Raw genomic sequence first — 57,671 nt, forward strand, 5'->3', positions numbered from 1 at the left:
CCGTAAGTTAAATTTGTATTGCCTATTAAATCAAAATTTATATCTTCTTTAAATAGAAAAAATGTAATTAACTCGACATATATACCCAATGGATTTCAAGATACATCGCGACAGCAAGGGAGAGAATCCCCGGGAGCATAGATAACTATGTGACCGGGGTGAGCGAATGCAGCCAACAGAGAGGCAACTTGAAAGATAACGGGTATATACTTGTGTAAATGTACCGTAGTATTCATCTAGAACATCCAGTGTTTTGCCGTTGCAGCGTGTCGTGCAAATTGCAACAGTGCGTCATTTGATGATAAAATTTCCATGCTGCATTTTTTATCAAAATATGTAGATTTACTTTAGAGTAAAGGGGAGCTTTTAGAGTTTGGGCGTGATCAGCTATGATTGAGCTATTTAAATAGGATTGATGTTTGTATACTCACCACGAATTATTGGAGAATATTATGGATAAGTACAACTATTCTAGCATTGAACACTTAAAACGTTGTCTGATGGTAGAAGTGGTATGTTCTGATATAAAAAAATTCACTTGGGGCAGAGCAATACGGCGTACATGGCAATACCCTAAAAGGAGATTCAACTTCTGGTGGCGAATTGCTAATTATCTTTATTTGTCTAATAAAAATCCCAAATTAGCAGAATATATAAATAACAAGCTAAGATCTAAATACGGTTGCGATATTGGCCTTGGTGCTCACATTGGCGTAGGACTGAGCATATCTCACTATGTTGGACTAGTAATAACTAATAGAGCAATTATCGGAGAAAACTTTAAAGTAAGACAGAATACTACTATTGGTGTGCAATCTACTTATAATGATGGTGGTGTTACCATAGGTGATAATGTTACTGTAGGTGCAAATGTTTGTATTATTGGAAACTATATTACCATTGGTGATAATGTATTGATTGGCGCGATGTCTTTTATTAACAAGAATATTTCATCAGATTCGATATGTTATACTCCTAAATCTGAAAACATTAGAACAAATACAAAAAACACATCTCTTCTTTAAAAAAATTTCTATAAATTCTCAAACAGGCGGATTCGACTAACAAGTGTATTTTTAAAGAAGTGTGGTCAGTTTCTGTAGTAGCCATCTTTCTCGCAAAAGGAAAAATGTAATGAACGCATCCCAACTTGTAACAATGGAGAAGATTTAGGCGGGTGAGTGTGATTCCTCGTAGATTCCCTGCATCATTGTGCCCAATATGGGATGCATAAAGCTTCCTGTTGATTGAAGGAACCACAAGATGAAATATCCCCCTGTAAGCGTCGATATTGCAAAACATCTTATACAGGCGCATTTCATTGATGAGAACACCGGTGAAATTGTTGACAAGCAAATTAAGCGGGGGCATTCCTGACCTATTTCAGTCATCGGAAACTCTGTCTTTATCGGCATGGAAGTGTGCGAAGGTGCTCAGCGCTGGGCACGTGAGCTCCAGAAGCTAGGACATCAGGTCAGGTTGCTCAAGGGAAAATTCGTTAAGGCATTTGTGATGGGCAACAAGAATGATGTAATGGATGCCCGGGCTATCTGGATGGCGGTTCAGCAACCCGTAAAATCCGTTGCCGTCAAAATAGAAGAACAGCAATCAACTGACGGCAATCTTTGTCAAAGCAGCTTTTAAAAAGCATTCAATGGGATGCAATATAGTAAAAATCGGGTGAATCTGGATATTAATGAATAACCAATAATGATGATTGAGAAAGAAATATATTGACCGTGATGTAATTACGAACAACGCCTGAATGGAAAACATACAGAAAATTAGCATCACTTTGCGTTTTGACGTAAGTTCATTTGAGATAAATAAAGTTACTTTGTGTGTATGCGTGCATATGTTGATGCCGGATTGGGAAGATATGAAATCGACTGACCTGATAAAAGAGCTGATTGTCGTTGGATGCGAACTTAGAAATCATGCGGAAGGAGTCACCAATAACCGGAAAGACATTCCCGATTCCATATCCCAAAAAAGATCCTGCCTATCTGTATTGTCAAATCTGTAAAGAAAATGGCGAGAGTTTAATCCCCGCCAATTTTGGAGGTCATCATGTTTTTCTCAGTAGGTATTGAGTTGCCGAAAGATGAAAACACAGAGTATGCTTTGGTCATTCCTGCGCTGTGTACCAAAGATTATGGCTGTTTTTCTGCCGCTGATCATAAAGAACATTGCGATAATGGCTCGTGAGGTTATCTTGTTGACAGTATAAGATATGATCGTAAATAGTAGCGAAATTGGACACATTCAGGATGCTGGTTTATGCAAAAAACACAGAATATCAATACATTAATAACTGGTTTGTTATCGACGTTGATTTGTCTGAATTTTCGGGAAAGTAGCAGCCTATGAATATTTCACTGCCTGATACGTTCATTCAATATATTGATAATTGTGTCAAAGAAAGCCTGGCACAATATCGAGACCAAAGTCACTTTTTAGCAGAAGCAGCAAGACATGAACTCAGCTAATACTAAGCACACGGATGCGCCTAGTGTTACACTCAATTGACGCTGTTTTAGTTGATATGTGATTTCGCCCGAAGGCTCATGCTTAGTAAAGATTAGAGTAACTGACAGATGAAAGTTAAAGGTATTCTATTTTTGGAAGCAAGGGGGGGAAGACTTCTCATCCCTCAGAAGTTTAGACCATTTATAAAACGGATAAACAGGAAGAGGTGCTTTACGAACTAACTCCAAGAATGAAACAGAAAGCAGGTATAATAGTTCGCAGTTAGCTGAATGACAGGGAATTACCCCACCAGAAGTAGTTAAACTTTACCATCCCACTTATCATCGATACCATAGGGAATGTTCAACGAATATTTAATACACTTATATATGAGATTTTTGACTTTGGAAAAAATTTATTGTACAACAATACGTTAGAGTAAAATAAAAAGTCGTAGAAAGGTAGTATCATTAGAACAGATATTATTCATTAATTATTAGGAATAAAAGCAATTTTGATTTAAGATAGCTGTATCAGTTCAACTTGCCCATCAACCTCAGAGTGGCGACGCATAAGGATATCAAAGCAGTGAATGAACTAGAATATGTATACACATCAGCTTCTATCACCTCAATCTCGTGTATTTAAAAATAAGAAAGGAGAACCTCGGAAGCATCTAAGATACAGGAGCTTATGTGGGAAAATTTGTTAAATTATTTACCCTTGAATTTCATGAAGGAACAAAATATCGTTTTTCTAAATGCATCATTATGGTACAGGACTATGTTTTATATGAATAAATATCTAAAAATTTTGAGAAAAAAATTAATTTATCATGGATGTGGTGTTTTCCCGGAATATGTAACCAAATCAATTTATAAAAACAGGTCGGAAAATAAACTTGATTTGAAAAAATCAACTACATTTAATGATAAATTACAATGGCTTAAACTGAATAAATACAAAGATAGTAAATTTGTTACTATTTTTGCTGATAAGTTTACTGTAAGAAATTACATCGAAGAAAGAAACTGCCAAGAAATATTAACACCAATTTATGGTATTTGGGATAATTCTAGTGAAATAAATTGGAGTAAATTGCCTAAAGAATTCATAATGAAGTGTAATCATGGTGCGGGTTATAACATAATATGCAAAAATAAAGATCAATTAAACATCAATGATGCAATTAATAAGCTAAACTTATGGATGAAGAATTTAATAATGAAAAGCGTGATAACATAGATGAAATAATTGGTGAGCTTATTAAGCTTGATTTAAATGACAGACAGCCAATTTAATTGATTTTAACATAGTAAGATAAAATATGTCACATAAAGAACCAACGATATCCGTAATAATGTCCGTTTTTAATGGAGAAGAATTCCTATCTGAAGCGATAAATTCCATTTTAGAACAAACGCTTAAAGATTATGAATTCATCATAGTTAACGATGCTTCAACTGACAAAACTTCCAATATACTTTCAGAGTTTGCTGTTAAAGACAAAAGAATAAAGATAATTAATAATGTCAAAAATATGGGACTGGCTCGCTCACTAAATATTGCGATATCAGAAGCAAAAGGTAACTTTATTGCCAGAATGGATGCTGATGATTATTCATATCCAGATAGGCTATTAACACAATATAGATATATGAGTAAACACCCTAATACTATTGTTTGTGGAACATCAATGAGAACATATGAAGAACTTAGAAATAAAGTTCCTCCTCTGAGCCATGAAGAAATAATTTCAAGCATTGCATTCGATTGCCCATTTTACCATCCTACTGTGATGATTCGAAAAGATATTTTACTAAAATTAGGTATAATCTATCCTGAAAGTTATGAAAAAGCACAAGATTATGGGCTATGGACGGAATTATTTTTAACTTCAATTAATAATAATCATAAGTTTATCAATTTACCTGATATATTGTTGAAGTATAGAACACATCCAAATAGAAACAGAAATGAATATTTTAGTGAGCAAGAATCTTATGCTGCAAAATCTAAACTTAAATTAACACGTGCATTAGGCATTGATATTGACATTGAAAATATTATAAAAATAAACTCTTCAGAAAAACTATCATCAAATGAAGTTATTTATTTAAATAATATATTAAAAACCATGATAAATAAAATAAATATTTCTTTACCGGTCAAATGTAAAAATAATATTCAAAAAATTCACATAGCAAAAAAATTCAAATTATATTCCAGAGCTAATACTAATGACTTATTAGGTCTTTTTCTAAAAATATATTCTAGATTTTTATATTTAACAAATAGAAAAAAAATAAAGTCAGTACTGTAATATTATAAAGCACGATGGAGAACTACTATGAAATATATATTATCTATTATTGTTACTGCACACAATTTTGAGCCATTTATTTCTAAATGTTTAACTAGCATTCAGAAATGTATTGAGACATATTCTAATGATATAGAAATCATATTGATAGATGATAAGTCAACCGATAACACATCTAATATCATGATGGACTTTTCCAATTCAGTAAAATCTTCTAAGTATATTAGAACTGAATTTGGGAATATAGGAAAGGTAAGAAACTACGCCATACAAAACTGCAATGGTCAATATATAACATTTATTGATGGAGATGATACTTTACCTACATTTGACGTAAACCAAGTGATAGGATTCTTAGTGTCAAATGAAGTTGACATTCTAATATCTAGGATTAATGATGTGAAAAAAGGCTCTGACTACATAGAAAAATCAATTTTTGCATCATCAACAAAGTTGACACAGCACAAAGCTATACAAGAATTCTTAATTCATAAAAAGTTCCAAGCGCATTTATGTAGTAAATTTTTTAGCAAAAAATTATTTAATAACCTAAAGATCCCTGAAATTTCATGTTATGAAGATGCATTTATATTTCCTGATTTATTGCAAAAAAGTAGTAATATCTATATAACAAATTCTGTATTTTATAATTATATAAAGCGTAATGATAGCCTATCAAATAATATTACTAATCAGAAAGCTGATATTATGGCTGATGTAATTTCATATATGAATAATAAATTTGGTGATAAATATCAAAACATTGTTGCAACCCATGCTATTGAACATCTTTTAAAGAACAGAAACATACTATCTTCTGAGAAGAAATTATCTCTTAAAGCTATAATCAAAAATACAAATAAATTCTCCTTTTTTATCGATCCGAGCGTGAGGTTTAGTTTTAAAAAGAAATTACTGAAATTATAAAAAGAAGGCTATGCATAGCATAGCCTTAATCATAATTTTTCTATTCTAATTTATCGATTTAACATAAGAATTAATAATTGTAATCACTGTATTTGCACCAACATTTTCTGTATTGCTTGAAATTTTATGGCTATGTAGTTCTATTAATATGGTCACCAGTGCGCACACACATACTATGAGTATTGGCATTGGCGTTCATTCCCATTCTATTTCCGGAACAACAACTAATATAGGTTCCAAAGCCGCAATAAACATAGAAAATTAACATGTAAAGCTGATGAATTGATATCGGAATATATGATACTAATAATTACTGCCCTATTTAAGGGCAGAATTACTATGGAAAAATTAATCGACCAACGCTTTCTCTGATACACCAGCGATCTTTATATTTGTAAGTAGGTTTTCCAAATGAAAAACGCATTGCCTTATTTTCTTCGTTACATTTTCTCCATGCATTTTGCGTGTTCAGCCACATTATTATAGTTCCTACAGACAATTTGGCTAATTCTGTATTTAACCCAATATTTATGTAATCAAAAGTTGACCATTTTGGATTATCTGATTTCATTATTAGCTGAAATGCTGCTGGTTTCCCTTGATAAAAAAGGATACTACCAAACACCATACTACGAAACTTTTGGATGAATTTTATATTTTCTTCTCTTTGACCTGGATATACACCCCTGCGAATCTTGAAGAGTTCAAAATAAATATCTACTAATTCAGAGGCACTATATTCACGTTGGTCTATTATCTCTCCTCCTTGCTCAAGGAATCGTCTAACTTCTCTTTTCCTTGAGTTTTTCGTACTGGATGACATCATCTCTGGATTCTTTGCCAAACAAATTTGTCGTCTGGCATTCAATTTGTAAGTAACATTCATAATCGAGCTTGCGTTTATCTCTGATATAATTTTACCTTTAAAAGGAAGTAAGCTTTTTTTCTCAGTAGATAAAGGCAAAATTAACTCATCTTTTGGCACAGGCAAATTGAGATGTTTAGTAATTTCGGAAGTGAAATAATCATTAGCCAGATATTTATTGTGCCATACACATAAGGCTCCTGTAAGCTCACCATTCCCATTAGTTCTCACAAAGAATCGTTCTCTACATTCTGCGTGTGAGTGCAAATAATTAAGGACATCAGGGTGCGTTGAAAAATTGCCGCCAAACTTTTTATAACAATAACGGTATTCAGATTCCCCCGCCTCTGACCATCCTGAAAAATGAGTCGTTATGTTTAGAATATTCAATGATGCTACCTCTATATAAATCTAAAATGGATTGTAATGATGGTAATCTCCATTTTTCACAGTGATAAATACAACACATGTCAAATGTTTCCTACGACATATTAGACTGTTTATAGTTATAAAGCCACTGCTATTCGGCGGCAAATATACTATGTATTAGCAGTGATTTAGGTAATCTGTGTCAATTACGGGTCAAACAGCCCTGTAATTACTTTGGTTGTTTTGGTCATATTGTGCCGGGCTTTCTTTGACACGATTATCAATACGCAGTTGCTTTCCGGAAAATTCAGATAAATCAACATCAATAACAAACCAACTATCAATGTATTGATATTCTGTGTTTTTTGCATAAACCAGATAGCCTGGGTCCTTGATTTGTTCAATGGCTCTACTGTTTGCAACCATATCTTCAACAGTTAACAAGATAGCTTCACGTGCCATTATCGCAATGTCTTCTTTACTATCAGCAGCAGAGAAACAGCCATAATATTCGGTACACAACGCAGGAATAACCAAACCATACGCGGTATTTTCATCTTTCGGCAACTCAATACCTACTGAGAAAAACATGATGACCTCCAAAGTCAGCGGGGATTAAACTCTCGCTATTTTCTTTATAGATTTAACAATACCGATAGGCAGATCTTTTTTGGGATGCGGAACCAAGAATGTCTTTCCAGTTATTAGTGACTCCTTCCGCATGCTTTTTAAATTTGCATCCAACGACAGTCAGTTCTTTTATCAGGTCAGTTGATTTCATATCCTCCCAACCTGACATCAGCATACGCACGCATACGCACAAAGTAAATTTATTTATCTCAAATGAACTTGCGTTAAAGCGCAAGGTGATGCTGATTTTCTGTATGTTTAGCACCCAATAGTTGTTCGTAATTGCATCGAGGTCAATATATTTCTTTTTCAATCATCATTTTGGTTATTTATTGGTACTCAGAGCAGTCCGATTTTTACCATATTGAGTCCCATTGAATGCTTTTTAAAAGCTGCTTTGGCAAGGATTGTGGCGAGTTAATGGATTATAGAAAACATTGGTTTAGTGGAAACCGTGAATTTGGCAAAAAGTGCATATCCAAAATCCGGTGGTGTTTTGGATGGGTATGTGGATGCAACAGGGTCTATTTCCGGTAGAGGTATGTATGAATATCCAAGTATTCGTGTCTATAGCGCTGTAAACAAACCGTCACCGGGCGAGCTCGGCGCGTATACCACAGGTGAATGTGATGGGCGATTTCAACTTAAGGGAAATTACGCTCTAGCTGGGCAGTCATACACAAAGTCCGAATCTGACTCTCGATATTTACAAAAAAATACTGGGGTACTCAGAACACAGGAGACAGTTATCTGGTCTGGCTGGGCTGGGGTCAATGCCACAATAAGTACCAGTAGCGATATTTTAGGACGTTTAGTTTATATAAGATTTGGAGAATGGTCGCAGAAAGGCTGGTATTTCCCAGTGTCAATTCCAGTGACTATTGGTAGGATAGCGGTATTTACTATGATGGGTAATAACTGGCTGACTATCCGTACCACTGGAACCCGAAGTTTTGTGATAGTAGCGACTCCTATTTACTGGGATCAAGTGATTATTAGTGAATAAAATGAAAAAATCAAATACAGTAATCCGATTTCAAACTGAATATCTCATCACAGTTACAGAATAGAATGTGTTGTGCAGATACTAGACAACCTAAAAAACCAAAACAATATCAGGGCCAAATGGCCCTGATATTGCAATGAATTTGGTTACTCCATAATTCTGAAATAGCTATCCTTAAACAAAGCTGAGATTAACTTATTTTGGTATTTCTGGCCATTCAATATCAGGAGCCAATGAAGTATCAATACGGTTCAGTAATACCAGATATTTTTTCCATTCAAGTAACAGTGTTTGTTCCTCTTCCGAAGCCAATCCAGTATCAACGGCATATTGGAGCAACGTAATGGTTTCATTAGCTTGTGTACACAGTGTGTCACGCAGTTGTTCTGCCTGCTCAATCTCACTGTGTTTTATTGCCGCTTTGTCAGTCACCCACTTTGAGCCATCCCATCGATCAAAATGAGTCGTAGGTTGTTCGAATGTCAGGATTTCTGGTAGTTCACCCAGCTCAGTGATTTCTTGCGGTAAGCAAGTTTGTGTATTGTAAGCCGTTTTTCCACGGTAATCGGGTACAATTTCCCAGTGATTTCCGTTTGCTGTACGCCTGACAGCCAGAGAACCGGATTCAGGAAGTATCGGAGCATCTGTATAGGAACTGGCCGGTATTCCTATCCCCTCCATCAGGTATTCTGGTGTCGCGCCGAGAAATTCTCTTGAATGAGGCGCTGCATGGTAGATTGTCAGCCAGCCCGCTTTTTCTGCTAATCCATCTTTACCTAAGATTGCTGTTTCTGGTTCTAAAGAATATTTTTGTTCAGTCATTATGCTGCTCTCACTATGTAGTTAAATGCAATATTGCGGGGTCGTGTTTCTGCGCCAACAGTACCGTTGTTTGTAAATCCCTGATAATCACTGCCGTTATTTGTGAACGGCAAAGTTTGCTGTGCATCATCACGATACGAGCCGGGATGGCCGGCTAGATTTGTTACACCGAATGCTCCTTGCGCTCGACCACCGTGACCACCAAGGTGCTGGTGCCACTGAACTTGTTGTGGTTGCCATGACAAAACCCCACGACCACGATCTACACCACGCCCATCATCCCAACCACGGATAAATTCACCGCGCAAATCAGGAAGCACACCTGATGGGTAAGCTATAGCTAATTGTGGATATAGAGATTTATTAAATGATTGACCGTTGCATGCGAGATAGCCAGCAGGCACATTCGATAACGGCCACGGAATTGGAGCACCAACTGGGTGCTGCTTAGGCGGTAATACTGCACTTGAATAGACAATGTTCCAACCAAGCCAACTTTTTCCTGCATCCCACGATTGACGGATTGCGACTTCGCCGTGATGTGATGTGTATTGCTGCGCTATCGCCCCGGACGAATTCCGCACTTCAAGAAATCCATATGTGTACAAATTCGGAGGAAAATCTGAAACAGTTGACAAATTTGATACAGTAACTCGATAAAAACCCGTTGCTAAGAAATTCTGAAATTTTCCGCCATTACCCACCCATCCAAGTTCATAAGTACTTATCGCCCCCACATCCCCGGCATTCAAACTGACATCCCCAGTCAAAGGTTTCCCATTAATTTTCCGACTATTTGGCACGGCACTTTTTGCCAAATTCACGGTTTCCACTAAACCAAGGTTTTTTATAAACTCACTTTTATTAGGGATATCTGCTCCATTTTGGTTTTTTGCCAATCTGCTATTAGCATTATCTGTAGCCCTGTTCGCTTCATCATGAGCATTTTTAGCTGCTACGTTTGCTGTATTTGCAAAATCGTATGCTTCCTTAATTGCCTTTGGCGTCGCAGCTAAGGTTTCACTTGTGCTATTTGTCGCACTACTCAGTTGTACAACCCCCTTCTGAGTCAATGAGGCATTAGAAACACCACTCAATTTACTCTCAGCGATTTTTCTAACATCGTGAACCGCTTTCGGAGTCGCCGCTTGATCTTCTCTGTCCGAATTTGTCACGCTGTTGAGTTGCGATATACCTTTCTGCGTTAATGAAGCATCAGGGATTTCCGTAGTAATTTTATGTTTTAATGCTAAATCCAATTGTGCTACGAGTTTCTCCAAATCACCATCATCCATAACGTCTTCACCGGTTTTTTCCGCAATATATTTCCCTATCACCGCGGCAATAACCGAAGATTGGCGCCAAACTTTATTTAAGCGCTCACTCCTTGCTATTCCTGATTTAAAACCCTCCCCAATAAAATCTGAACTTTCATATTCTTCTTGTGACAAAGTATTCGCGTTTTCACCAATGGCAAATGCTTTAAACTCATTTTTAGCCATTTCTAACCCTCCACTATATGGTAATTAACCGTTATCCCCATAGGTTTAAGCGAGAGATAACCCTGATGGATGATTTCTTTAGTAATCGTACTGATTGATTTACCTTTTATAGTCACAGTGAATGACATATCCAAGTTATCTTCGAAAGATACAGATAGGCCATTATTTGAATGAATAAAACTCAGGATGTTATTAAACGACTCAGCCGTTCCATCCCAGTTATTCGCGCCTATTTTCGCTTTAATAACAACCCGATAATTATCATCATCCAGTTTGATATAACTTTTATCACTGTCAAATCGCCCTTTCCATATGCCACTATCAAACCCCAAGTCAGCAATATCAAAGGAGAAGTAATAGGACTCAATTGGGGTTTGGATCATGCGATTTCTTCCTACCCATTCCCCAATAATATCAAGCTGTTTGCCCACCGCTTTATCAAGGTCAAAACTGCTAATTAGTAAATCTGTTGTCAGCCCATTCTGGTTGAAAATATCAGTCACAGCTTCAAGCATCCTGACATATTTTTTACCTTCCATGTGATATGCAGGAATTAGCTTCATATATTTGTTCATTCGAGCACCGTTACTATTTTAATATTTTCAGGTGAACACGTCGGCGCTTGATTAAAAGCTATGTCAATGTTCGCCGTTCCGGTTGTCGATGCTGATTTTCCCACTGTCACAGATAATACTTCATATGTCTGTCCACCGTTTTTGTTACATAAGTTTGCCGGTACAAATAAGCGCGTAACATATATTCCATCACCAATATAAAGGGATTTTATATAGTTAGATATTTCATTACGAATATTATTACCAATATCTGATGTATATCCGATAAAGGGTTTAATGTGTATTTCAACGTAAATTGGCACCAGTGTAGGACGATAGAAGTTAATCGTTTTTTTATTGCCATAATCATCGGTAATCGTTTCAGAGGTGGTGCCAAATGTCGGTATACCCGGAGTTTTCTTTATCAAGATGGTCCGGGCAATCTCTTTCGAGTCTCCACCATCAATGACAAGTGCAATGCTATGAGCGGGTATGCCGTTCTCATCCGTTTTGTCCGAGTCGTTGTCATATCCCCGGTAACGTGAAACTCCATGCAAATTGGCAATTGCCCCCACCAATCCATCCATGATGGTTCGCGAAGGCAGCGCAACGGAAACCGCTTGCCGTATTCTCAGTTCTATATCGGTTTCAATTCCCCGACCAAGTGTAGCTGCAACCGGGTTCGTCACGGTTTGCCAGCCCAATGTCGGCGTAGCAATTTGGTTAACCGTGTGAGGCAATGCGCCAATAGCGCCCGATTTTTGACAAACCGCCGTCACAATTGCCTGCCCGTGTGTATCTATAATCACTTCATCCGGTAGCGACCAGGCGTTTCCCGCATCATCCCGGACAGAAGCGTTGCGAATAACCGTACCCGCTCGACCTGTAACCAAAACATCCACCGTTGAGTTACTAGAGCTTTTTCTGGTGATGCCGTTGATTTTGACATTGCGGGAAAGTCCTTCACCCACCGCAGTTGTCGGGCTAAATGAGTTATAGGAGGCAATGGTTGCGTTATTACAACCATGAATAACGTATGCTATCAGCGATAAAAAAACACCGTCTTTACTGTCAGATTCGATGTAAATATCGTCCCCATAAATATCCCTGAATATCGTCTTCCAGCTATTCAAGATGGTTTGATAATCAGGAGCATTGATCCCATTTTTATCAATAGCAGGTAACATGGTGTTGATAATACTTTCATACATCAGCAGTTACTCCTGTCTGGCCATAAATCGTGTCAATCGTGGCTGTAATGGTGATTTTTCTTGTTTCAGGGTTTCTTGCACTACGGTATTGGGTAATGTGCTCTACACCCGGCGTTTGCAGTATTCGTTGTCTAATAATCAGGTCATAAAAACCCGATGTGCCTTTACCCAATACTCTGTCGTAATCTGTCCCCTCCCGGTCATCAAGAAACCATTCTCCACTACGCAACATCAAGCGAGTTTTCACCGCTTGTGCGACCGCTTCCGGTGAATTGATAAGAAAACCCGCCTCTCCACGACCAAATACATAGTCGTTGTCAATTTCTCTTCGATATCTCATTGAGGTTTCCCCGTCTTACCGCCACCTGATTGCACACCACTATGTACATGGTTTTTAAGGCTAATCCCTGCCGCTGTCACATCATGACTCACCGTGACAGGACCTTGCATGGTTGCGGTGCCACCACCAGCGCCCATTCCCTGTGATAAGTTGCCGTTAATGGTGACGTTGCCATTTAGGATGATGTCAGGTGAAGTGATTTCAGTGCTGCCATTGGCAGTAGCCGTAAGCTTCGTCGGTGTGACAACCGTGATGTTATGACTGTTGGGATCGAGTTCGATATACGCCGTACCATCATCACTTCTCAGTTGCGCGGCGTGAGTGCTGATATTAGTTATTTTTTGTTGCTGAGATTGTGGGCCAACAATCGCAAATCCATCGGATAGGTTATGCTGCCTGGGGTCCACCGGCTCTTGTACACCGCCAGATTGCCACCAATAATCAATGCAACGATCAGCAAATACGACTAAGCATTCATCACCGGCTCTTACCGGGAAGGTTAACGTCACGCCACCTCCCCTTGGGAATATAACCGGCACATCCACTAATAGCGGTAAGGATACCGATTCCAGTTCCCCATCTTTTTGCCTGATTTTCCATCTAATGGCCGGTTGCGCGGTTACAGTTACCGCATCAGCATCAAATGATTGAATAATGCAAGGCAAGGAGACATACAATCCGGCGCTAATCACTTCTTGCATAGCAAAAAAGACCGCTTCGGGTCTATTGAGTCGTTCGTCAGTATTTATCATTCGCTCTCTGCCTTATCCTTCTTGTGAGTTGATTGATTCAGCAAAGTATGATCACTCTTGGCGATACACATTATTGTCATGTACCACTCTGTTTCGCGGGTATCGCCGGAGTACTCCACATTGAAGGCAATGTAATCACCGTCAGCGTCCAACATTGCCGGTTGTGTTTTTGCATCCTTATGATCGCCAGACTGAGCAGCTTGTTTAGTCGCCGGATCAACTGGTTTGATTGAGCGATTATCCAGTCGGATTAATGCACCCGGGCGGATATTCGGATTAATTAAGCATTTAACGTTAATACCTGAGCCAATAGTTTGTTCAGGCATACCAATAAGACCTGTTTTTGATGTAAGGACAATGGCTTCAGTTAAGTATTTATTTTTGGGTACAATATGTAACTTGTTATCTTCATAGCGCCAATTAGCATCACATTGTTTTGCCAGATTAGAAACTTCATTGCGGTGCATGCCAAAAAGTACTTTTCCCCTGGGTGATGCTGATTTACTGAATTCAGGGCGTAGACCTGCCGTAATGCCATATTTGGCAATATCACGCATTAGCAAATGATCTAAATCTGCTTGCGAATATCCAGCCGCAATGGTGGTATTTACGGTCGAGTAATTGTGGGCTTCATCCCCGTCCGCTGCATGAATCACAACACAAGTATCCATTGCGTTGTCTCTTTTTACATATGTGTACTGAATTTGGCCTGAGAATATTTGTCCTGAGTTCTCCTTGTAACCCGCCACAAATTTGATCTTTTTAAATTCATTTTTACGTAATTTATTACTGGTTTCGTTATTGAGGTTATATATAGTAAAAATACCGGTAGCAGGATTGGAAGATTCCGTTCTGCTAATGTTAAATGTGATTTTCAGATCTGATAAATTTACTTTTTCGCCATCTTTGTCTACAACGATAAGGTGGCATTCTCTTATCCATTGTTTTGACATAATTCACCTAATTAATAGAAATAAAAGAACCGCAATTAAGCGGCGTATGTAATAAATCATGTGAAACTAAAAATTTTAGGCTTATAAACGACAAAGGGCACTATTACTAATGCCCACTAATCAGGATTATCATCACCTCTTTACTGTATTTGACTTCCTGCTGCCAAAAATCTTATCTCCCCAAAGAGACATATTATAAAAACTTATGCTACCGCTTTTTTACTACCGCGCAACTTTCCCTGCTGTTCACAACATGCAACCTTGCATTCAAAAGCGTTTGGAGCTGCTTTCTTCAAAATATCAACAGCCGCCCCCATTCTTGCAAATACACCTCGTGTATCGAACCTGACTTCTTTCTTGGATACGCTTTGCTCTTTCATATGTACCTCTCAGGGAGTCTCTCTAGCGCTCTTTATTAAGGATAATCGTCATATCACACTAACAGGCCCATCTATTATTTTCATAACAAAATCTTATATCGTCATTGCAAATTCATCAAAGGTTGCCTGTAGCCCATTAACATCTGAAACCATAATATATCCGCATTCATGCATTGTAAAACCAAAGCTCGCATAGTAATCACACAACTCTGAAACAGGTTCCATAATATAAACACCTTCAGCTTCTACCGCCACACTAAACAAATATGCAGACATCAAGGTAAGGAGAACCATGCGCCCTGTTAAAGGATGGTTTTTATCATTTCTAGAAAAACTTTCAATCATGTGAATTCTGAAAATTTTATCATTGACACCATACAAGCAAAGAGCCGCCCCAGAAGGAACTACTTCTATTGCTGTATTCACTAATTTCACACAAAATTCAAACCTATCAGGATTATTTCCATATTCTGTTAAACCAAACTCCCATTCCAATGCACCAAAACCACCAGCGAGAATTTTAAAGTCCTGATCAGTGATAGAACTTACAACTAATGGCAACCCTTGAGAATCAAGGATTAATTGCAGATTGTTCCTCACTAATTGACCAATCTCTTCCAGAGAAAGCATATCAAGATCCTTTAGATAATAATCTAATAGTTACATACAATGATTATCTATCCTTTCTCAGGAAATTTACACATTATCCCAACATTCACTTAAAGGTATAGATTCTTTTCCATCAGGTAATAAAAGATAATATTTCTTGTAAGATCCGCATTATCCACAACATTAATGTTCCTGTAACCTTAATATTTACTAGAACCTACAAAATCAATCTCATTTCCTAACAAGTAAAATAATATCGCAAATCACACCTGTTTTATTATATACAATTCATATCACCCCTAAAATAAAACATTCAATACATTCAATACATTCAATACATTCAATACATTCAATATATTCAATATATATTTTATTACCGCACAAAGATATAGCCATTCTCGTTATTGGGCACAATTTTTTATCATAACTACTTTGAAATTATATGTTACTCTCATCAAGTTAACTTACTACAAAGTATAACCTGTCCTCTTTACCAAGATTATTCCTGAAAGGTTTCTCCTGATTTATATCACCATAAAAAATTAATGAGCCGTTAAAGCCAAGATGACGATATTGTTCCAGTAAATCAACCCCAAAAACCAACGGCAAACCTGTGACGATAAGTTCGCTGTCCGGCGTCATAATATCCAAAATCCAACCTGCAATATCACGCCACATTAATCTCATTTTGTAATTAATGCCATTTAGCTGAATATCGAATTGCTGATTTTGAGGTGACAAAGGAATTTCTACAACCCTAGCCATTTCTTACCTCGCTCTATAATAAAATCAAGAATAATTTTTGGCATTGATGGCTTCACCGTGACTTTGGCTCCCATATTAACGACAGGTGCTGTATCTTCAGGGTTTTTCATATTTTCCGCCGGAGCAGCTTTATTCGGTGACGTTTCAACAATAACAATTTCACGTAGGTTTAAAACTACCGATAAAACATTTTCACTGGTTTTATCCGTTGTGACACTGATATCTTTAATCAACATATTTTTATATAAGCGCTTTCCCGTTACGACATCAAACGGTTTATGTGATGCTCTCAGGTCAAGTAACTGTTGATATATATCACGCGGACTGGTTCCAAGGCTCAGTCCGGTAGATATATCAAATACCTTTGTTGTATCAATAATATCAAGCAGCGAACCACCACCCGCGAAACCTAAATCCATTCTCACTTCTGATGGGTTGTCATAAGCATGATCACTGAATGTCACCCCCTGCTGAACCGGATGATCAGTGATATTCGATACATCGGTATGGGTTTCTGAAATAACGACACTCGGTACAATAACACCTATCTTTCTCTTTTGCTGAGAAAACATGACTGATAATATATCCATTGTTATTTCACCTGTGTTTGCATATTTCTAAGCAGCATACTGTAAGTACGTTCTACCGTTTCTCCGGTTAGTCTTGCTGCTTCTCTAGGGGATTCAACACCGTTGACTTCAATATGATAATTGACCTCTCCTATTCCCGGTATATTATTGCCGGCAGATATTGGTGCACAATGTAATAAAGCGGGTGTAAGTTTCTGATGATTCATCATACTGTTGATATTTGTCACCGCACCGTTGATCATTCGGTGATCAATGGAAATATTCTGCAAAGAGTGAGCGACATGATTTAAATGTCCAACCAGTTTTGTTGGTTTATTCGCTGGCGATGGCACTCCAATAATCGCTGTTTTGGTATGCTCTGATAAATAAGGATTATTACTACTTTCTCCCACCATCATGTTATCAATCAATCTTTGTATCACATCAGAATTAGCCAATTTCATCATGCTGACTTTAGGATTATCTTTATTAACTGGCTGATTATTTTGTCCATCTGTTACCGCTTTATCTGACTTTTGCATGACTATAGGAGCATTACCAGGAGTATCTGCTGCAAATTGAGAATGTCCTTTCGGAAGGGTACTTTCTTCACGTTTATCTACCCAATTCCCTTTTTCATCCCAATAGGCATTACCTTCCCCAATCATAGCAGCACAAAAATCATGCCAAGTTTTCGCGGTCCTAATTCGCTGAAAGTAGTCATATCCACCAAAAGTCCGATTAAGTGCTTTATCGATATATGGCTCTGATACAACAGCAACCGCCCCTGCAACTCCCGCTTTACCTAACATTCCACCTCTGGAGACAGATTTTGACACTTTAGCCAAATTAAGAATCGCGCTTGTCACACTGGATATTCCTTTGATCATCTTCGCAGCCCATGTCACTGCAATGAAGGTCGCAAATCCCTTTAATACATTTTTCCAACCGCCAACGGCCTTAGCCCCCTGATTTATCCAACTAGAGATTTTTTCAATGGCTTTAAGGAATTCATTAATAGAGGGTTTCCATTTATCCCAATCAATAAAATGCTTACCACCCTCTTTCCAAACCTTATAGTCTTCATAAAGCAAGAGCAACGCCGCTGACAGTGCAGTAATCATCCCTATCGGCGAAGTCATAAAGGCTGTATTTAAAATTTTCCACGCAAATAGTAAGCCGCCTAGTGCTTTAATAAGCGTTTTTGTACCGCCATCCAGTCTGTCCCACCAGCCAATTAAATCACTAATCGCTTCACCGACGCGACTGACCAATAATGTTATATCATCAGCCAGATTCAATATGACATTCATTACACGAGTAATAACCTTTTCTATTCCAGGGAAATTACGCAGGATAGTTTGTTGAAATGATTCGACTCGTCCAGTCAATCCCCCCGCCAAATCCGCACCTATTTTTTCTTTTATCATCCCAAACAAATTATCTAAAGCATTCATGCGCGCTATAAATTGGTGAGATTGCTGCGTTGCTTTAGTTGGGTTATAACCTATGGTTTTCGTCATGTCCTGATATTCAGAGACATATTGACCAATCCCACGACGCATAGCCATCAAGGTACTTTCATCAATACCCAGTTTGCGGGCGTATCGATTAGCACGATCCATCGGCATTTTCGATAACTGTTCACCCACCTGCGCCACCAAAGATGCTGTATCCCGAAGGTTGCCATTTACATCTCGGGTTTGAACACCAATGTTCCGCAATAATCCTTCACCACCTGGATTTTTATGTAGGAAATTGGCAACGCCCTCAAGAGATTGATTAAACCCTTCAACACTTCCGCCTGCTTGACTGACGGCATAACCAATGGCTTTAATTTTTTCAGCCGTTGCACCTGTTTTCTGTGACTGCCAGTAAAGTTTATCCAATCCGTTAGCAACTTGAGTGGTGAAATTAATAACCTCTAGTGCTGCGTTTTTAATTTCCTCCCCCATTTTGAGAACATTAGCCGTGACTTCAGTAATAACAGCCATAAATTTACGCTGTCCGGCCTCATCAACATCAAACTTAAGCGATCCCAAGAAATCTTTAGTTGTTTCAACGTCATTGCTCATTTCGCCACCTCTCTATTATGGCCTCATTTTCCGATTTAACATCAAGGGCATCATTCATCAATGCAATATCAGCCAGATCAAGAACGCTATTTTTCAACGATTCATAACGGCACATGCCCGCAATAACCGGGCGTAACAGATAATCACGCCCTTTCGGGAGGGTTTCAAAATTTAAGCTGACTTGTCCTGGAATTACACTGCGCTCTCTAATGGGGCGGGAAAAAAATTTCCCAATGCGTCCCGAATAATAAAACCGACAATTTTCAGCAGTTCGAAGCCGTTGATGTCATCGAACATCAATACCTGTCCATCAGGTTCATAAATCCGACTCCAGATACCATTTTGTTCACGAGAAACCACCGATAAGCAAATATCATTAATTTCATGCCGGTTTAATTTTCCTAACGCGTTGATGGATTCCACCAAATAAGGGAGTACTTCTTCAAAGCCAGCTATCCCATCATCACTTTTAGCTGTCACGATCTTTTTCATCAGCGGCCCAAGTGCCGGAATAGCCGGTGCCAAAGCCACCGCTAAATCTTGTTGCTGAAAAGCGTTCAATTTACCACTGCGATATTTTTTGCCATCAATTTCAAATTCCATGATCACTTATCCTCAAGCTCGCTCAAACTGCCGCAGCATAAGTCCGACGTAAAAATACAGACAAATGCTGCGGCAGATTTAAAGGTGATTTAACTGTTTGTGAAGGAAACGGGATTAGAATGTGCCTAACATAATGTCGATTTTTCCGCAATCAAATACCCAAGCAACGGTATTACCTGCTTTGCTATTCTGCAAATCCGGTTGTTTCTGAAAGGCAACGGAACGTGCAACAGCAATGTCGTTACTTTGTTTATTGCGAATAACAATCACGTTATTACCCCATGCCGCCGACGAAAGTGATTGCGCACTAAGCATCGCGTTCAATTTGGCGTTTACCGAACTGGTCTTAAGTAAATTCACCGTGATAGTTCCTGACTTGGTTGCATGCAATGAATGCATGACTTCCCCATCTGCACCGGTGGTCATGGTGTTTTTACTCTCCGACATGGTGACGGTAATTCCCTCATCCGAGAGTGCGGCACCGTTGCCAAGATCAAAAGAACCACCGACTCCAGTAATAGAAGCAGAAACATCAAGAAAAGAATATGTAGCCATTTTCAACCCTTATCTGTTTACATTAATAATGACATCAGCGTAGTGAACAGCGCCTGCTAATTTGATTGCGCACTGAATAACCGGTGCTTTTCGGGCCTCTCTATCAGCCTGTGCCTGCGTCGCAATTGGTGGTGCGTAAACGTAATAACCTTTAGTTAATGTTGCGCCCGTATCCAATGCGCCAATTGGATCGCCACCCCATACGCCATGAGCGATTAAGCCGTTTGTCACCGCCTGAGAAAGTGACTGTTCAATGTTGGTGATTAATCGTGTGACACCTTCATCAGTCTGTGGGATCTTGCTGGTACTGGTGTAAAGCAGGTTATAAAGATTGTTCTGAACGTAGTTCTGCAACCAATCCAGACCGTGGCGCTCATCAATGAAATCCCCATTCGCCATGACACCTTCCTGAATAATGGCAGTATCATTGCTGTATTTAACAAAAACGTTGCCATTCATCCTTTTCAACACATTAGCTTGCGTTGCGGTGAGGTTTTCTGCGGTTACCGCGGGTTCCTGTTTAAATTTCAAGGTTATGGTGGTGTTATTACCGTTGAAATTGACCGTAAACATACGTCCAAATAGAGAAGCAACGGTGCAGGATTTACCGGTTGAATATTGCCAAAGTGTGCGTTGATAGTTTCTCTCTTTTAATTTTGAGCCGATATCAGTTTTAACATCAGCATCCAAGACATCCGCTTTTTGCACTGTATGTCCATAGATACGGGAAACAGATGCAGACTCAATGTAATCAGCAACAGAGAGAATATCTTCATCCGTCAGAGAGTCATCAGCGATAACCAACCCATACCAGCCACTAGATACCGATCCCAATGCTGCCACCGCCTCGGCAATGGTTTCTGCTTTGGTAGATTCGATAGCGGTAGCTCCCGATATTTCGTCCAGTTTTAATAAATCACCAATATAAGTTCCCGTCGTTGCTGGTGAAACATAGCCAACCGCACCTACAGAATTCGGCATAATAGCGAAACGCGAAGAAGAACTATCATATGTGACTGAACAATCTTTTAACTTATCCGCTATCCGTTGGGCCACGCCATTAAGATTGGTCTCTTTACTCAAATCAATGCCGCTGTATACCGCTTCTTTATCATTAATCGTCAATTTAAAAGAACCATCGGTGACGGCAGTAAATTTGCTAATCATTTGCTGCGGTTTAGTCAGTGCTGTCCCTTGTAAAGAAGAGACCACATTGTCCTTAGCCCATCGACCAATATATAAATCAATCGGACGGGGTGACTGGGAATAATAAAGCGCCGCAGCCTGATACTCTGGTGAACTCAGTCCAAAATCAGCACCGACACCATCAATATCTGAATACCGGCGTAAACGTTCGTGAGGGTTGATCACGTTGCTTGCACCGACGATCAGTAACGCCCCAAAGTTCCGGGATTGAGCCGCATGAGGAGCCATATTCAACGTGACATTGATAATGTTTGAAACAGGTAAACCCTGCATAATTTAATCTCCTAAGAATTTGACAGGCGCTTCCACCAGTGATTTAACACCGTATTCACGCACCACTTTTCGCCGCAAGGTGATCGTCATGTCATAACGACGCACCCTCTGGTTATTGATAAGTTCCGGTAAAGAAGTCAGCCGACTGAGTTTGTCTACTGAAAGACCGAAACGTTCTAATTCGTCATTGTTCTGACTGACCACCACTCCGTCACGAAAACGAGCACCGTACCGCTGGCTGTTCGGGCCATAAAAGGAAATCAAGCACACAATTTCTTCATGACGCCATAACTTGGTTCCTTCATCAGTCTGTTTCTCAAAAGCAGGCGAGGCATCCGAAATAAAATCCGTGATAACAAAATCACACCAATCATTATCTGCCGGTAACTGAGGCGGTTGTGCTAATGCCCATCGAGAACGCACTTTATCGTCAGGTAAACCAGAAACACCTCCCAACCAACGACTCAGCATGTGCTCCAACTCATCATCGTACTCAGGCCCAGACGTGACAGGTGTTAACCAACCCGCTTTATCACTACCGTTACTCATCAAAAATACCTCCATCAAACAGCAATAACTCACCTTGCGCCTGGGTAAACTAAGCTCTGTTGAAGGCTTAGTTCCCAACATCAAGTGATGATTGATTCAATAGGGATACCGACCGCGAAAAGGTAAAAAAATATGCGTAAGCGATTCGCGACGAAAAATACGAAAAAGGCCGCAACACAGTGCGACCTTCGACAATTATGATTTAAATTTTTGCTTATTTATCAGAGTGCAATTAAGAAGATACTTAAGGTTCACTCATACCAAATAGAGTTGAATCGGATAACAGGAATTTTTTAAACCGAATTTGATGGCTTAAATCCTAATTTCCCCCATTACCCTGCAATATCCAAATGAAAAAAGCCCCGACATTTCTATCAGGGCTTATTCGCAACTTTAACTGATTAGTACACTACCATAGCTTTTTGCGTACGCACAAGCTTTTTGTGTTTTTGTACTTCATCATCCATTTCTAACTTAATATCGAGCATAGCCAAACATCCCTGAACAAAACTTTCTCCCTTTTGCAACCGGGAACGTACTTCAATATCAGGTACTTTAATTAAACGCGCGATGGACCGTTTGGAAATCCCCAAAGCGTAGTACATAAATAAGACTTCAATTTCTTCCGACTTATCTACCGTCTGCAACTTTGCGATACAAGCATCAATGATCAAGCCATCGTTATCACAACAGGAAGGACGTAATGAATGAGTTGACGCAATCAGACCTTTAAATCCAGCAGCGATCGGTGGCCAATTAACACCTGTGGCATCATCAACCCAACCGCCCCAACACTCTAAAACTTGTTGAATATTGCGCATATATTTTGACCTTAACTTTTAGTAACAAATAGTAGTAAAAATTATTTTCATGATGGTCTCATGCATCCATGCATTCGGCATTATAACAAATTTTTCATTCTCTATTTTTGTGTTTCTCTGCTACGTAACTGCGTCGTTTAAATACATTTGTTTACTTAGTCTATTAAATACAAATAGTAAATAACCCCTATTCTGGACCAAGCTTAGTTTCAGAGGAAAACACATAAATATCGTTATTAATACGGATGGACATAAAGTGTTTCTCTTCCCCATCTACGTATTTATTATACAAATTTACAATCTTCATTTAATCCTCTAATGCACCTTACTTTAAAACGCTTAGCATCTAAAGCAACACGCATGTGCTTTATTATTTGTCAAAAGTTTTCAAGTAACATAACACCCCCCTTTTTATTTTGAGATGAAAAATGCATTAAATAAAAAATAGCACAGATTTTTTATCTCATGGATATTTGAGTGTAAAAAATATTTTGCATCAACTTTGAAACCCTTCGTAAAACGCCGATTAAGAATAGTTGCCATACCCATGCCGAAGACCACAAAAATCGGTCTGTTTACAACGTGATAGGCAACCAACCGGTGCAAATGTGAGATCTCAATAACTCTATTCCAAATATCTCCACCCGATTAGACCAGACATTTAAGACATCGACAGGATTAATGTTGCTAGTGATAAATTACCGATTATCAGGTAAATATCTACGTGAAAAATTTTAACACTGTCAGATATATCCTCTTCTGAACAATGAAATTTTTAAACTTATGCTATTCAGCAGATAGCTAGCAGAAATATTCTCCTGAGCTGAAATTGCTTTTATCCGATACGCTTTTGCAGCATCAATATCTTCTGCTATTTTCTATCCTGCCTCATCTTATTTTCAGCTCTCGCCAGACGAATAGATAGATACATGCCGTTAGCAAATACTTTTTTATGCGGGAAAATTGATACCTCAAATGCCAATATTTTTCTCTGTGAGTTTTTACAAGCGAAAATAAATCCACATTATTTAAAAGTTTAATATCCTTTATTCTTAGTTACTCTGTTTTATTCCGCGCGGTCTGACAGTAATTTGAACTATACGATAAATTCAGGTACCTATTTAAGCGGGAAATTATAATAGAAAATTGCAAAATAAACTGGAAATATAAACAGCGTCATCTGAAATGAGGCAAGAAAAAAGCCGTTACCTTCTGAAAAGATAACGGCTTCTTATTGATTTGGTGCCGGCTACCGGAATCGAACTGGTGACCTACTGATTACAAGTCAGTTGCTCTACCAACTGAGCTAAGCCGGCGTATTTCAGGGATAGCCCCTGAAAGCGAGCGCAGTATATTACAACCCAAAGCAAACAATCAAGCATAAATAATAGATTATTTAAAAATATTACCAAAACACTTATCATTAGCGACATGCTCAACAACATACCATGACTTGAAAGCCCACTGATGCAAGGCTACCACCACGAATCTTCAGAATTACCTTAATTACTTATTATGATGCAACCGACGATCTGGTTATTTTCAACCTCAAAAAAATAGCTCATTTACTGACAAATCAGAAATACCAACAGCATGCTTTATAACCGTTGCTATCTCTGTTAGAAAATAACCACTGGTCATAAAGCAACCTTGTCGTTCAAAAGCAGTGGAAAATTTAGACATTCAAGAGGTAAGCCATAATAGCTTTCTTATCATTATCTCATTGTCAGAATCACAACTTTTCCACTTTACTTTGAATTATTACCACTGGGAAATAGTTGACTGCTATAAATGCAATGTGATATTTAAATTAGACGCAAATCAAAAAAACTAAATCAGGTATGCGCTAATATTAAGTGTAAGTTAAATCATTTCTATAGGTTATTATACTCAAAATCATTAATTACGAGGTAAATTATGTTGGGCAAAAATAACTTAATTGCACATCAAGTCTTATTTACCTTCAAGGATGGAATAAGCTGGGATAGTGAAAAAGCTATATTAGCAGAGAAGGTGACTTTAAATCATATAAATGAGATAAGTGAAATAAAAGGATGGTTTTGTGGTCGCAGTACAGTAGACAGAAAACAATCAGTTGACTTTAGTTTAATTGGTTACTTTGAAAGTTACGAAGACCTGAACATATATATGCATCATCCCGATCATATAAAAGGCGTAGTGCTGTGGAAAGAAATAAGTACATGGACAGTCTCTGATATTATTATTGATGCAAATAAGTTGATAAATTTCACTCAGTTAATAGGAAAGTCGTATGGAGTTTGACGAGAACCTACATAAAAGTGTCGTCGTTATCGCTGATAGCCTGCCACTTGGGTTAGCCATGAATGCACTGAGCGTCATTAGTGTTTCAATCGGTAGAAATATTAACGGCATTGTGGGGCATGATGTCTTTAGTAAAGATAGCATTTGTTATCCCGGTGTCATTAAAACGCCTTTGCCTATTTTGAAAGCAAGCCATGATGTACTGGATGCTATTCATAATGAATTAAAATCTAACGATAATTTTAAACTGAGTCCCTTTTCCTGTTTAGCACAATCATGCAGAACATATGAGGAATACGAAGGAAAATTATCTGCTGAGCATTCCGATGAATTGAAGTTATCCGGAATTGGCATAGTTGGACCAAAGAAAGATATCAATAAACTCACTGGCAACTTACCACTTTATAAATAACCAGGTAGCATATATGTATTCCATTTTTAGAACCGATCTTCATGAGTTAGGGGTGAAGTACCTTACCGAACTAAAAAGATATATGTCCGGCGAGATAGATATCCCCGCATTGGAAAAAATACAATATGGAAAATTGAAAGAAATCATAAACTATACGAAGAAGGGTTCAACTTTCTACCAAGATCGTCTAAACGCAATAAACCCAAGTGATGATGATAATTTATCCTCACTTGTTGAAAAACTGCCCTTTACCACAAAATTAGACTTAAGTAAGGCAGGAAATACGATATCTTCCGATAGCCTGAGTAATGCTTGGATATATTATGAAACCACAGGGACAACTGGGCCATCCACGCCCTGTCCTCGCAATGAAACAGATTCTTTAGTCAATAATAGCTTCCTGACCTTGCAATATGAGTCTATTTTTAACCAGGAAGGTAAACAACACATTATTGGCGTGATGGGTCCAACGGAATTGCACTCTACTGGCGACACCTTTGAAGATGTATTTCGCAGTTTAGGGCATACCGTTATCAAAATGTGGCCTCGTTCGCCCGTTGTTGGCATGCACAGAGTTCTCAGGCTGATACAAGACCTGAAAATAACCGCTTTAGTTTGCACACCTGCGGTCGCTGCTGAGTTGCTAAAATATTGCCGGAACAATGCATGTGATGCAAAAGAATTAGGTATCGAGATCATTTTAGTCCTTGGCGAACTTATTACGCCAAATAGATTAACAAACTTATCTCGGAATTGGGGCGCTAAAATTTACAACTGTATGTATGCCTCCCAAGAAACATCAATTCTGGCAGCTTGTAACGACACCAATAAGCTTATTACTATCCCATACAACAATTACTACGAACTCATTTGCCCTTTTACTCAACAAAAACTCAATGTTGGTGATAATCACGTTGCTGGTGAATTAGTGATTACCCATTTATATAAAGGGAATAAACCTCTGATTCGATACAAAACGGGGGATATGGTTCGGTGTAAAGCAATAGGCTTAAATCAATGGGAAATAGAACCCATCGGCAGAGTAAAAGATGTATTAGTATTAAACAATGCTAATGTCTATGCTTTTGATATTGAAAATGCCATCTTTGAAGAACTCGAATATTGTTTTGAATATTTTATTGAAATCAACAATACAGCCGGTACAGATGAGCTTAAGATCACTTTAGAGCCATGTGACGAATTAAATAATGCGTCACTCATTAGCAAGATAAAACAAAAAATGGAATCCAAATTCAATATGAACGTCGACATCCATGTAGGAGATGTCGGTGGACTTATTGGAACCGCGGCAATGGTAAGCTGGAAAGCTGCACGTATCCATGATCTGAGAGATGATACCAACAATATTGAACGAAATTCAGCTTTAGAGATTATGAACAAGAGGGCCAATAAATGACAAACAATATCGTTAGCCCAGTGAATAAAGATTGGATCGTATTTCTAGACGGGGAATATCTCAATTTTAGCAATGCGACCTTTCTTGCCAATACCCAAGCTTTAAATTATGGCACCGGTATATTTGAAGGAATCCGAGCTTATTGGGATCAAGACAATAACCAACTGAATCTATTTAGAGTGCATGAGCACTATGAACGGTTAATTCAATCAGCTAAAACATTAAAAATTGAATTACCCTATACTAGTCAGGAGTTAATCGACATTACTAAAAACATCATTATTAAAAATGGCTTCAAACAAGACATTTATATCAGGCCATTAGCGCTTAAAAAGTCGTTAATGCCGGGTGAAAAATTTGGCGTTAAGCTAAGCGGTGTAAATTCAACCCTCTGTATTAACGCTTTACCTATGGGCGCTTACACGAAAAAAACAGATTTTAAATGCCTTATTTCAAAATGGCGACGTGTATCAAATGCGGCAATTCCATCATCGGCCAAAATTACCGGCACTTATGTTAATTCCGCACTTGCTCATGAAGATGCCAAAGAAAATGGATTTGATGATGCTATCATGTTGAATGAACAAGGCATGTGTGCAGAAGCAAGTACATCAAATGTTTTTATTGTTAAGGATAATTGCGTTATTACACCATCACTTAGCGCTGGCATACTCAATGGAATAACCAGACAATCTATTTTCGATATTTGTAAATTCCGCAATATTTCCTGCATTGAGTCAGAAATTCAACAAAAGGATCTCTATGAAGCAGATGCCTGCTTTTTAACAGGTACCGGCCTTGAAATATCAATTGTTTCGCAAATAGACGATGTGTCATATAGACAAAAAGAAGACTCTATAGCCAATGTTATTGCCCAAGATTATCAAGAAATAATCAGAGGCAGAATAGATAAATTCTCACATTGGTTAAATCCGGTTTATTAGTGTAATTCCAGGAGAGACATCATGGAATGTGTTTTTTTTAGTTTCTACAAAGATACATTTGATGTTCTAAATATTGCTACCTTAGGCCCGTCAGGCACAAGTAGTGAACAATCCGCTATTCGTTTTGGTGAATTTGCTATTAAAAATAACGTCGCCAGAAGTTACCAGATTGTTTTGTGTAATACTTATGAAGAAGCAAGTAATCAAATTATTTTAAATAACTGTCAGGCATTGGTGGTAGCCAATGCTTATTACAATATCAGTGAGTTTTATATGGATAACAGGTTTAACTTGTCATCCGCATTTTTAAACTACACGCCTAATTACGGTATCGCTATTCGTGATGAATTAACTACAGATAATATCGTCATTGCAACTCATCCGGCACCAAAGGCTTTAATCCCAGAGTTGTTGCCTGATAATCTAAGAATTGCAGATATCATTTTTAAAGACTCAACCAGTTCAGCGGCAAAAGCAGTCGCCAATTCAGAGGTAGATGCCGCACTCACGACCGAAGTGGCGGCAAAATTACACAATTTAAAATTTATTTCTCATATTCGACCAATTCAAATGCTTTGGTCAGTATTTACAGCCGCATAAAAGCTAATATTGCTTTAAAATAGGCAAATATATAGATCTTTTTAAAATTTCAATATACAGAGGTTATTATGTCTTTACTTACGCTACACACCATTACTACCACACCTGAAAAAAGTAAAAAATTACTTCAAAGTTCTATTAATGACTTCGGCTGGGTACCTAACCAAAGTGGTTATATGTCAGAATCCCCTTCACTATTAGCCGCTTATCAACGAGCACACGACCTATTTATTGATAGTTCATTGAATGAAGAGGAAAAAGCTGTAGTGTGGATTACAACCGGCATAGAAAATGGTTGTAATTATACAATTCAAGCACACGCTTTTATTGCAATTCATAATGGTGTAGACAAAAAAACGGTTAAAGCATTGATTGAAAAAACCGACGATCTCTCCCCACGATTATTGGCACTGCGTGAATTTACCACAGAGGTTATTTACTGCCGGGGGCAATTGAAAAGAAATGTTATTGATCTATTTTTAAGCCGTGGTTTCAGCAAACAAAGTATGTTGGACGTTGTGTTAGGCGTTTCTCAAAAGAATATGTCTACAATTCTCAATAGTATTGCCGGAACTGAAATTGATGATAAATTCAAGCTGGGCGACCTTTAACTGATATTGAAAGGCATCAATATGCTTTATGTCGATAAAGAAACCGTTGCACGTTATTTGACGATGGAACTTAGTCTTAAGCTAAGTGAAATAGCATTTAAATTGCAATCGGAGAGAAAAGTAGAACAACCTTTACGCAATATCGTTAAAGGAGAAGACGGCTTAATGGGCACCATGCCGATTTATATTAAGGAAGGGCCATACAAAGGGTTTGGGCTAAAATCGGTGGTAGTGAGGTTTCAAAGCAACAGCGATAAACCTTCACACATCGGTAGTGTGTTAGTTTACGACGAACCGGGAGTTTCAGGGATTGCAGCGGTAGATGCCGGCGCTATCACAGAAATTCGCACAGCCGCCGCCTCTGCCTATGCAACCCATCTGCTTGCCGCAAAGGATGCCAGCCGGTTGGCGATACTTGGCACTGGCTTACAAGCAAAAGCACATCTGCAAGCCATGTTATATGTACGCCCGATTAAAGAAGTCACTTTATGGGGTCGTAATGCAGAAAGATGCCGTGAATTTGCCTCATGGTGTGATAAAACACTCAATCTTCCCATTTCGATCAAAGCCTCACCTGCTGAGGCTGTACTCAATAGTGACATCATTTGCACAACCACAGCATCGCGTGCCCCTATACTCAATAGAAAAGAGTTACCGGTTAAATGTCATGTCAATGCCATTGGCGCTTCGGCCTTGGGGTTTCAAGAACTTAGCGAAGATATGTATAGCAATACAACCCTATTTACTGATTCCAATGAATCAGTACTTGCCGCCTCTCAATCTGTTATTAAGGCAAGGGAGAAAGGTATTATTAACGGGTCAGATATTGGGATAGAAATTGGTACCGTTTCTCAATCTCATTCCAATTTGTGCGATCAGGGTGTGACTATCTTTCAATCCGTTGGTTTGGCTGTTCAAGATATGGTATTTTCTCGGGAAGTCATTCGACAACTAATAAAAATGTCTTAACTGTTTTGAATGAAAATATGCCAGACTTAAGACGTTCAGCATTAGAAAAATGTCGTTATTGTCTATACCCTATGGATTTCAAGATGCATCGCGACGGCAAGGGAGTGAATTCCCGGGAGCATAGATAACTATGTGACCGAGTGCAGCCAACAAAGAGGCAACTTGAAAGATAACGGGTATATAAAGAGTCCTTACTTGTCACTTGCATACGCAAGTGACATTTTTATGTTCTGTTACTTCAAAGTGTTATTTTGAGAGGAAAGATATGCTGGAAGTGTCACAAATAGTAACCTATACAGCGGCATTGACTGTTGCTGCGGCGATACCAGGCCCGGGAATGGCAGCATTGGTTGCCAGAAGTGTGAGTAGTGGCGCATTAGCGGGATTTAGTGTGTTGTTTGGCCTGATTATTGGTGATCTAACTTATTTGTCCTTTGCTGTTTTTGGCTTGTCTATTATCGCGCACAGTTTTGACACCTTATTTGCTGTGGTGAGATGGGGTGCCGCATTGTATTTGGGTTATCTGGCGTGGCAGTTCTGGTTTGCCGATCATCAATCCATTGGTGAAGACCAACCGATTAAGAAAAAAGAGTTGGCTGCGGCCTGGCTATCTGGTCTCACTCTAACGTTAAGTAACCCCAAAACAATTGCCTTCTATCTCGCACTATTACCCTTGGTCATTAACATGGAATCTATCTCGTTGCAAAACTGGGGACTCATGTTAGTACCACTGACAGTTCTTGTCTTATTCAGCGTAGGGGCTGTATTTATTCTCGGCGCTCTCAGTATTCGACATCTGTTATCAAGCCAACGAGCACAACGGATTTTATTTAAAGGCGCGGCTGTCATTATGTTCGTAACCGCTGTAACTATGCTGTTCAAATCCAATTAAAAAAGTTTAATTTCTTATCATTTCCACGGTTTTATTGAACAAGAATCCGTCCTGAAAAACCATTCTTGTCAATAAATCGTGGATACACCATAAATTACGGACACAACTCGCCCCCAGAAACCACTGTACACACTTTTATTCATTGGAAATTGATAGATTTCAGGTCAACCGGGCTGCGAGCTTTCATTCCCATCATTTGCCGCTCAATAGACGATAACCATCTTATTGTTATGAAAATGGATTAATTATTATCTGAATGGTATATACAAATGAAAAAACCCCACGCACTTCTGTGCGTAGGGTCACTATTTGGCGGAAGGATAGAGATTCGAACTCTAGGATGGTTTCCCATCGGCGGTTTTCAAGACCGCTGCCTTCGACCGCTCGGCCATCCTTCCTTGGCGCAGGATTATGCTCTTAACACGATAATATGTCTAGTCTCTATCGTAAAAATTATGTGATTTTTTTACTGTTCGCTCAATCCTCAATCTATAATATCCTTTCCAGCCCCGATCCTGCTAAAATTAGCCTAAATAGATCGAATCATAAGATTCACCAATTTAACGAGCTCGCTAAACAGCCAAGCAATTATTAAGGCTTTTACTCAACGAATGTATAACAAACAATTTTCTATTAATTCATCAACCATAAACCGTTACTACGGTCTGTTCATTATTCTGCTTTTTGTTTCTCTGTTTTTATACAGTTATAACTACTTCAATGCCTGGCTAATGGGGAAAAAGTATGCGCTAAATGGTGTTGCAACCAAAATAGTATTACAGATAGAAGATTATCGTTACCACGCTAACTCTATCTTTAAACAAGCCAATAGTTCATCTTTTAGACCACAAGAATTCGTCACACCGATGAAGTTACGACCTGATGTTTACTGGCTTGAGAACCGTTATCAAACTATCGACACGATTATTTTTGGTCACCATAGCGCTGCAAGTGTAGAGTTGGCACAACGCCTCTCCAATTATATGGAAATTTTGTGGGGCACTCGCAATGAATACAACTCCATGTACTATCTGAATGGTAAAGACAACAGTCTGTTTCTGATAACAACTCACTCTATTCTTAAACCAGAACTGCGATTTAAAGAAAGTTATTTAACACTTACTGCCGAATCAAAACGTTCAGAAATGCTGATGCAATCCACCGCGTTAGATGAACGGGAAAATATTTCATCAATCCGTAAGTTAAATGGCGCAAATATCTATTTTTATACTTACCGGGCAACATTCAATTCACCGGGTCAATTGGCGACAGTTATCGCTTTCGATTTACCTATTTGCCATCTTCTTCCTATTGATATGGCCGCAGCAAATTTCAGTTTATTGTCGGATGACGAACAACCTCTTCATGAAATCAATAAAGTTAATATCTCACAGAATGGTTTCTGGCTCGAATTTTCTCAAGCACTCAAAGGTACGCAATACAAACTGTTGTATCGAATATCACTCAAAGATTTGCTAATCGATTTGTTATACAGAAACATCTGGTTGTTACTGGCTGATTCAGTATTTATTATCCTCTCTTTAGGTGGGCTTATCTACATTCGTAGAAAATATATCGCGCCAAACGCCCTTATGAGCCACGAATTACAAGTCAAGGATGCGTTAAGTCACGATATTATCTCTAATATCCCGATTGGCCTATTGATTTACGATTTTTCGGTAAATCAGATAATTATGTGCAATAACATTGCCGATCATCTGTTGCCGAATGTCGATTTAAATAAAATTAAGATGATGGCAAAGCAACATCATGGCATCATCCAGACATCAATTGATGATTCAGTCTATGAAATTAAAATGTACAGCATTCGCCTGTTGCCGGAAACTTATCTGTTTTTACTGCAAGATAAAGATCAGGAAGCATTAATTAGCAGGCGTCTACAACTTGCTCACTTGGAACACGATAAGAGTGTACAAGCTCGGCGTTTTATGTTGACCAACATTCGTTCTGAGTTAAAACAACCAATAAAGGAATTAGATCATATCGCTTACCAACTGAAACAAATTCTCACAGAAGAAAATAGTGTGCGTATCGTCGATAATTTATTAACTAAATCCGAATATATATCCGACTGGATCGAGAATATTTCATTACTCAATGAATTAGAATCTGGTGAATGGCAAGCAAAAAATGAATCGTTTTCATTATCAATCATTTTAGAAGATATTATTAAAAAAGTGTTTCCTAAGATGAATAATAAAGGATTGAATTATTATTATCATTGTAATATTAATCCTGAATCACTATTTATTGGCGATAGCTCTGCCATCAGTAAGATCGTCCTGATGTTAGTCAATTATGCAATCACGCTCACATCTTATGGCAAAATATCTCTCATCGTTAATTATTCCCAGGAATACAAAGAGCAAATTCAAATCGAAATTATAGATACAGGGGCTGGACTTAATTCAACAGATTTAACAAATTTGAATTATCCATTTTTAAGCAAATCCACAGGTGATAAATATAAATCCAATTCAGGGCTGACCTTTTATCTATGCAACCAACTATGCAGAAAATTAAATGGTCATTTTACTATAAACAGCAAACCCAACCTGGGTACGCACTATGCTATCAGTCTACCCTTAATAATCGGCCAAGACCAATGCCCGCCGTTACTGGAAGATATTACTGCCTTGCTGGATATCAGCAATACGGAAATCCGTAAGATTGTGCAAAATCATCTGCATCATTATGGCGCTGTTTACTTCGATAAAAAGCAAGAAAATATGAATCGAGAATACGATATCATGTTGACCGATAAACCCTACGATTCGGCAAAATCGACTATATTACTGGCAGATAATCTGGCCGGTTTTGAGCAGATAAAACCTGACTATATTAGGTGTAACTACAATCTGTGTGAAGCGGTTATCAATGCCATTTCGTTATTAATTGAGAGAAGTTTCAGTTTTAACGAGTTTAATGCAAATGCGGAAATGTCAGCATTTAACGATGAAAGCAGTGATTACGATTTTGGCAATGCCATAAATAGTTATCAAAAACAGCTCATTGATAGCGATTACCGACAATTATTTGTCGAGACAGTACCGATAGATATTAATAAGCTGTATACTGATATAGAACAATATGATCTGATATCGCTTTCGCAAACAGCACATCGCCTGAAAGGCGTCTTTGCTATGTTAGACCTAGAACTCCTCAAACTTTCTTGCGAAACACTGGAACAACACATAACAGACAGTAACGAAATAGAGATTAAGAATAGCATTAGCCGTATTGAATCTTTCACCAAAAGGCTATTGCAGCAGGGTAACTAATAGATGAATAACCTTAACGTCATTATTGCTGATGATCATCCAATTGTCCTGTTTGGCATCCGCAAATCACTTGAGCGGCTTGAATGGATCAACGTTGTCGCTGAGTCGGAAGACTCGACCACATTGATCAACAATCTGTCCTGTATTAAAGCAAACGTATTGATCACTGATCTGTCCATGCCTGGCGACATATACGGCGATGGAATCAATTTGATTAAATACATCAAACGCCATTATCCCAGACTATCAATCATTGTTTTAACCATGAACAATAATCCCGCAATCTTAAGTGCCGTACTCGAACTTGATATTGAAGGCATTGTCCTAAAACAAGGAGCACCAACAGATTTACCTGATGTATTGACGGCCCTGAATCAAGGGGAAAGATTTATGCCAGACAGCGTTTCTGAGCTGTTGAAAAAAGTGACGAAAACCCCCTATGGAGATAAGCCATTATCACAAAAAGAGAGTGAAGTTATACGTCTATTTGCCCAAGGCTTTTTGGTAACCGACATTGCCAAAAAACTCAAGCGCAGTGTCAAGACTATCAGCAGTCAGAAAAAATCGGCTATGGTAAAACTGGGAGTAAATAACGATATTGCATTACTCAATTACCTTGCTTCTGTCACTATCGATACAAACGATAATGTTCAGTAGATACCATTCGTTATTTTAATATGAAAGTCGTCCTGATGCCCGGTAACTATTTGTTGATGCCGGGCATTTTGTTTGTACCGGATATTGTTTTATAAATCATCGTCTTAAATCATCTCCGTCAGCACCTGTCTAAGCGTCACCAAAGAAACAGGTTTAGACAAACAATCATTCATTCCTGCATCAATACAGCGCTGTTTTTCTTCTGCCAACGCATTTGCCGTAATACCAATAATCGGCAGCTTACACCCATCATTCCGCAAGTACATTGTTAACGCATAACCATCCATATTAGGCATATTGACATCCGTCAGAATGATATCAATCCCCCCTTTCTTCAAATATTCCAATGCATCTAATCCATCATTTGCCATCGCTGTTTGAAAACCGATGGATTTCAATTGATCGGCCAATAAACGACGGTTGATAGGATGATCATCCACCACCAGAACCATAATAGTATTAAACCGAGTATTTGTCTGAAAAACAGGTGGCGCGGTATTTAATACCACATTATGATTCGATGAAATCAGCCGCTCAACCATTACCGGCAAATCATGTAAATGATAAGTATTATGTAACCAATAGTTTTCTCTAATTTGCTCCGGTGAGCCAATATAGTCCGTCGATAACTCAATATAACCATATACCGGGGAAGTCACGGCATCAGGGAAATCACTGATAATAATTTCACTACCATCTGTACTTTGCCCACTATGTAAAATAGCGTGTAAGCCATGATGAACCAGAAAACGCTGTAAAAATTCCTCCAGATAAAGATTACGTATAGCCAAGATGATTCTTCGCTGATACTCATTTATCAACTGAGTTTTTGGCCTATATTTCGCACCATATAAAGGTAAGCGAATAGAAAACATACTCCCTATCTGTGGTTGTGAAATGACTTCAATATCACCATCCATCAGATTGATAAGTTTTTCACAAATCGCCAGACCAAGTCCCGTTCCCTGAGATGAACTTTCCGTATTGGGCATGATCTGGAAAAATGGATCAAACAACTGAACCAGCGCTTTATCAGAAATGCCGACGCCCGTATCCTTTATTCTGACGTATAAATAATCTCTATCAACCGTCACATGTATAACCACACATCCAGTATTAGTGAATTTAATCGCATTATTTAACAGATTAGATATAACTTGTTGTAATCGAACCGGATCATTGCAGATATAATCCGGCACCTCCGGTTCAATATAGCAATACAAGGTCAACGGTTTTTTCACCACTAACGGCAGGTAGTTAGAAATAACATGTGAGATAACTTCCTGACAGGAAAATTCTCTAGACTCAATTTTAAGCTGTTTTGATTCAATTTTTGAGAAATCGAGAATATCACTGATAATTTTTAACAACAACGCTGAAGAATTATTCATCGTTGATAACAAACGAATAGATTCAGCAGACAACGAATGCGCCTGCAATAACTCCAGGTTGCCAATAATACCGTAAAGCGGCGTTCTCAACTCGTGACTGACGGTAGCTAAAAACATAGATTTAGAATAGTTAGCCTGTTCCGATGCCAGCGCCATCTCCTGTAATGATTTTTCCATCCGTACACGGACGCTAATATCAACCAGAACACAAATCGCCACCTCTTCATTCCTGTAACGGGAATGAACAAAACTGATTTGTAGATGATGATTATTGCTGGTTACGACATCAACATAACTGCTGGTTCTGTCACAAATAATATGAATAATACGTTCCCGATCTTCATGGGTTAACATTCTTAAATAATTATGGGCCAACTCATTACTCAGAATATTACTCCCATCACTGACCCGCAATATACTGATCCCAACCGGTGCTGAAGCGACAATTTTATGATTAAATTGCTCATGTTCTTCTAGCCGAATTGCATTCTCTTCCGCCGGAGCAAACATTTTCCGCTCAAACAGATACACCAGAACGATGATGACAAAGGCAGATAACACATTAAGCACAATACTGCTAATAATCTGTAGCTTAAAACCCTCAAAAATAGTTTTCAGCGGCAGCGCATAGATGATACTGAATGAAGATGGCATTAATCGGCGTTTTAACAATAAATCAGTAAAATTATCATCATAGCCAAAATAGGGCGCTTCCAACTGATAATCGGCATAATGAAGTTTATAGTCATCATTTGCTGGATAGTGCAACACAGGTTGATTACTGCGATTCAATAACGTTATTGAAATTGGGCGATCTTGTCTTTGAATAAAAGAGTCCAATCTGATGAATTGTTCAATGCCTATCATTGCAACCATCTGACCATTGACATATACCGGTGCCAGTACGTAGAGATGACCGCTATCAGATCTTGCGCCAGGTATAACCCAATAAACATTTCGCTCTTTACCTTGCTCCTTCAAGCTGATAAGTCTGCGTGAATTTTCATAAACTATTTTTTTCAGCGTATCAGGTTCAGTCGAGGTATTACGGATAGAAAAATTCACCATACACATACTTTGTGTGCCCACCAGGAAAACCTGATTCAACCCCTGAGGTGCCGCAAGATTATCTTTCCAATAGAAGATAAGGTTATTCAACGAATTTAAATAACTATGAGTGTTGTTGCGAAAAGTACGACAGTCAGCGCTTTGGTTCAAAGGATGATAAGAAAACGCCGGGCTATTATGTGGAAAATCAAAAATAGCATTTTTTCCATTAGAATTCAGTAAATGCTTCTCTGTCATATATTGGATATCCCGCAGAATACTTGCTGTATGACGCACATAAGAGAGTGTGGAATCATAATTAGCATTGTATTCTTGCCGAATATCCGACTTGACTTCATTAAAGATATTAACCAGGTAAAAAGCTGTTAATAAAGCGCCTAACGCCCACAACATTAAGCCAAGCACCCGGAAAAGATAACGGGATATTTTTAGCGATGTACGAAAAGAAGAAAGATATCTCAAAAGGTTACCTAATAAAAACCGGCATCATTCAACGTCATTAACGACAAGATATACCAGAGTTTAAAGATTACAAAGACCCATCGATCGCATATTTCAATATCAATAAAAATCCCTTTAAAAAAACAGGCACCGAAGTACCTGTTTCTTGATTAAGTAAAAAATATCTTCACTTAAACCGGATCAACTGACTCGCTGCTGTTAGTATCAGGTAAATCGGTGTTATCACTTTTCGATTCTTCCCCTTCCGCCGCCAGCTCCTCTTCATCATCTTCAGGCTCAGCAACACGCTGCAAACCGACAACTTTCTCATCTTCAGCGGTACGAATAAGTGTTACACCTTGAGTATTCCGGCCAACAACGCTGACTTCAGATACCCTTGTACGCACTAACGTACCAGCATCAGTAATCATCATTATCTGATCGGTTGGTTCAACCTGAATTGCACCAATCACGTTACCATTACGTTCGCTGACTTTAATCGAGATAACCCCCTGCGTTGCACGGGATTTGATTGGATACTCGCTTTCAGCGGTACGTTTACCATAACCGTTTTCAGTGACAGTCAGAATTTCTCCTTCTCCACGTGGGATAATCAGAGAAACAACTTTATCTTCACCATTCAGTTTGATACCACGTACACCGGTAGCCGTACGCCCCATTGAACGAACAGCTTCCTCTTCAAAACGAACAACCTTCCCTTCCGCGGAGAACAACATAACTTCGTTGTTACCGTCAGTCAGGTCAACGCCGATCAGCTCATCACCTTCATTGAGATTAACGGCGAGAATACCCGCACTACGCGGACGGCTGAAATCTTGCAACGCGGTTTTCTTCACGGTCCCACTGGCTGTAGCCATGAAGACATACAGCCCTTCTTCATATTCACGCACCGGCAGAATCGCCGTAATTCGCTCATTTTGCTCTAACGGCAACAGGTTAACAATCGGACGACCACGCGCACCACGGCTAGCCTCCGGTAATTGATAAACCTTCATCCAGTACAGGCGGCCACGGCTGGAGAAGCAGAGGATCGTATCGTGAGTATTGGCAACCAACAGCTTGTCAATAAAATCTTCTTCTTTAATACGCGCTGCGGATTTACCTTTACCACCACGGCGCTGCGCTTCATAGTCAGACAACGGCTGATATTTGACATACCCTTGATGTGACAGCGTAACAACAACATCTTCTTGATTAATCAAATCTTCGATATTGATATCAGCCGTATTTTCCGTGATTTCAGTGCGGCGAGCATCGCTGTATTGCGACTTAATCGCCAACAGCTCTTCACGGATCACTTCCATCAAGCGCTCAGGATTTTCCAGAATGAACAGCAACTCGCTGATTAATGTCAGCAATTCACGATATTCATCCAGCAGTTTTTCATGCTCCAAACCAGTCAATTTCTGCAAACGCAGATCCAGAATGGCCTGAGCCTGTTGCTCGGTCAGATAATATTTACCTTCATGCACCCCATATTGTGGTTCCAGCCATTCAGGGCGAGCGGCGTCATCACCGGCCCGTTCCAACATGGCAGCGACACTGCCTAATTCCCACGGCTTAGCGACTAATGCAGCTTTTGCCTCGGCTGGCGTCGGAGCAAGACGGATAAGTTCGATGATAGGATCAATATTCGCCAGTGCGACAGCTAATGCTTCAAGAATATGGGCCCGGTCACGCGCTTTACGTAATTCAAAGATGGTACGACGAGTGACCACTTCACGGCGGTGGCATACGAAAGCTGAAATAATATCTTTCAGATTCAGCAGCTTCGGCTGCCCCTGATGCAGGGCCACCATGTTGATCCCAAAAGAAACTTGAAGCTGAGTCAGGGAGTAGAGGTTGTTCAGAACCACTTCCCCCACCGCATCCCGCTTCACTTCAATCACGATCCGCATGCCGTCTTTATCTGATTCGTCACGCAGCGCACTGATCCCTTCGATGCGTTTCTCTTTCACCAATTCGGCAATTTTTTCAATCAGACGGGCTTTATTGACCTGATAAGGAATTTCGTGCACTAAAATCGTTTCACGGCCATTCTTCTCATCAACTTCAATTTCCGCACGGGCACGGATATAAATTTTACCGCGACCAGTCCGATAAGCCTCCTGAATACCGCGACGACCATTAATAATCGCAGCAGTAGGGAAATCTGGGCCAGGAATATACTGCATCAGCCCTTCAATGCTGATGTTTTCATCTTCAATATAAGCCAGACAACCATCAATAACTTCGGATAAGTTATGAGGAGGAATGTTAGTTGCCATACCCACTGCGATCCCGGAAGAACCGTTGATCAGCAGGTTTGGTACTTTCGTTGGCATCACTTCCGGGATCTGTTCTGTACCATCATAGTTTGGCACAAAATCGACAGTCTCTTTCTCCAGATCCGCCAGCAGTTCATGGGCAACTTTCGCCATACGCACTTCGGTGTAACGCATAGCGGCGGCTGAGTCTCCATCGACTGAACCAAAGTTACCCTGACCATCAACCAACATATAGCGCAGGGAAAACGGCTGAGCCATACGAACAATCGTGTCGTAGACTGCGCTATCCCCATGTGGGTGGTATTTACCGATCACGTCCCCGACAACACGGGCAGACTTCTTGTAGGGTTTATTCCAATCATTTCCCAGTACACTCATGGCATAAAGTACGCGACGGTGTACCGGCTTTAGTCCGTCTCGAACATCTGGTAGTGCACGCCCGACAATTACAGACATCGCATAATCCAGATATGAGCTCTTCAGCTCTTCTTCGATATTGACCGGGGTGATTTCTCTGGCAATGTCGCTCATGGAGCCCACTATCCCTCATACATTCCGAATTCAAAGGTTTAGAACTATACCACAAACCAACAGTTTTATAAAAATCAGATACGGGTATTTAAAAATTAAGCCGTGTATACTATCTCAGAACTGAGTAAACCCGGCTCAGAACTGAGTAAACCCTGGCAGAACGGAGTAAATCCGCCTGTTTAAAGAAAGTTTAAGGAGCGACAACCGCTGATGAACATCAAAACCCCTTCCATCCCAAACAATGTTGATCAACAGGAAATAGAGAAATTTGAAGCGATTGCTTCTCGCTGGTGGGATTTGGAAGGTGAATTTCAGCCACTGCACCGAATTAATCCGCTACGCTTGAACTATATTTTGCAGCGTTCTGGCGGCATTTTCGGTAAAAAAGTCTTAGATGTGGGCTGTGGTGGCGGTATTTTGTCAGAAAGTATGGCCCGTGAAGGGGCAGAAGTGACCGGACTGGATATGGGTACGGAACCGCTTCAAGTTGCCAGACTGCACGCCCTTGAAACCGGTATCCCCGTGACTTATGTACAGGAAACAGTAGAAAACCACGCCGAAAAATATCCACAGGCTTATGATATCGTCACCTGTATGGAAATGTTGGAACATGTCCCAGATCCACAATCGGTCGTTCGTGCTTGCGCTCAGTTGGTAAAACCCGGCGGACACGTCTTTTTTTCTACCATTAACCGCAACAAAAAAGCTTGGCTTATGGCGGTAATCGGCGCGGAATACATTCTAAAAATGGTACCGAAGGGAACCCATGATGCGAAGAAATTTATCCGGCCGTCAGAGTTGATAGGCTGGATTGACAGAACACCCCTGCGGGAAAAGCATATTATCGGCCTGCATTATAATCCACTAACGGATAAATTTAGCCTTGGTCATAATGTAGACGTCAATTATATGTTACACACTCAGTATGTCTGACATATTCATCTGACAGATTAATAAAGCGGCAAATAAATCACATTTTCAGGAATTTTTTTACTCATTTTTGCCGGTGTTTCTGTCAGAGCAACCGCTAGTAATGATGCAGGCTTCCGGCTTTTTAATAAATTTTAGTCCTCAAGTTATCCACAAGAATCCGTATTTTTGTGCACTTGATAAAAGCTGATTTTAACATTATCTTGTTGTCATTATTTAGTGTACCCCCTACATATTGTGTTCCTTAACATTCCATTACCACTACTCTCTCGTTGGTTTTTCCGCCACTGAGAGGGTTATGTTTTGGTCTAAGTCAAAGACACAAAGCAGGTGGGAGCGAATTTGAAAGTAAATGTAAGGTATGCCTGTCCATGAACCATAGTCTGCTAGTAACAAAGCGTGATGGCCACAAAGAACGAATTGACCTTGAGAAAATCCACCGGGTTGTTAACTGGGCAGCCGATGGACTGAAAAATGTCTCGGTATCACAAGTAGAACTGCGTTCCCAAATCCAATTTTACGATGGTATCAGAACCTCGGATATTCACGAGACGATGATCAAAGCTGCCGCTGATCTTATCTCCGGTGACGCACCTGACTATCAGTATCTGGCCGCTCGCTTGGCAATTTTCAACCTACGTAAAAAAGCTTATGGTCAATTCGAGCCACCCGCACTCTATGACCATGTATCCCGTATGGTGAAAATGGGCAAATATGACAAGCATTTGCTTGCAGACTATTCGAAAGAAGAATTCGAACAAATGGACGAGTTTATTGACCATTGGCGTGATATGAACTTTTCCTACGCGGCGGTCAAACAACTTGAAGGTAAATACCTGGTCCAAAATCGCGTTACCGGTGAAATTTATGAAAGCGCCCAATTCCTCTATATTCTGGTGGCGGCTTGCTTGTTCTCCAGTTATCCGAAAGAGACACGTCTGGACTACATTCGCCGTTTTTACGACGCGGCTTCGACGTTTAAAATTTCTCTGCCAACCCCAATCATGGCCGGTGTACGCACCCCTACTCGTCAATTTAGCTCCTGCGTGCTGATTGAATGTGACGATAGCCTGGATTCCATTAACGCGACTTCCAGCGCCATTGTGAAATACGTTTCTCAACGTGCTGGTATTGGTATCAATGCGGGCCGTATTCGCGCCTTGGGAAGTCCAATCCGTAATGGTGAAGCCTTCCATACCGGCTGTATTCCTTTTTATAAGCATTTCCAGACCGCGGTCAAATCCTGTTCTCAAGGGGGCGTTCGTGGTGGTGCCGCTACACTGTTCTATCCATTATGGCATCTGGAAGTTGAAAGCCTGTTAGTACTGAAAAACAACCGTGGCGTTGAAGGGAACCGTGTTCGTCACATGGACTACGGCGTACAACTTAACAAACTGATGTACGAACGCCTGATCAAAGGTGAAGAGATTACTCTGTTCAGCCCATCCGACGTTCCAGGGCTATATGATGCTTTCTTTGCCGATCAGGATGAATTTGAGCGCTTGTACACCAAATATGAGCAAGACAGCAATATCCGTCAGCAACGTCTGAAAGCGGTTGATCTCTTCTCCCTGATGATGCAAGAGCGTGCTTCTACCGGCCGTATCTATATTCAGAACGTAGACCACTGCAACACTCACAGCCCATTTGATCCTGTAGTCGCCCCGGTGCGCCAATCAAATCTGTGTCTGGAAATTGCACTGCCAACCAAGCCATTGAATGATATCAATGATAAAAATGGTGAAATCGCGCTGTGTACCTTGTCCGCATTCAACCTGGGGGCAATTGAAAATCTTGATGAGCTGGAAGAACTGGCGATTCTGGCGGTCCGTGCCCTTGATGCCCTGCTCGATTATCAGGACTACCCTATCCTTGCGGCGAAACAAGGGGCAATGGGTCGCCGTACATTAGGCATTGGTGTTATCAACTATGCTTACTATCTGGCAAAAAATGGCGCGCGTTATTCCGATGGCAGCGCTAACAACCTGACTCACAAAACATTTGAAGCTATCCAGTATTACCTGTTGAAAGCCTCTAATGAACTGGCGAAAGAGCAAGGCGCTTGCCCGTGGTTTAAAGAAACCACCTATTCTAAAGGTATCCTACCTATCGATACCTATAAAAAAGCGCTGGATACATTGACCAATGAACCGTTGCACTATGACTGGGAAGCATTGCGCAACGAGATCAAACAGTATGGTCTGCGCAACTCAACCTTATCCTCTTTGATGCCGTCAGAGACCTCTTCCCAGATCTCTAACGCCACCAACGGTATTGAACCGCCTCGTGGTTACATCAGCATCAAAGCGTCAAAAGATGGCATTTTGCGCCAAGTTGTCCCGGAATATGAGCGTTTGAAAGGCGCTTATGAACTCTTGTGGCAAATGCCGGGCAATGACGGTTACTTGCAGTTGGTTGGTATCATGCAGAAATTTATCGATCAGTCGATCTCTGCCAATACCAACTACGATCCGACACATTTCCCAAGTGGAAAAGTGCCGATGAATCAGCTACTGAAAGATTTGTTGCTCGCTTACAAATATGGTGTGAAGACGTTGTATTACCACAATACCCGTGATGGTGCGGAAGACGTTCAGGATGACCTGGAAGAAGTCGTGGAATCTGCTGATTCCGATTGTGAAGGCGGCGCGTGTAAGATTTAATTTGAGGAAGTTATGGCCTATACCACTTTTTCACAAGTAAAAAACGACCAGTTACAGGAACCGATGTTTTTTGGTCAGCCGGTAAACGTAGCCCGTTATGACCAGCAAAAATATCCGATTTTCGAAAAGTTGATCGAAAAACAGCTCTCTTTCTTCTGGCGCCCGGAAGAAGTTGATGTGTCTCGCGACCGTATTGACTACAATGCGCTGCCTGACCATGAAAAGCATATTTTTATCAGTAACTTAAAATATCAAACGCTGCTGGACTCTATTCAGGGCCGCAGCCCGAACGTGGCTTTTCTGCCCTTGATCTCCATCCCTGAGCTGGAAACCTGGGTTGAAACTTGGTCTTTTTCTGAAACGATTCATTCACGTTCTTACACTCACATCATTCGGAATATCGTCAACGATCCGGCTGTTGTGTTTGATGATATTGTCACCAATGAAGAGATTCTGAAACGGGCGAAAGACATTTCCGCTTATTACGATGATCTGATTGAGATGACTAATCACTACCAGTTATTTGGTGAAGGCACGCATCAGATTGCCGGCAAAACCATCACCGTTAGCCTGCGTGAACTGAAAAAGCAACTGTACCTGTGCCTGATGAGCGTTAACGCGCTGGAAGCGATCCGCTTTTACGTCAGTTTTGCCTGTTCATTTGCCTTTGCTGAACGCGAATTGATGGAAGGTAATGCAAAAATCATCAAATTGATCGCCCGTGACGAAGCACTACATCTGACCGGCACACAACATATGCTGAATCTGCTGCGCTCTGGTCAAGACGATCCAGAAATGGCAGAAATCGCCAAAGAGTGTGAACAACAGTGCTATGACCTGTTCGTTCAGGCGGCGGAACAAGAAAAAGAGTGGGCAGACTACCTGTTCAGCGAAGGTTCCATGATTGGCTTGAACAAAGATATTTTGTGCCAATATGTTGAGTACATTACTAACATCCGCATGCAAGCTGTCGGGTTGAAACTGCCATTTGAAACGCGTTCTAACCCGATTCCGTGGATTAACGCCTGGCTGGTGTCTGATAACGTTCAAGTCGCGCCGCAAGAAGTTGAAGTCAGTTCATATCTGGTTGGTCAGATTGATGCTGAAGTTAACCCTGACGACCTGAGTGATTTTGAACTCTGATGACAAGCTATAAAGTAACCCTGCATGGTATGCAGGGTTATCATATCTACAGCTCTCCCAAGCTGCATAACAGCCTGCTAGAAGCACTGGAACAAGGCAGAGTTCAAGCTGAATACCAATGCCGCGAAGGTTATTGCGGCTCCTGCCGTGTCAAATTGATAAAAGGCAAAGTCGGCTATCGGCGCAAACCGCTGGCTTTTGTTAATGAAGGAGAAATTTTACCCTGCTGCTGTCATCCGCTTAGTGATATTGAAATTGAGCTTTAGTATTTATTTTAAAAACTAACACTCAATAATGAATACGAATATCCACACCCTGATAGCATGGACAAAGAATCTCCGAATTTATAAGGGCTTTTAATTTATTAACAGCAGGTTATATAGTAATTTAGATGGAATGGAACTCCTCAGCCCTACGCTCAAGCTCTGTAAGAAATGACGTCTTTGCTAATTCGTGAGCCTTTGGGCTCATAATACTTATCACCTGAAAACTCTTACTATCCATCCAATGCTGCACATACACTAAATAATTATCCGAACATCGATCAATCTGTGGCTTATATTTTTCCCACGGTATTTCATCTGGCATCCTAATATGCAATTTATAGATATTTGAATCTAAGGTTCTGCTATTATGTTCCCATTGACCATCCCGGCCAAATACAGAAGGTAATAACGCCGTCCTTTTCCAATGCTCTAACAACTTTGCATAAACTATTGCAACCTCATGAAATTCAACATCTTTATGAACAGTAACACTGACTCCCATTATAAAAATTCCGGCTCTGACAGACCAAGGTTTTTATGTTCTGCTAATATCATCAATTTAACTTCTCTAGAAGTAGGTAAATTATCAGGATGATATGTCTTTGTCGGAGGCAGGCTTTGTTCAATAGCCGAAAGAATATCACACGCAGTATATTCAGAGTTCGCTATTGCTCGACCGAACTTCACAATATTCACCCGAAATATTTCTCGCTGAGACGGATCTGGAAAATTCTTACTCAGATTATCAGATGACAGAACGATACGTATTGCCTCTTTTATCCTCATGCAATATTCAATGTTGTCATTGGCTAATTTTCTTATGCGTACTGAATTTGAAAACAATTCACCACTCCCCTTAGCAACACGATGAGCGATAGCTTCAGATAACGACTTTCGCGTGTACTCATTCAGACTTTGCAAGTAAGCAGTTGCCTCTGACAAAGGCAGAAAAACCTGTTCATTTTTCAGGTTAAATGTCAATGTAGATATCAAACCTGCCGATTTTTGTATTTCAACGACCGTCATCGGCAGAACGGTACTTTTAGCCGGAACAGGAGCCAGAGACGCCAATAACGCCGCTGTCATCGCTGGGAGAGCCATTGTTTTCACTTGTCTCTTCATATCCCACCACCTTCAATGTTGATATGTATTGATTATAAATGTTGTGGATTTGATGATCAATTCACCAAATTTCTGGTGACAAAAAAATATTCTGGACAAAAAGCCCACTAAATCACATTTCATCAAGCCAGCATTGACTATATCAATCTACCTCGGATGTTAATATATCCGTTATCTTTCAAGTTGCCTCTTTGTTGGCTGCACTCGCTCACCCCAGTCACATAGTTACCTATGCTCCCAGGGATTCACTCCCTTGCCGTCGCGATGCATCTTGAAATCTTTAGGATATAAATGATCTTAAACCCTCTATTAACTTCTTTTTAATCAGTTTTAATGCTTTTCCATTTAGTTATAACTTTGTCTTCGATATTATTCGTAGGCTACATAATTCACGGGTGGTATTCAGGCCGGAAACTAATAATGAATGAGTCTGCTATTATTACTTAATTCTCTATCAGACAAATATCTGATAAATAAAGTTGCTATATTTATTTAACTGTTCTAAATTAACATCTATTAAGATATTGATTGAAATTAAATAGCGTTTCATAATTCTGCTACACATAGCCTTCTTCAACCCATTGTTATATATGGAATTATGAGTGGTATAAGATGTAGCACTATTTTAGAATCTTATTTAAGTTAAGTGTTTAATTATGAAAAACCATATGAAAACTGTGTCTAAACATCCTAAAATCACTCATTTTTCACCTGATAAAAAACCAATCGGCGTATTTGGCGAATCCTCAAAGAAACTCAGACCAATTGGTACATTGGCAGGCAAAATGTCAGTACCGATAGAAGAAGAGTTTTCCAAATATGATCTAGAAATTCAAGCTATATCTGGAGGAGAAGACAAGTAAATAAGCTTTCTCTTAGATACACATATTCTTCTTTGGTATTTAATTGAACCTAAAAAATTATCAGGCTAAATACTTGATATTTTGAGACATCCTGATAATGAGATTTATTTTAGTGCAGAGATTACTCATGAAATAGCATTAAAGAAATTATTGACATCTTCTTTCGATAATTATTTTATTAGGACACTAATAATATTTCCCTCATCATCAAGTCCTAACCACAAAGAATGACTGCATTTAGCCCAACTGGATAATTTATATTTCTCTTTTATTATCAACCTAATAGCCTCCTGATAAATATCTACTTTAATCACACAATTAAACTCATCAATAAAACGATGGCTGAAATTATTATTTTCATTAATTCACATCAACTATAGGAAAGCCAAATTTATTTTTATTCGATGCAATAAAGTCATTAGCCACATATTGAACAAAATCAGTGTCTATTGCAACCAAAATAATTGTGGCTATTCCGCCATCATTAGGCAAAATAGCAAACTCTAATAAACTCTTCTTATCATCACCAACTCGCCAATACACAGGAGTTTCATTTATATTATCAACTAATTGAATATTAATAGGTGTGTCACCATCAATATTGATGATTACTTTCTGAATATTTTCTAATTTTACTATTTTCATCATCATTTACCTAATTAATATTTTAATACCGTAAAAAACAAATCTTTTTCTTATCCTGGAACATAAATCTCCACTTTATATATTTAAAGTAGAGAACCACAGTTATTTTATATTTATCAGTGTCGAATATAAATATAATTTATATCAATCATAATGGTAACTCCACTCATGGCCCCGACCAGATTAATTTATCTTTTAAATTATCAGGGATCATAGCAAATAAATCCTTAATACAAGATAAATGCTGATTATAATTTGGTGAAATAATTTCATTACAATTCTCATAATAATATTTGGCCTGATGATTTAAGAAATAAATATCATGCTATTGAAAATTTTCATCAAGAATAGAATGGTACAAGTTATGAATTAATTCTGCTTCAAAATAACATGAAATATCCCTTCCTTTCACTTTTTTACTATGAGTTTGTATGTTTATTATATAAGGTAATGCTAATGCTAGCATCTTTATATATATGTCATTCTTGTTCATCTTATACCTTATTAATATCAAAGATATTGATCAATTAGTGTAAAAACAACCGCTTATTTATCGTCAAACATAACTCCTACAACGCGAAAAAGCCAGTCGTAATGCTGAGCCAACTTCCGCAGAGGAACTATCTGTCGGAATGACGACATTATCAGATTCTACAATACCTTTTCCTGTCCAAAGCTCAAGTTTCTCATGACCATAGGGCATAATAGTTATGACATCATCTAACAAACGAATATCACAACTATTCATCTTCTTAAATAACTGACGTCTTGAGCGATAGCGATGAAATCCCATCATCTCTGTAACCCACTGATCATATCGTTCTTTTCTTTTTTCATTATCTAAAAAATCGCCAAGACTCTCATAGGGAATAAATCGACTTTTAGAAAGAGCATTAAAAACCACAGCACCTAATTCTTCATCAGAAGTATCAGGAGATAACATATGGTTACCCCCTAAAAGGTCTAAATTCAGTGAACGATAACCCGAATAACTTGTTATTGAATAAAAATCACCATTAAATACACATCTGGAATTCCGCCATCGTTTAAAAGTCTCACTCATTATTTCACCACCGTAATTTTGGCTGCAAGGCTCGTTTAATAACTATTTGAATCTTTTTAAGATAATTAGCGGACACATAATAGTGATTACGTGTCCACCTTAATTAACGCTATAAATCAAAGATCATGAATAATCAATGTAAAAACAAATTGTTATTTTATTGTCAAACATAACTTCTGCAACGTGAAAAAGCCAGCCGTAATGCCGCACCAACTTCCTCAGGGGAACTGTTTGCCGGAATAATGACATAATCAGATTCGACAATACCCTGCCCTGTCCAAAGCTCAAGTTTTTCATGACCAGAAGGTCTAATAGTTATCACACCATCTAACAACTGAATATTACAACTGTTCATCTTCTTAAATAGTTGACGTTTTGAACGGTAATTGTAAACTTTCATTAAATGCTCAATCCACTCTTTATATCGTTCATCTGCCCTTTCGCTGTCGAAAAAATCATCATCAGGATCGACCAACCGACTTTTAGAAAGTGAATCTAAAACGGCACTACCCAATTGGCTATCAGCCACATCGGGAGATAGAACATGTTCGTGACTTTGAGGATCAGCTTTAAGCAGGCGATACCCAGAATAAGTTTTAACAGAGTAAAAATCACCATTAAATTTGGCACTCGCATTCAGTCCTTGATCAAAATCTATATTCATTATTTCACCACTGTAATTTTAACGGTAAGGCTCATTTAATAACTATTTGAATCTTTTTGAGATAATTAGCGGACACATAATAGCTATTACGTGTCCACTTTAATTAACTCTCTAAATCAAAGATCATGAATAATTAATGTAAAAACAAACTGCTACTTTATCGTCAAACATAACTCCTACAACGAGAAAAAGCCAGTCGTAATGCCGAACCAACTTCCTCAGGAGAACTGTCTGCCGGAATGATGACATAATCTGACTCGACAATACCTTGCCCTGTCCAAAGCTCAAGTTTTTCATGACCATAAGGTTTAATAGTTATGACACCATCTAATAAACAAATATTACAACTGTTCATTCTCTTAAATAACTGACGTCTTGAGCGATAGCGATGAAATCCCATCATCTCTGTAACCCACTGATCATACCGTTCTTTTCTTTTTTCATTGTCTAAAAAATCACCAAGACTCTCATAGGGAATAAATCGACTTTTAGAAAGAGCATTAAAAACTGCACCCCCTAATTTTTCATCAGAAGTATCAGGAGATAACATATGGTTACCCCCTAAAAGGTCTAAATTCAGTGAACGATAACCCGAATAACTTGTTATTGAATAAAAATCACCATTAAATACACATCTGGCATTCCGCCATCGTTTAAAAATCTCACTCATTATTTCACCACCGTAATTTTGACACTTACATTTTTCTCTGCACCATAAGTAATGGCTCGGTTGATTTGCTCCCATTGGTCAGGAGTGGTAGTTTTAGGTATTGCAATTCTCACTTCACGCTTAGATATCATGTTAGCAGTGACATTTACACCTGCTTTTGTTTCATCAATGAAACGAATGGTATCATCAATATTTCCTTTTATGGAAATATACAGTTGTTTTGGATTTTTAATTTTTGAAGCAGTACGTGTATCCAATGTTTTTACACTGGTAGCCAAACCTGTTTTTTCATCATAAAAATCAAAAGTCTTAAACCTTTCAGGCAACCGAGAACCTGCTGGCATTTGCGTAGCAACAAAATCCTCAAAAGGATACCCATACTATTTCAATCGCAAGACTCCATTGGATAGATCCAGTAAGCAGTAAAAAATTTCCTAATACAACACAAAGACTATCTAAGGTAATAAAAAAATATATATTTGGTAACATCGGTATGGAAACCGATGTTACCCATTTTTACTACATAGCAATATCGCATATCAATCCAAGATAAAATTAGCTTGATATACACTAACTAATAGAATTAAAGAAATTATTGATATCTTCTTTTGATAATCCTCTTATTAGAACACTTACAATATTTTCATCATCGTCCAATCCCAACCACAAAGAGTTGCTACATTTAATCCAACTGGATAACATACATTTCTCTTTTATGACCAACATTATAGATTCTTGATAAATCAATGCTTTAATCACACAATTGAATTCATCGATAAAACGATGATTAAAATCATTATTTTCAGTAAATCTCCATATATTCACATCAACTATAGGAAAACCACATTTACTTTCATATGATTCAATAAGATAATCATCTGCATATTGAATAAACTCTGGATCAATTATAACCAAAGTAATCGCTGCAATTCTGCCATTACTAGGCAAAATAGCAAACTCTAATAAACTCTTCTTATCATCACCAACTCTCCAATATAAAGGAGTTTCGTTTATATTATCAACTAATTGGATATCAATAGGTGTGTAACCATCAATATTAATGATTACTTCCTGATCATTTACTGGCTTGATTATTTTCAGCATCATTATTTATACAACGCATGTTTTAATACTGGATAAGGATCTGTAGATCGCTGACTAAATATTAACTCCCAACGACCTACTTGCATTTTTTCATTAAACTTCAAACCTTGAGATGATGCATTCTTGATCGCATGTTGAAGACTTGACAACATAGCTTGGCTCCCTTCTGTTGTGCTGTGTGACAATCCATTACGCGTTAGATATTCCTCCATATGCTTGGTTGCATTTGGGTTAACCCATACAACTTTTCCATTTACCGTCATCTCAAACGATTTTGGTATTGATGTTCCAGGAATTGCAGGCTGTGTTGCTTTTATAGAATCCCATACTGTTCCTGACTTACTAATATCACGCTTAATTTCATTCAACAATATCCTTGTTTCAGGGGCATTTTTAGCTTTAACCGCAACTTTAAGTTTTTCAATGATTTTTACTGATAACTTCCCACTAGGAATAACACTGAGCGTAGCAAGAAGATAATCTTCCAATTTCTCTGCATCATAAAATCCTTTCGCTGCACCAATGACAGGAATATAATCCATAACTGCTAACGCGGCTTGTTGACGAGCTTCCACACGAATTAAAGCCTCTTTATCACCATCCATAGCAGCCAACATATCTTTTTGGTTTTCCAACGCTAACTGAGTAAACTGATGATCTATACCCGTAATCATTGAAGATGCTTGATTTTATCCGAAATGGAGATCATTATCCTCGCTATGAAAATATTTATTACATCAGAACAAAAAGTCAAACTTGAACGTCTTCACGACACCACTCGTGATGGTCAGGTACGAGACAGAATAAAAGCTATCCTTCTGGCTTCTGAAGGGTGGAGTTCTGTGATGATCGCCCAGGCATTGCGACTCCATCAGACCACCGTTGACCGCCATATCAGTGATTACCTTAATCAAGGTAAACTTAAATCTGACAATGGAGGGTCTGATAGTTTGCTTTCCCGAGAACAAACTGATTTTTTAATCAATCATTTATCTCAACATCTTTTCCATCACACCCATGAAATCGTGGCCTATATTGCTCAGCTCTGGAAGATTACCTTTAGCATTCCCGGCATGAATAAATGGCTACACCGTCAGGGTTTTTCTTATAAAAAACCGACCGGCGTGCCACACAAGTTCAACGCGGAGCAGCAGCGGGCCTTTATGGAAACCTACGGGAAACTCAAGCAGGAAGCCGGAGACCATGAGCCTATCCTGTTCATTGATGGCGTCCATCCCACGCAGGGGACCAAACTCGCTTATGGCTGGATGCGAAAAGGGCAGAAAACCGCAGTGAAAACCACGTATTATAGTAAAAGTTATTACAGGCCCGGCTTATCCTTTTACCCAAGAATTAAATTATTTCTTAAATTTTGGAGATTATAAAAATATTCAATGGATAAATAATATTAAGACCGGTATGTCCCAACATATGTTGGCTGCTGATATTACAATCAGTTCTAATGGAAGAACAGTATATGAACTAGCCGCATTAGGTATTCCATCTATATCAATTTCTGCAAACAAACGAGAAAATTTGCATCATTTTTCTAATACAGTAGGTTTTTTCAAATTAGGTTTACATAATAATATTTCTGATGATGTTTTTATAAATTCTATTATAAAAATATTTAATTATGAAACCAGATTGAAAATTCATAGACAAACAATGTGTTTAGATATAAAGACCGGAAAAGAAAGAATAATAAAAATCATTTTTAAACTCCTCAATAATCACACTCCAGAAAATTATTTCTCAATATAAAAATAATTTTAATTACTTAAGGTTAGTAAATATGCCAAATAAAGATTAATTATTACAATTTAATAAAGATGGATATATTATTAAACCTATCTTATCAGAATCTAAAATTGATCTATACTTAAATATAATACATAATCATATCAAAAAAATAATGATAAGATGTTTAATATTCAATTTATTCAACCCAAAATGGCAATTAAGGGAATTCAATCAATTATTAATAATAATAAAATTATTGAGATTTGTAGCCATTTATTAAAAGGTGGAGACATCATACTTGATGGTGCCTCATTATTCTACGCAAATAAAGGGGTTGACTACCGTCAAGGCTGGCATCGTGATGTAATACAAATTCCTGATGAAGAAATTCTCGACTCATGGTATTCAGATAAGCATTTCCATAATAATATTCAAATAAACATACCGTTATATAAAGATGAATGTTTATGGTTTGTAAAAGGTAGCCATATTCGTAATTTTAATAATATAGAAAAAGCATTATTTTCTGGTTCAAAAAAAATAGCCCCAATGAAATCGCCTGACATTAATATCGGTGAAAAAATCATACTAAATCCAGGAGAAGCTATCTTTTATAATAATTTGGCAATACATAGAGGATATGGTGGCATACTGAAACATAATCGCGCAACAATACAATTGGGTTACCATACTAATAGATGTGAACCCACATGTCACTTCGGTGTAATGGATTATAAGAAATTTGATGAAGATTATATTAACTCGCTTGATTTAGAAGTAAAAAACATGTTATATAATCATATATTGGAACGAAAAAAATGGGATAAATCAGAATTTTATTATAATCTTCACCAAGATTTTATTAAGAAAGAATTCGATATAAACATATTGGGAAAATAAAATGAAAAAAACAATAAAATGGGGCATTATTGGTTGTGGTGATGTCACTGAAGTAAAAAGTGGCCCTGCGTTTTATAAATTAGATAATTCTGAATTAGTTGCAGTAATGCGGCGCAACGCTAATTTAGCAGAGGATTTTGCTAAGAGGCATAATGTCCCTAAATGGTATTCTGACGCTAATTCACTGATTAATGACAAAGACATTGATGCAGTATATATTGCAACACCGCCCTCTACACATAAAGAATATACCATTTTAGCGGCTAAAGCCGGTAAAGCAATATATGTAGAAAAACCTATGGCATTAACATTCGAAGAATGTAATGAGATGATCGCGACTTGTAAATCCCAAAATGTTCCCTTATTTGTAGCTTATTACAGAAGAGCATTGCCAAGATTTTTAAAGATCAAAGAATTAATTGAGTCAGGCGCGATAGGAACACCAAGAATTGTAAGTTGTATACTTTACAGAGAGACAGAGCAATGTTACCAAGATCCTCATCATTTACCTTGGGTTGTTAATCCAGAAATTTCCGGTGGTGGGTTATTTGTTGATTTAGCATGTCATACTCTTGATATATTAGACTTTCTTTTAGGAAAGATTATTTCTGTCAAAGGACATGCAAATTCACAAGGGAATGCTTATCCCGCTGAAGATTGTGTATCAATGTCATTTATGTTTGAAAATAATATTCAAGGTGTGGGTATATGGAATTTTGTGTCGAACTCTAGAGGAGATAATGTTGAAATAATTGGTACTAAAGGAAAAATATCTTTCTCTACATTTGGAAATTCAGCCATTTCATATTATGACGAAAATAATAAATTACACCAATTTAATATTGATAATCCAAAGCATATAGAGATGCCATTGATTAACACTATCATTAATGAATTACAAGGAAAAGGATTTTGCCCATCAACAGGAGAATCAGGCTCACGAACCAGTTGGGTAATAGACCAAGTATTAAAAGATTATAGAATGAAGAATTATTTACAATATAAAAATGAATAAATCGGTTTTAGGGGGAAATAAAAACCAAATATATATGAGCTTATTAAAAATATCGGAAGTTAATAAATTATCTAAAAGACTTTATTAACTTCTTTTTAATCAGTTTGAACGTTTTTCTATTTAGCTATAATTTCGTCTTCGATATTATTCGTAGGCTGCATAATTCACGAGTGGTATTCAGGCCGGAAACTAATAATGAATGAGTCTACTATTATTACTTAATTCTCTATCAGACAAATGCCTGATAAATAAAGTTTCCATACTTATTGAACTAGTCTAAATTAGCATCCTCCAAGATATTGATTGAAATTAAGTTAAGTGTTTAATTATGAGAGGCTATATGAAAACTGTGTCTAAACATCCTAAAATCACTCATTTTTCACCTGAGAAAAAACCAATCGGAGTATTTGGCAAATCCTCAAAGAAACTCAGACCAATTGGTACATTGGCAGGCAAAATGTCAGTACCGACAGAAGAAGAGTTTTCCAAATATGATCTAGAAATTCAGGCTATATCTGGAGGAGAAGACAAGTAAATAAGCTTTCTCTTAGATACACATATTCTTCTTTGGTATTTAATTGAACTTAAAAAATTATCAGGCTAAATACTTGATATTTTGAGACATCCTGATAATGAGATTTATTTTAGTGCAGAGATTACTCATGAAATAGCATTAAAGAAATTATTGATATCTTCTTTCGATAATTATTTTATTAGGACACTAATAATATTTCCCTCATCATCAAGTCCTAACCACAAAGAATGACTGCATTTAACCCAACTGGATAATTTATATTTCTCTTTTATTATCAACCTAATAGCCTCCTGATAAATATCTACTTTAATCACACAATTAAACTCATCAATAAAGCAATAACTAAAATGATTACCTTCACTTAATTCCCATTGATTCATATCAACTATAGGAAAGCCAAATGTATTTTTATTCGATGGAGCAAAATCAGGATTTATCGCAACTAACGTAATTGCTGCCATTCAATGCTCCCATCTATGGCCGCCTGCTAGGTTGTGTTAAATCCTTGGGCAACAGCACTGACTCTGGCATACCTTAGCCTATAAGCCACATGGTGTACCTTGATGAAAAATCAGCCGCCAATTATGTTCATCAGAAAATACCCAAGTTGATGTCCTCAGTGCAACATGACTACCGTCCTGGTTGTGAGTTCTGTAAAGTAAAATAACGCACATTTCTCCCACTACCGTCAGCCGGAAGTCAGAACTTACAATGCAATTAGTGCTATTTTCAGCTATCAGGGCGTCAATCGTTTCACTATGACCGACTAAGTAACCTGAGCGAGTTATTTCGAGAAAATCAGGATGAAGGATTTTATCAAGCCATGCTCTGTCATGCCGCCGGACGTCGTGAAGGCTGCATTCCAAAGATGTTATTGTTTCAAGCAGCATACATATGCTCCTGCATAGATATAGATACTCAAATTTGCACCAAAAGATGACATTTTAAATCTGGAATAACAAGGCATTCGATACTTTACGCACCAGTTCATTAATATCTGGCAAAGTTAAGCAACGCGATAAAAAAGTTAAGCAACGGGATAAATAAGGCTGTATTAGTTTTTCCCTTGCTGATCGGGAAAGGCTCTCAGAGCCTTCAAATTGAATATGATGAACGGTATGACAAACAGTTATTCTTTCCATTGATAATTTTTATTTCACCATGCGTTAATTGTTAAAATAATGAATAACGTCTTATTTTAATTAGCAATCCAGATTAAAATAAAAAACTTTCTTATTTAAGTGTGAATAAAGTCTGGTTTTTTAAATACTTAATAGAATAAATAACTTTTTATATTTAACGAAATACATAATTTACGATCATGCAAAAACACAATTGTAATTATTTATTTACACTAAGTGTAACCTTAATTTGACATAAATAAATTAATCCTTTAGCCTGCCTTTCCATA

General features: G+C 38.5%; 59 protein-coding genes, 2 tRNA genes and 7 pseudogenes (1 of these 68 only partly in view). 30 read left to right on the top strand and 38 right to left on the bottom strand.

The genetic code is table 11. The annotated features are described in order from the left end of the window. From EAE91_RS06590 to EAE91_RS24940, 9 genes and pseudogenes are all read left to right on the top strand, one after another. A protein-coding gene (locus EAE91_RS06590; RefSeq protein WP_214087785.1) for a GNAT family protein crosses the window boundary here: on the top strand, positions 1-6 show its end. Its footprint begins 291 nt before the window's first position; only the last 6 of its 297 coding nucleotides appear in the window; the start codon falls outside the window, past its left edge; its stop codon occupies positions 4-6. Between the two features lie 446 nt (positions 7-452). After that, the gene (locus EAE91_RS06595; RefSeq protein WP_214087786.1) at positions 453-1,025 is read left to right on the top strand and encodes a serine O-acetyltransferase; all 573 of its coding nucleotides are present in this window, start codon (positions 453-455) and stop codon (positions 1,023-1,025) included. Positions 1,026-1,263: 238 nt separating this feature from the next. Then, positions 1,264-1,611, top strand: a pseudogene (locus EAE91_RS06600) (IS110 family transposase); the annotation flags it as partial. Between the two features lie 268 nt (positions 1,612-1,879). Then, a pseudogene (locus EAE91_RS06605) lies at positions 1,880-2,046 on the top strand (type II toxin-antitoxin system HicA family toxin). Between the two features lie 24 nt (positions 2,047-2,070). Then, positions 2,071-2,489 (top strand): annotated as a pseudogene (locus EAE91_RS06610) (type II toxin-antitoxin system HicB family antitoxin). Positions 2,490-3,261: 772 nt separating this feature from the next. Further along, entirely contained in the window at positions 3,262-3,714 is a 453-nt protein-coding gene (locus EAE91_RS06615; protein WP_214087787.1) for an ATP-grasp fold amidoligase family protein, read from the top strand. Positions 3,715-3,796: 82 nt separating this feature from the next. Then, the gene (locus EAE91_RS06620) at positions 3,797-4,792 is read left to right on the top strand and encodes a glycosyltransferase family 2 protein (protein ID WP_214087788.1); all 996 of its coding nucleotides are present in this window, start codon (positions 3,797-3,799) and stop codon (positions 4,790-4,792) included. Between the two features lie 27 nt (positions 4,793-4,819). Continuing rightward, positions 4,820-5,719 carry a glycosyltransferase family 2 protein gene (locus EAE91_RS06625; RefSeq protein WP_214087789.1) on the top strand — a complete coding sequence of 300 codons (900 nt, stop codon included), beginning with the start codon at positions 4,820-4,822 and terminating at the stop codon, positions 5,717-5,719. A gap of 175 nt (positions 5,720-5,894) precedes the next feature. Then, complete coding sequence (locus EAE91_RS24940; RefSeq protein WP_214087790.1) at positions 5,895-5,984, top strand: hypothetical protein; 90 nt, start codon at positions 5,895-5,897, stop codon at positions 5,982-5,984. Positions 5,985-6,056: 72 nt separating this feature from the next. Here the strand turns inward: EAE91_RS24940 and EAE91_RS06635 are convergent, their stop codons facing one another. From EAE91_RS06635 to EAE91_RS24100, 3 genes and pseudogenes are all read right to left on the bottom strand, one after another. Next, positions 6,057-6,974, bottom strand: coding sequence for a GNAT family N-acetyltransferase (locus EAE91_RS06635; protein WP_214087791.1), 918 nt, complete (start codon positions 6,972-6,974; stop codon positions 6,057-6,059). A 192-nt stretch (positions 6,975-7,166) separates the two neighbouring features. Beyond that, on the bottom strand, positions 7,167-7,544 hold the full coding sequence (locus EAE91_RS06640; protein WP_214087792.1) for a type II toxin-antitoxin system HicB family antitoxin: 378 nt from the start codon (positions 7,542-7,544) through the stop codon (positions 7,167-7,169). Positions 7,545-7,568: 24 nt separating this feature from the next. Next, positions 7,569-7,734, bottom strand: a pseudogene (locus tag EAE91_RS24100) (type II toxin-antitoxin system HicA family toxin). Positions 7,735-8,043: 309 nt separating this feature from the next. On the opposite strand from EAE91_RS24100, the gene EAE91_RS06645 reads away from it, so the two are divergent. Then, entirely contained in the window at positions 8,044-8,589 is a 546-nt protein-coding gene (locus EAE91_RS06645; RefSeq protein WP_214087793.1) for a hypothetical protein, read from the top strand. Positions 8,590-8,784: 195 nt separating this feature from the next. Here EAE91_RS06645 and EAE91_RS06650 read toward each other — a convergent pair whose 3' ends face one another. The 19 genes from EAE91_RS06650 to EAE91_RS06735 all read right to left on the bottom strand — a co-directional run bounded on the left by EAE91_RS06650 (position 8,785) and on the right by EAE91_RS06735 (position 24,444). Then, positions 8,785-9,411: a tail fiber assembly protein gene (locus tag EAE91_RS06650; protein WP_214087794.1), complete on the bottom strand. Its 627-nt coding sequence runs from the start codon at positions 9,409-9,411 to the stop codon at positions 8,785-8,787. Continuing rightward, the gene (locus tag EAE91_RS06655) at positions 9,411-10,913 is read right to left on the bottom strand and encodes a tail fiber protein (RefSeq protein WP_214087795.1); all 1,503 of its coding nucleotides are present in this window, start codon (positions 10,911-10,913) and stop codon (positions 9,411-9,413) included. Before EAE91_RS06655 ends, EAE91_RS06650 begins: the two co-directional genes overlap by 1 nt. Positions 10,914-10,915: 2 nt before the next feature. Then, positions 10,916-11,488, bottom strand: a complete 573-nt coding sequence (locus EAE91_RS06660) for a DUF2612 domain-containing protein (RefSeq protein ID WP_214087796.1) — start codon at positions 11,486-11,488, stop codon at positions 10,916-10,918. Further along, positions 11,485-12,678 carry a baseplate J/gp47 family protein gene (locus EAE91_RS06665; protein WP_214087797.1) on the bottom strand — a complete coding sequence of 398 codons (1,194 nt, stop codon included), beginning with the start codon at positions 12,676-12,678 and terminating at the stop codon, positions 11,485-11,487. Before EAE91_RS06665 ends, EAE91_RS06660 begins: the two co-directional genes overlap by 4 nt. Next, positions 12,671-13,018 carry a contractile injection system sheath initiator gene (locus EAE91_RS06670; protein WP_214087798.1) on the bottom strand — a complete coding sequence of 116 codons (348 nt, stop codon included), beginning with the start codon at positions 13,016-13,018 and terminating at the stop codon, positions 12,671-12,673. Before EAE91_RS06670 ends, EAE91_RS06665 begins: the two co-directional genes overlap by 8 nt. Next, positions 13,015-13,770 carry a phage baseplate assembly protein V gene (locus EAE91_RS06675; RefSeq protein ID WP_214087799.1) on the bottom strand — a complete coding sequence of 252 codons (756 nt, stop codon included), beginning with the start codon at positions 13,768-13,770 and terminating at the stop codon, positions 13,015-13,017. The genes EAE91_RS06670 and EAE91_RS06675 overlap by 4 nt, the downstream gene beginning before the upstream one ends. Beyond that, positions 13,767-14,723 (bottom strand): phage protein, encoded by a 957-nt coding sequence (locus EAE91_RS06680; RefSeq protein ID WP_214087800.1) that lies wholly within the window; start codon positions 14,721-14,723, stop codon positions 13,767-13,769. Before EAE91_RS06680 ends, EAE91_RS06675 begins: the two co-directional genes overlap by 4 nt. A gap of 203 nt (positions 14,724-14,926) precedes the next feature. After that, positions 14,927-15,103 carry a hypothetical protein gene (locus EAE91_RS06685; RefSeq protein WP_214087801.1) on the bottom strand — a complete coding sequence of 59 codons (177 nt, stop codon included), beginning with the start codon at positions 15,101-15,103 and terminating at the stop codon, positions 14,927-14,929. A gap of 93 nt (positions 15,104-15,196) precedes the next feature. Continuing rightward, positions 15,197-15,733, bottom strand: coding sequence for a hypothetical protein (locus EAE91_RS06690; protein ID WP_214087802.1), 537 nt, complete (start codon positions 15,731-15,733; stop codon positions 15,197-15,199). A 438-nt stretch (positions 15,734-16,171) separates the two neighbouring features. Further along, a complete protein-coding gene (locus tag EAE91_RS06695; protein ID WP_214087803.1) occupies positions 16,172-16,477 on the bottom strand; it encodes a phage baseplate plug family protein in 306 nt (101 codons plus the stop codon). Next, positions 16,462-17,067, bottom strand: coding sequence for a phage baseplate protein (locus EAE91_RS06700; protein ID WP_036780999.1), 606 nt, complete (start codon positions 17,065-17,067; stop codon positions 16,462-16,464). The genes EAE91_RS06695 and EAE91_RS06700 overlap by 16 nt, the downstream gene beginning before the upstream one ends. 2 nt (positions 17,068-17,069) lie before the next feature. Continuing rightward, complete coding sequence (locus EAE91_RS06705) at positions 17,070-19,121, bottom strand: phage tail tape measure protein (RefSeq protein WP_214087804.1); 2,052 nt, start codon at positions 19,119-19,121, stop codon at positions 17,070-17,072. Next, positions 19,111-19,236 carry a DUF6889 family protein gene (locus EAE91_RS24945; protein WP_376744719.1) on the bottom strand — a complete coding sequence of 42 codons (126 nt, stop codon included), beginning with the start codon at positions 19,234-19,236 and terminating at the stop codon, positions 19,111-19,113. The genes EAE91_RS06705 and EAE91_RS24945 overlap by 11 nt, the downstream gene beginning before the upstream one ends. Before the next feature lie 77 nt (positions 19,237-19,313). Beyond that, positions 19,314-19,724 carry a phage tail assembly chaperone gene (locus EAE91_RS06710; RefSeq protein ID WP_214087805.1) on the bottom strand — a complete coding sequence of 137 codons (411 nt, stop codon included), beginning with the start codon at positions 19,722-19,724 and terminating at the stop codon, positions 19,314-19,316. Positions 19,725-19,838: 114 nt separating this feature from the next. Then, positions 19,839-20,279 carry a DUF3277 family protein gene (locus EAE91_RS06715; protein ID WP_040153957.1) on the bottom strand — a complete coding sequence of 147 codons (441 nt, stop codon included), beginning with the start codon at positions 20,277-20,279 and terminating at the stop codon, positions 19,839-19,841. Positions 20,280-20,288: 9 nt separating this feature from the next. After that, entirely contained in the window at positions 20,289-21,758 is a 1,470-nt protein-coding gene (locus EAE91_RS06720) for a DUF3383 domain-containing protein (protein WP_214087806.1), read from the bottom strand. A gap of 3 nt (positions 21,759-21,761) precedes the next feature. After that, on the bottom strand, positions 21,762-22,310 hold the full coding sequence (locus EAE91_RS06725; protein WP_422615660.1) for a phage neck terminator protein: 549 nt from the start codon (positions 22,308-22,310) through the stop codon (positions 21,762-21,764). A gap of 398 nt (positions 22,311-22,708) precedes the next feature. Then, positions 22,709-23,128: an antiterminator Q family protein gene (locus EAE91_RS06730; RefSeq protein WP_214087808.1), complete on the bottom strand. Its 420-nt coding sequence runs from the start codon at positions 23,126-23,128 to the stop codon at positions 22,709-22,711. Between the two features lie 1,240 nt (positions 23,129-24,368). Continuing rightward, a tRNA-Thr gene (locus EAE91_RS06735) sits at positions 24,369-24,444 on the bottom strand. 601 nt (positions 24,445-25,045) lie between these two features. Between EAE91_RS06735 and EAE91_RS06740 the strand changes: the two genes are divergently transcribed. From EAE91_RS06740 to EAE91_RS06775, 8 genes are all read left to right on the top strand, one after another. After that, entirely contained in the window at positions 25,046-25,411 is a 366-nt protein-coding gene (locus tag EAE91_RS06740; protein WP_214087809.1) for a Dabb family protein, read from the top strand. Then, the gene (locus EAE91_RS06745; RefSeq protein ID WP_036814954.1) at positions 25,401-25,823 is read left to right on the top strand and encodes a DUF2000 domain-containing protein; all 423 of its coding nucleotides are present in this window, start codon (positions 25,401-25,403) and stop codon (positions 25,821-25,823) included. Before EAE91_RS06740 ends, EAE91_RS06745 begins: the two co-directional genes overlap by 11 nt. Before the next feature lie 13 nt (positions 25,824-25,836). Next, the gene (locus EAE91_RS06750; protein WP_214087810.1) at positions 25,837-27,240 is read left to right on the top strand and encodes a phenylacetate--CoA ligase family protein; all 1,404 of its coding nucleotides are present in this window, start codon (positions 25,837-25,839) and stop codon (positions 27,238-27,240) included. Continuing rightward, a complete protein-coding gene (locus EAE91_RS06755) occupies positions 27,237-28,184 on the top strand; it encodes a branched-chain amino acid transaminase (protein ID WP_214087811.1) in 948 nt (315 codons plus the stop codon). Before EAE91_RS06750 ends, EAE91_RS06755 begins: the two co-directional genes overlap by 4 nt. Positions 28,185-28,205: 21 nt before the next feature. Beyond that, a complete protein-coding gene (locus tag EAE91_RS06760) occupies positions 28,206-28,784 on the top strand; it encodes a prephenate decarboxylase (protein ID WP_214087812.1) in 579 nt (192 codons plus the stop codon). Between the two features lie 68 nt (positions 28,785-28,852). After that, positions 28,853-29,395 (top strand): carboxymuconolactone decarboxylase family protein, encoded by a 543-nt coding sequence (locus EAE91_RS06765; RefSeq protein ID WP_214087813.1) that lies wholly within the window; start codon positions 28,853-28,855, stop codon positions 29,393-29,395. Between the two features lie 21 nt (positions 29,396-29,416). Next, entirely contained in the window at positions 29,417-30,364 is a 948-nt protein-coding gene (locus EAE91_RS06770) for an ornithine cyclodeaminase family protein (protein WP_244868705.1), read from the top strand. A 265-nt stretch (positions 30,365-30,629) separates the two neighbouring features. After that, on the top strand, positions 30,630-31,256 hold the full coding sequence (locus tag EAE91_RS06775) for a LysE family translocator (RefSeq protein WP_214053801.1): 627 nt from the start codon (positions 30,630-30,632) through the stop codon (positions 31,254-31,256). Between the two features lie 310 nt (positions 31,257-31,566). Here the strand turns inward: EAE91_RS06775 and EAE91_RS06780 are convergent. Beyond that, positions 31,567-31,654 (bottom strand) — tRNA-Ser (locus EAE91_RS06780). A gap of 213 nt (positions 31,655-31,867) precedes the next feature. Between EAE91_RS06780 and rcsD the strand changes: the two genes are divergently transcribed. Then, on the top strand, positions 31,868-34,558 hold the full coding sequence (gene rcsD, locus EAE91_RS06785; RefSeq protein ID WP_214087814.1) for a phosphotransferase RcsD: 2,691 nt from the start codon (positions 31,868-31,870) through the stop codon (positions 34,556-34,558). 3 nt (positions 34,559-34,561) lie between these two features. Continuing rightward, positions 34,562-35,215 (top strand): response regulator transcription factor RcsB, encoded by a 654-nt coding sequence (gene rcsB, locus EAE91_RS06790; RefSeq protein ID WP_214087815.1) that lies wholly within the window; start codon positions 34,562-34,564, stop codon positions 35,213-35,215. A gap of 104 nt (positions 35,216-35,319) precedes the next feature. Here rcsB and rcsC read toward each other — a convergent pair whose 3' ends face one another. Together rcsC and gyrA are read right to left on the bottom strand one after the other, a co-directional pair. After that, a complete protein-coding gene (rcsC, locus tag EAE91_RS06795) occupies positions 35,320-38,136 on the bottom strand; it encodes a two-component system sensor histidine kinase RcsC (RefSeq protein ID WP_214087816.1) in 2,817 nt (938 codons plus the stop codon). A gap of 170 nt (positions 38,137-38,306) precedes the next feature. After that, positions 38,307-40,934 (bottom strand): DNA topoisomerase (ATP-hydrolyzing) subunit A, encoded by a 2,628-nt coding sequence (gyrA, locus tag EAE91_RS06800; RefSeq protein WP_214087817.1) that lies wholly within the window; start codon positions 40,932-40,934, stop codon positions 38,307-38,309. 210 nt (positions 40,935-41,144) lie between these two features. Between gyrA and ubiG the strand changes: the two genes are divergently transcribed. The 4 genes from ubiG (at position 41,145) to yfaE (ending at position 45,936) form a co-directional block, all read left to right on the top strand. Then, positions 41,145-41,867, top strand: a complete 723-nt coding sequence (gene ubiG, locus EAE91_RS06805) for a bifunctional 2-polyprenyl-6-hydroxyphenol methylase/3-demethylubiquinol 3-O-methyltransferase UbiG (protein ID WP_214087818.1) — start codon at positions 41,145-41,147, stop codon at positions 41,865-41,867. Positions 41,868-42,235: 368 nt separating this feature from the next. After that, positions 42,236-44,527, top strand: a complete 2,292-nt coding sequence (gene nrdA / locus EAE91_RS06810; RefSeq protein WP_214087819.1) for a class 1a ribonucleoside-diphosphate reductase subunit alpha — start codon at positions 42,236-42,238, stop codon at positions 44,525-44,527. A 12-nt stretch (positions 44,528-44,539) separates the two neighbouring features. Further along, entirely contained in the window at positions 44,540-45,670 is a 1,131-nt protein-coding gene (nrdB, locus tag EAE91_RS06815) for a class Ia ribonucleoside-diphosphate reductase subunit beta (protein ID WP_036781046.1), read from the top strand. Then, positions 45,670-45,936, top strand: a complete 267-nt coding sequence (gene yfaE, locus EAE91_RS06820; RefSeq protein WP_036811868.1) for a class I ribonucleotide reductase maintenance protein YfaE — start codon at positions 45,670-45,672, stop codon at positions 45,934-45,936. The genes nrdB and yfaE overlap by 1 nt, the downstream gene beginning before the upstream one ends. 121 nt (positions 45,937-46,057) lie before the next feature. On the opposite strand, the gene EAE91_RS06825 is transcribed toward yfaE, so the two are convergent. Continuing rightward, positions 46,058-46,438, bottom strand: coding sequence for a type II toxin-antitoxin system YafO family toxin (locus EAE91_RS06825; protein WP_110087293.1), 381 nt, complete (start codon positions 46,436-46,438; stop codon positions 46,058-46,060). Next, complete coding sequence (locus tag EAE91_RS06830) at positions 46,438-47,058, bottom strand: iron-sulfur cluster assembly scaffold protein SufA (protein ID WP_214087820.1); 621 nt, start codon at positions 47,056-47,058, stop codon at positions 46,438-46,440. Before EAE91_RS06830 ends, EAE91_RS06825 begins: the two co-directional genes overlap by 1 nt. Positions 47,059-47,714: 656 nt before the next feature. Between EAE91_RS06830 and EAE91_RS06835 the strand changes: the two genes are divergently transcribed. Continuing rightward, entirely contained in the window at positions 47,715-47,921 is a 207-nt protein-coding gene (locus EAE91_RS06835; protein WP_214087821.1) for a hypothetical protein, read from the top strand. Positions 47,922-48,281: 360 nt separating this feature from the next. On the opposite strand, the gene EAE91_RS06840 is transcribed toward EAE91_RS06835, so the two are convergent. The 8 genes and pseudogenes from EAE91_RS06840 to EAE91_RS06870 form a co-directional block, all read right to left on the bottom strand. Then, on the bottom strand, positions 48,282-48,566 hold the full coding sequence (locus EAE91_RS06840; RefSeq protein ID WP_214087822.1) for a hypothetical protein: 285 nt from the start codon (positions 48,564-48,566) through the stop codon (positions 48,282-48,284). A 166-nt stretch (positions 48,567-48,732) separates the two neighbouring features. Beyond that, positions 48,733-49,059: pseudogene (locus tag EAE91_RS24105) on the bottom strand (zinc ABC transporter substrate-binding protein). A 63-nt stretch (positions 49,060-49,122) separates the two neighbouring features. After that, a complete protein-coding gene (locus tag EAE91_RS06845; RefSeq protein WP_214087823.1) occupies positions 49,123-49,629 on the bottom strand; it encodes a contact-dependent growth inhibition system immunity protein in 507 nt (168 codons plus the stop codon). Positions 49,630-49,792: 163 nt separating this feature from the next. Further along, positions 49,793-50,293 carry a contact-dependent growth inhibition system immunity protein gene (locus EAE91_RS06850; protein WP_214087824.1) on the bottom strand — a complete coding sequence of 167 codons (501 nt, stop codon included), beginning with the start codon at positions 50,291-50,293 and terminating at the stop codon, positions 49,793-49,795. A gap of 163 nt (positions 50,294-50,456) precedes the next feature. Then, on the bottom strand, positions 50,457-50,963 hold the full coding sequence (locus EAE91_RS06855; RefSeq protein WP_214087825.1) for a contact-dependent growth inhibition system immunity protein: 507 nt from the start codon (positions 50,961-50,963) through the stop codon (positions 50,457-50,459). Then, positions 50,963-51,328: pseudogene (locus EAE91_RS06860) on the bottom strand (endonuclease toxin domain-containing protein); the annotation flags it as partial. The pseudogene EAE91_RS06860 and the gene EAE91_RS06855, both read right to left, overlap by 1 nt. A 205-nt stretch (positions 51,329-51,533) precedes the next feature. After that, positions 51,534-52,070, bottom strand: coding sequence for a hypothetical protein (locus EAE91_RS06865; RefSeq protein WP_214087826.1), 537 nt, complete (start codon positions 52,068-52,070; stop codon positions 51,534-51,536). Next, entirely contained in the window at positions 52,070-52,741 is a 672-nt protein-coding gene (locus tag EAE91_RS06870; RefSeq protein WP_214087827.1) for a hypothetical protein, read from the bottom strand. Before EAE91_RS06870 ends, EAE91_RS06865 begins: the two co-directional genes overlap by 1 nt. A gap of 45 nt (positions 52,742-52,786) precedes the next feature. On the opposite strand from EAE91_RS06870, the pseudogene EAE91_RS06875 reads away from it, so the two are divergent. From EAE91_RS06875 to EAE91_RS06895, 5 genes and pseudogenes are all read left to right on the top strand, one after another. After that, positions 52,787-53,371: pseudogene (locus EAE91_RS06875) on the top strand (IS630 family transposase); the annotation flags it as partial. Positions 53,372-53,387: 16 nt separating this feature from the next. Then, a complete protein-coding gene (locus EAE91_RS06880) occupies positions 53,388-53,831 on the top strand; it encodes a hypothetical protein (protein ID WP_247983036.1) in 444 nt (147 codons plus the stop codon). Between the two features lie 159 nt (positions 53,832-53,990). Next, entirely contained in the window at positions 53,991-54,710 is a 720-nt protein-coding gene (locus EAE91_RS06885) for a phytanoyl-CoA dioxygenase family protein (RefSeq protein WP_214087828.1), read from the top strand. Between the two features lies 1 nt (position 54,711). Next, positions 54,712-55,725 (top strand): Gfo/Idh/MocA family protein, encoded by a 1,014-nt coding sequence (locus EAE91_RS06890; RefSeq protein WP_214087829.1) that lies wholly within the window; start codon positions 54,712-54,714, stop codon positions 55,723-55,725. Between the two features lie 340 nt (positions 55,726-56,065). Continuing rightward, complete coding sequence (locus tag EAE91_RS06895) at positions 56,066-56,260, top strand: hypothetical protein (protein WP_214087830.1); 195 nt, start codon at positions 56,066-56,068, stop codon at positions 56,258-56,260. A 170-nt stretch (positions 56,261-56,430) separates the two neighbouring features. On the opposite strand, the gene EAE91_RS06900 is transcribed toward EAE91_RS06895, so the two are convergent. The 3 genes from EAE91_RS06900 to EAE91_RS24555 all read right to left on the bottom strand — a co-directional run bounded on the left by EAE91_RS06900 (position 56,431) and on the right by EAE91_RS24555 (position 57,402). Further along, positions 56,431-56,721: a hypothetical protein gene (locus tag EAE91_RS06900; protein WP_214087831.1), complete on the bottom strand. Its 291-nt coding sequence runs from the start codon at positions 56,719-56,721 to the stop codon at positions 56,431-56,433. 78 nt (positions 56,722-56,799) lie between these two features. After that, a complete protein-coding gene (locus tag EAE91_RS06905; protein ID WP_214087832.1) occupies positions 56,800-57,150 on the bottom strand; it encodes a nuclear transport factor 2 family protein in 351 nt (116 codons plus the stop codon). Positions 57,151-57,204: 54 nt separating this feature from the next. After that, positions 57,205-57,402, bottom strand: coding sequence for a POTRA domain-containing protein (locus EAE91_RS24555; protein WP_214087833.1), 198 nt, complete (start codon positions 57,400-57,402; stop codon positions 57,205-57,207). Positions 57,403-57,671 lie beyond the last annotated feature (269 nt).

The organism is Photorhabdus noenieputensis, from assembly GCF_018448935.1.
GTDB lineage: Bacteria > Pseudomonadota > Gammaproteobacteria > Enterobacterales > Enterobacteriaceae > Photorhabdus > Photorhabdus noenieputensis.

Excerpts from the sequence above, each read along its gene's own strand:
- EAE91_RS06710 (WP_214087805.1), bottom strand. The coding sequence starts at position 19,724 with ATGGAATTTGAAATTGATGGCAAAAAATATCGCAGTGGTAAATTGAAC.
- nrdA (WP_214087819.1), top strand. The coding sequence starts at position 42,236 with ATGAACCATAGTCTGCTAGTAACAAAGCGTGATGGCCACAAAGAACGA.
- EAE91_RS06655 (WP_214087795.1), bottom strand. The coding sequence starts at position 10,913 with ATGGCTAAAAATGAGTTTAAAGCATTTGCCATTGGTGAAAACGCGAAT.
- EAE91_RS06755 (WP_214087811.1), top strand. The coding sequence starts at position 27,237 with ATGACAAACAATATCGTTAGCCCAGTGAATAAAGATTGGATCGTATTT.
- EAE91_RS06775 (WP_214053801.1), top strand. The coding sequence starts at position 30,630 with ATGCTGGAAGTGTCACAAATAGTAACCTATACAGCGGCATTGACTGTT.
- EAE91_RS06835 (WP_214087821.1), top strand. The coding sequence starts at position 47,715 with ATGAAAAACCATATGAAAACTGTGTCTAAACATCCTAAAATCACTCAT.
- EAE91_RS06825 (WP_110087293.1), bottom strand. The coding sequence starts at position 46,438 with ATGGGAGTCAGTGTTACTGTTCATAAAGATGTTGAATTTCATGAGGTT.
- EAE91_RS06720 (WP_214087806.1), bottom strand. The coding sequence starts at position 21,758 with ATGCAGGGTTTACCTGTTTCAAACATTATCAATGTCACGTTGAATATG.
- EAE91_RS06715 (WP_040153957.1), bottom strand. The coding sequence starts at position 20,279 with ATGGCTACATATTCTTTTCTTGATGTTTCTGCTTCTATTACTGGAGTC.
- EAE91_RS06760 (WP_214087812.1), top strand. The coding sequence starts at position 28,206 with ATGGAATGTGTTTTTTTTAGTTTCTACAAAGATACATTTGATGTTCTA.
- EAE91_RS06620 (WP_214087788.1), top strand. The coding sequence starts at position 3,797 with ATGTCACATAAAGAACCAACGATATCCGTAATAATGTCCGTTTTTAAT.
- EAE91_RS06830 (WP_214087820.1), bottom strand. The coding sequence starts at position 47,058 with ATGAAGAGACAAGTGAAAACAATGGCTCTCCCAGCGATGACAGCGGCG.
- rcsD (WP_214087814.1), top strand. The coding sequence starts at position 31,868 with ATGTATAACAAACAATTTTCTATTAATTCATCAACCATAAACCGTTAC.
- EAE91_RS06855 (WP_214087825.1), bottom strand. The coding sequence starts at position 50,963 with ATGAGTGAGATTTTTAAACGATGGCGGAATGCCAGATGTGTATTTAAT.
- EAE91_RS06625 (WP_214087789.1), top strand. The coding sequence starts at position 4,820 with ATGAAATATATATTATCTATTATTGTTACTGCACACAATTTTGAGCCA.
- EAE91_RS06740 (WP_214087809.1), top strand. The coding sequence starts at position 25,046 with ATGTTGGGCAAAAATAACTTAATTGCACATCAAGTCTTATTTACCTTC.
- EAE91_RS06765 (WP_214087813.1), top strand. The coding sequence starts at position 28,853 with ATGTCTTTACTTACGCTACACACCATTACTACCACACCTGAAAAAAGT.
- EAE91_RS06850 (WP_214087824.1), bottom strand. The coding sequence starts at position 50,293 with ATGAATATAGATTTTGATCAAGGACTGAATGCGAGTGCCAAATTTAAT.
- EAE91_RS06615 (WP_214087787.1), top strand. The coding sequence starts at position 3,262 with ATGAATAAATATCTAAAAATTTTGAGAAAAAAATTAATTTATCATGGA.
- EAE91_RS06640 (WP_214087792.1), bottom strand. The coding sequence starts at position 7,544 with ATGTTTTTCTCAGTAGGTATTGAGTTGCCGAAAGATGAAAATACCGCG.
- EAE91_RS06690 (WP_214087802.1), bottom strand. The coding sequence starts at position 15,733 with ATGCTTTCTCTGGAAGAGATTGGTCAATTAGTGAGGAACAATCTGCAA.
- rcsB (WP_214087815.1), top strand. The coding sequence starts at position 34,562 with ATGAATAACCTTAACGTCATTATTGCTGATGATCATCCAATTGTCCTG.
- EAE91_RS06885 (WP_214087828.1), top strand. The coding sequence starts at position 53,991 with ATGTTTAATATTCAATTTATTCAACCCAAAATGGCAATTAAGGGAATT.
- EAE91_RS06705 (WP_214087804.1), bottom strand. The coding sequence starts at position 19,121 with ATGAGCAATGACGTTGAAACAACTAAAGATTTCTTGGGATCGCTTAAG.
- EAE91_RS06905 (WP_214087832.1), bottom strand. The coding sequence starts at position 57,150 with ATGCTGCTTGAAACAATAACATCTTTGGAATGCAGCCTTCACGACGTC.
- ubiG (WP_214087818.1), top strand. The coding sequence starts at position 41,145 with ATGAACATCAAAACCCCTTCCATCCCAAACAATGTTGATCAACAGGAA.
- EAE91_RS06895 (WP_214087830.1), top strand. The coding sequence starts at position 56,066 with ATGAAAACTGTGTCTAAACATCCTAAAATCACTCATTTTTCACCTGAG.
- EAE91_RS06900 (WP_214087831.1), bottom strand. The coding sequence starts at position 56,721 with ATGGCAGCAATTACGTTAGTTGCGATAAATCCTGATTTTGCTCCATCG.
- EAE91_RS06890 (WP_214087829.1), top strand. The coding sequence starts at position 54,712 with ATGAAAAAAACAATAAAATGGGGCATTATTGGTTGTGGTGATGTCACT.
- EAE91_RS06845 (WP_214087823.1), bottom strand. The coding sequence starts at position 49,629 with ATGAGTGAGACTTTTAAACGATGGCGGAATTCCAGATGTGTATTTAAT.
- nrdB (WP_036781046.1), top strand. The coding sequence starts at position 44,540 with ATGGCCTATACCACTTTTTCACAAGTAAAAAACGACCAGTTACAGGAA.
- EAE91_RS24940 (WP_214087790.1), top strand. The coding sequence starts at position 5,895 with ATGAGTATTGGCATTGGCGTTCATTCCCATTCTATTTCCGGAACAACA.
- yfaE (WP_036811868.1), top strand. The coding sequence starts at position 45,670 with ATGACAAGCTATAAAGTAACCCTGCATGGTATGCAGGGTTATCATATC.
- EAE91_RS06595 (WP_214087786.1), top strand. The coding sequence starts at position 453 with ATGGATAAGTACAACTATTCTAGCATTGAACACTTAAAACGTTGTCTG.
- EAE91_RS06685 (WP_214087801.1), bottom strand. The coding sequence starts at position 15,103 with ATGAAAGAGCAAAGCGTATCCAAGAAAGAAGTCAGGTTCGATACACGA.
- EAE91_RS06670 (WP_214087798.1), bottom strand. The coding sequence starts at position 13,018 with ATGAGATATCGAAGAGAAATTGACAACGACTATGTATTTGGTCGTGGA.
- EAE91_RS24945 (WP_376744719.1), bottom strand. The coding sequence starts at position 19,236 with ATGTGCCGTTATGAATCGTTGAAAAATAGCGTTCTTGATCTGGCTGAT.
- EAE91_RS06675 (WP_214087799.1), bottom strand. The coding sequence starts at position 13,770 with ATGATAAATACTGACGAACGACTCAATAGACCCGAAGCGGTCTTTTTT.
- EAE91_RS06870 (WP_214087827.1), bottom strand. The coding sequence starts at position 52,741 with ATGATTACGGGTATAGATCATCAGTTTACTCAGTTAGCGTTGGAAAAC.
- EAE91_RS06665 (WP_214087797.1), bottom strand. The coding sequence starts at position 12,678 with ATGTATGAAAGTATTATCAACACCATGTTACCTGCTATTGATAAAAAT.
- EAE91_RS06840 (WP_214087822.1), bottom strand. The coding sequence starts at position 48,566 with ATGAAAATAGTAAAATTAGAAAATATTCAGAAAGTAATCATCAATATT.
- EAE91_RS06650 (WP_214087794.1), bottom strand. The coding sequence starts at position 9,411 with ATGACTGAACAAAAATATTCTTTAGAACCAGAAACAGCAATCTTAGGT.
- EAE91_RS06660 (WP_214087796.1), bottom strand. The coding sequence starts at position 11,488 with ATGAACAAATATATGAAGCTAATTCCTGCATATCACATGGAAGGTAAA.
- EAE91_RS06700 (WP_036780999.1), bottom strand. The coding sequence starts at position 17,067 with ATGGATATATTATCAGTCATGTTTTCTCAGCAAAAGAGAAAGATAGGT.
- EAE91_RS06695 (WP_214087803.1), bottom strand. The coding sequence starts at position 16,477 with ATGGCTAGGGTTGTAGAAATTCCTTTGTCACCTCAAAATCAGCAATTC.
- gyrA (WP_214087817.1), bottom strand. The coding sequence starts at position 40,934 with ATGAGCGACATTGCCAGAGAAATCACCCCGGTCAATATCGAAGAAGAG.
- EAE91_RS06680 (WP_214087800.1), bottom strand. The coding sequence starts at position 14,723 with ATGTCAAAACAATGGATAAGAGAATGCCACCTTATCGTTGTAGACAAA.
- EAE91_RS24555 (WP_214087833.1), bottom strand. The coding sequence starts at position 57,402 with ATGGAAAGAATAACTGTTTGTCATACCGTTCATCATATTCAATTTGAA.
- EAE91_RS06865 (WP_214087826.1), bottom strand. The coding sequence starts at position 52,070 with ATGATGCTGAAAATAATCAAGCCAGTAAATGATCAGGAAGTAATCATT.
- EAE91_RS06745 (WP_036814954.1), top strand. The coding sequence starts at position 25,401 with ATGGAGTTTGACGAGAACCTACATAAAAGTGTCGTCGTTATCGCTGAT.
- EAE91_RS06730 (WP_214087808.1), bottom strand. The coding sequence starts at position 23,128 with ATGCGCAATATTCAACAAGTTTTAGAGTGTTGGGGCGGTTGGGTTGAT.
- EAE91_RS06750 (WP_214087810.1), top strand. The coding sequence starts at position 25,837 with ATGTATTCCATTTTTAGAACCGATCTTCATGAGTTAGGGGTGAAGTAC.
- EAE91_RS06770 (WP_244868705.1), top strand. The coding sequence starts at position 29,417 with ATGCTTTATGTCGATAAAGAAACCGTTGCACGTTATTTGACGATGGAA.